Source organism: Rhodococcus baikonurensis (assembly GCF_040489275.1).
Classification (GTDB): domain Bacteria; phylum Actinomycetota; class Actinomycetes; order Mycobacteriales; family Mycobacteriaceae; genus Rhodococcus_F; species Rhodococcus_F baikonurensis.
Window position 1 is genome coordinate 399821 of the sequence record NZ_JBEUOQ010000005.1, and the last position, 45098, is coordinate 444918.

Annotated in this window: 53 protein-coding genes; 13 read left to right on the forward strand and 40 right to left on the reverse strand. The window is 61.6% G+C overall.

Annotation, left to right across the window (positions count from 1 at the left end; genetic code table 11):
• Positions 1-104 precede the first annotated feature (104 nt).
• Positions 105-1547 carry a type VII secretion-associated protein gene (locus ABWI03_RS15255; protein WP_298778653.1) on the reverse strand — a complete coding sequence of 481 codons (1443 nt, stop codon included), beginning with the start codon at positions 1545-1547 and terminating at the stop codon, positions 105-107.
• A 53-nt stretch (positions 1548-1600) separates the two neighbouring features.
• On the reverse strand, positions 1601-5644 hold the full coding sequence (eccCa, locus tag ABWI03_RS15260; RefSeq protein WP_298778656.1) for a type VII secretion protein EccCa: 4044 nt from the start codon (positions 5642-5644) through the stop codon (positions 1601-1603).
• Positions 5645-5841: 197 nt separating this feature from the next.
• On the opposite strand from eccCa, the gene eccD reads away from it, so the two are divergent.
• Together eccD and mycP are read left to right on the forward strand one after the other, a co-directional pair.
• Positions 5842-7308: a type VII secretion integral membrane protein EccD gene (gene eccD, locus ABWI03_RS15265; protein WP_298778659.1), complete on the forward strand. Its 1467-nt coding sequence runs from the start codon at positions 5842-5844 to the stop codon at positions 7306-7308.
• A 14-nt stretch (positions 7309-7322) separates the two neighbouring features.
• Positions 7323-8735, forward strand: coding sequence for a type VII secretion-associated serine protease mycosin (mycP, locus tag ABWI03_RS15270; RefSeq protein ID WP_298778663.1), 1413 nt, complete (start codon positions 7323-7325; stop codon positions 8733-8735).
• A gap of 14 nt (positions 8736-8749) precedes the next feature.
• Here the strand turns inward: mycP and eccB are convergent, their stop codons facing one another.
• Positions 8750-10216 (reverse strand): type VII secretion protein EccB, encoded by a 1467-nt coding sequence (eccB, locus tag ABWI03_RS15275; RefSeq protein ID WP_298778667.1) that lies wholly within the window; start codon positions 10214-10216, stop codon positions 8750-8752.
• Between the two features lie 97 nt (positions 10217-10313).
• On the opposite strand from eccB, the gene eccE reads away from it, so the two are divergent.
• On the forward strand, positions 10314-11954 hold the full coding sequence (gene eccE, locus ABWI03_RS15280; protein ID WP_298778670.1) for a type VII secretion protein EccE: 1641 nt from the start codon (positions 10314-10316) through the stop codon (positions 11952-11954).
• A 15-nt stretch (positions 11955-11969) separates the two neighbouring features.
• On the opposite strand, the gene ABWI03_RS15285 is transcribed toward eccE, so the two are convergent.
• Positions 11970-12527, reverse strand: a complete 558-nt coding sequence (locus tag ABWI03_RS15285) for an NADPH-dependent FMN reductase (protein ID WP_298778673.1) — start codon at positions 12525-12527, stop codon at positions 11970-11972.
• Positions 12528-12549: 22 nt separating this feature from the next.
• Complete coding sequence (locus tag ABWI03_RS15290; RefSeq protein WP_095968901.1) at positions 12550-13128, reverse strand: TetR/AcrR family transcriptional regulator; 579 nt, start codon at positions 13126-13128, stop codon at positions 12550-12552.
• A 57-nt stretch (positions 13129-13185) separates the two neighbouring features.
• On the opposite strand from ABWI03_RS15290, the gene ABWI03_RS15295 reads away from it, so the two are divergent.
• Positions 13186-14328, forward strand: coding sequence for an acyl-CoA dehydrogenase family protein (locus tag ABWI03_RS15295; RefSeq protein WP_298778677.1), 1143 nt, complete (start codon positions 13186-13188; stop codon positions 14326-14328).
• Between the two features lie 57 nt (positions 14329-14385).
• Here the strand turns inward: ABWI03_RS15295 and truA are convergent, their stop codons facing one another.
• The 32 genes from truA to rpsJ form a co-directional block, all read right to left on the reverse strand.
• Positions 14386-15270 carry a tRNA pseudouridine(38-40) synthase TruA gene (gene truA, locus ABWI03_RS15300; protein ID WP_095968899.1) on the reverse strand — a complete coding sequence of 295 codons (885 nt, stop codon included), beginning with the start codon at positions 15268-15270 and terminating at the stop codon, positions 14386-14388.
• Between the two features lie 6 nt (positions 15271-15276).
• Entirely contained in the window at positions 15277-15834 is a 558-nt protein-coding gene (rplQ, locus tag ABWI03_RS15305) for a 50S ribosomal protein L17 (protein WP_095968898.1), read from the reverse strand.
• 29 nt (positions 15835-15863) lie between these two features.
• Entirely contained in the window at positions 15864-16925 is a 1062-nt protein-coding gene (locus ABWI03_RS15310) for a DNA-directed RNA polymerase subunit alpha (protein WP_003941016.1), read from the reverse strand.
• 120 nt (positions 16926-17045) lie between these two features.
• Entirely contained in the window at positions 17046-17651 is a 606-nt protein-coding gene (gene rpsD, locus ABWI03_RS15315) for a 30S ribosomal protein S4 (RefSeq protein ID WP_003940769.1), read from the reverse strand.
• 22 nt (positions 17652-17673) lie between these two features.
• Positions 17674-18087, reverse strand: a complete 414-nt coding sequence (rpsK, locus tag ABWI03_RS15320) for a 30S ribosomal protein S11 (RefSeq protein WP_003940683.1) — start codon at positions 18085-18087, stop codon at positions 17674-17676.
• Positions 18087-18461: a 30S ribosomal protein S13 gene (rpsM, locus tag ABWI03_RS15325; protein WP_003940834.1), complete on the reverse strand. Its 375-nt coding sequence runs from the start codon at positions 18459-18461 to the stop codon at positions 18087-18089. The genes rpsK and rpsM overlap by 1 nt, the downstream gene beginning before the upstream one ends.
• A gap of 250 nt (positions 18462-18711) precedes the next feature.
• A complete protein-coding gene (rpmJ, locus tag ABWI03_RS15330) occupies positions 18712-18825 on the reverse strand; it encodes a 50S ribosomal protein L36 (RefSeq protein ID WP_003938068.1) in 114 nt (37 codons plus the stop codon).
• A gap of 90 nt (positions 18826-18915) precedes the next feature.
• On the reverse strand, positions 18916-19137 hold the full coding sequence (gene infA, locus ABWI03_RS15335; RefSeq protein ID WP_003418601.1) for a translation initiation factor IF-1: 222 nt from the start codon (positions 19135-19137) through the stop codon (positions 18916-18918).
• A 313-nt stretch (positions 19138-19450) separates the two neighbouring features.
• On the reverse strand, positions 19451-20248 hold the full coding sequence (gene map, locus ABWI03_RS15340; RefSeq protein WP_003940806.1) for a type I methionyl aminopeptidase: 798 nt from the start codon (positions 20246-20248) through the stop codon (positions 19451-19453).
• Positions 20248-20793: an adenylate kinase gene (locus tag ABWI03_RS15345; RefSeq protein WP_003940868.1), complete on the reverse strand. Its 546-nt coding sequence runs from the start codon at positions 20791-20793 to the stop codon at positions 20248-20250. The genes map and ABWI03_RS15345 overlap by 1 nt, the downstream gene beginning before the upstream one ends.
• Positions 20790-22109, reverse strand: a complete 1320-nt coding sequence (secY, locus tag ABWI03_RS15350; RefSeq protein WP_003940773.1) for a preprotein translocase subunit SecY — start codon at positions 22107-22109, stop codon at positions 20790-20792. The genes ABWI03_RS15345 and secY overlap by 4 nt, the downstream gene beginning before the upstream one ends.
• Positions 22110-22366: 257 nt before the next feature.
• Positions 22367-22810 (reverse strand): 50S ribosomal protein L15, encoded by a 444-nt coding sequence (gene rplO, locus ABWI03_RS15355; protein WP_003940829.1) that lies wholly within the window; start codon positions 22808-22810, stop codon positions 22367-22369.
• A 2-nt stretch (positions 22811-22812) separates the two neighbouring features.
• A complete protein-coding gene (rpmD, locus tag ABWI03_RS15360) occupies positions 22813-22992 on the reverse strand; it encodes a 50S ribosomal protein L30 (RefSeq protein WP_003940751.1) in 180 nt (59 codons plus the stop codon).
• Positions 22992-23663, reverse strand: a complete 672-nt coding sequence (rpsE, locus tag ABWI03_RS15365; RefSeq protein ID WP_003940718.1) for a 30S ribosomal protein S5 — start codon at positions 23661-23663, stop codon at positions 22992-22994. The genes rpmD and rpsE overlap by 1 nt, the downstream gene beginning before the upstream one ends.
• Positions 23664-23694: 31 nt before the next feature.
• Positions 23695-24102, reverse strand: coding sequence for a 50S ribosomal protein L18 (gene rplR / locus ABWI03_RS15370; RefSeq protein ID WP_003940996.1), 408 nt, complete (start codon positions 24100-24102; stop codon positions 23695-23697).
• A 1-nt stretch (position 24103) separates the two neighbouring features.
• Complete coding sequence (rplF, locus tag ABWI03_RS15375; RefSeq protein ID WP_003940970.1) at positions 24104-24643, reverse strand: 50S ribosomal protein L6; 540 nt, start codon at positions 24641-24643, stop codon at positions 24104-24106.
• A gap of 14 nt (positions 24644-24657) precedes the next feature.
• Entirely contained in the window at positions 24658-25056 is a 399-nt protein-coding gene (gene rpsH, locus ABWI03_RS15380) for a 30S ribosomal protein S8 (RefSeq protein WP_003940873.1), read from the reverse strand.
• Between the two features lie 450 nt (positions 25057-25506).
• Positions 25507-25692: a type Z 30S ribosomal protein S14 gene (locus tag ABWI03_RS15385; protein WP_003940698.1), complete on the reverse strand. Its 186-nt coding sequence runs from the start codon at positions 25690-25692 to the stop codon at positions 25507-25509.
• A 4-nt stretch (positions 25693-25696) separates the two neighbouring features.
• Positions 25697-26263, reverse strand: coding sequence for a 50S ribosomal protein L5 (gene rplE, locus ABWI03_RS15390; protein ID WP_003940924.1), 567 nt, complete (start codon positions 26261-26263; stop codon positions 25697-25699).
• 1 nt (position 26264) lies between these two features.
• A complete protein-coding gene (gene rplX / locus ABWI03_RS15395) occupies positions 26265-26582 on the reverse strand; it encodes a 50S ribosomal protein L24 (protein ID WP_003941019.1) in 318 nt (105 codons plus the stop codon).
• Positions 26582-26950: a 50S ribosomal protein L14 gene (rplN, locus tag ABWI03_RS15400; protein WP_003940951.1), complete on the reverse strand. Its 369-nt coding sequence runs from the start codon at positions 26948-26950 to the stop codon at positions 26582-26584. Before rplN ends, rplX begins: the two co-directional genes overlap by 1 nt.
• Before the next feature lie 357 nt (positions 26951-27307).
• Entirely contained in the window at positions 27308-27589 is a 282-nt protein-coding gene (gene rpsQ / locus ABWI03_RS15405; protein ID WP_003941020.1) for a 30S ribosomal protein S17, read from the reverse strand.
• Positions 27586-27822, reverse strand: coding sequence for a 50S ribosomal protein L29 (gene rpmC / locus ABWI03_RS15410; protein ID WP_003940734.1), 237 nt, complete (start codon positions 27820-27822; stop codon positions 27586-27588). The genes rpsQ and rpmC overlap by 4 nt, the downstream gene beginning before the upstream one ends.
• Positions 27822-28238 (reverse strand): 50S ribosomal protein L16, encoded by a 417-nt coding sequence (gene rplP, locus ABWI03_RS15415; protein ID WP_003940899.1) that lies wholly within the window; start codon positions 28236-28238, stop codon positions 27822-27824. The genes rpmC and rplP overlap by 1 nt, the downstream gene beginning before the upstream one ends.
• Positions 28239-28241: 3 nt before the next feature.
• Positions 28242-29048 carry a 30S ribosomal protein S3 gene (gene rpsC, locus ABWI03_RS15420; protein ID WP_003941003.1) on the reverse strand — a complete coding sequence of 269 codons (807 nt, stop codon included), beginning with the start codon at positions 29046-29048 and terminating at the stop codon, positions 28242-28244.
• A complete protein-coding gene (gene rplV / locus ABWI03_RS15425) occupies positions 29048-29452 on the reverse strand; it encodes a 50S ribosomal protein L22 (protein ID WP_003940717.1) in 405 nt (134 codons plus the stop codon). Before rplV ends, rpsC begins: the two co-directional genes overlap by 1 nt.
• Positions 29449-29730, reverse strand: coding sequence for a 30S ribosomal protein S19 (rpsS, locus tag ABWI03_RS15430; RefSeq protein WP_003940820.1), 282 nt, complete (start codon positions 29728-29730; stop codon positions 29449-29451). The genes rplV and rpsS overlap by 4 nt, the downstream gene beginning before the upstream one ends.
• A 13-nt stretch (positions 29731-29743) precedes the next feature.
• Positions 29744-30580: a 50S ribosomal protein L2 gene (gene rplB / locus ABWI03_RS15435; protein WP_003940895.1), complete on the reverse strand. Its 837-nt coding sequence runs from the start codon at positions 30578-30580 to the stop codon at positions 29744-29746.
• A 39-nt stretch (positions 30581-30619) separates the two neighbouring features.
• On the reverse strand, positions 30620-30925 hold the full coding sequence (rplW, locus tag ABWI03_RS15440; RefSeq protein ID WP_003940990.1) for a 50S ribosomal protein L23: 306 nt from the start codon (positions 30923-30925) through the stop codon (positions 30620-30622).
• Positions 30922-31596, reverse strand: a complete 675-nt coding sequence (gene rplD, locus ABWI03_RS15445) for a 50S ribosomal protein L4 (protein WP_003940723.1) — start codon at positions 31594-31596, stop codon at positions 30922-30924. The genes rplW and rplD overlap by 4 nt, the downstream gene beginning before the upstream one ends.
• A complete protein-coding gene (gene rplC, locus ABWI03_RS15450) occupies positions 31593-32249 on the reverse strand; it encodes a 50S ribosomal protein L3 (RefSeq protein WP_003940826.1) in 657 nt (218 codons plus the stop codon). The genes rplD and rplC overlap by 4 nt, the downstream gene beginning before the upstream one ends.
• 17 nt (positions 32250-32266) lie before the next feature.
• Positions 32267-32572 carry a 30S ribosomal protein S10 gene (rpsJ, locus tag ABWI03_RS15455; RefSeq protein ID WP_003938093.1) on the reverse strand — a complete coding sequence of 102 codons (306 nt, stop codon included), beginning with the start codon at positions 32570-32572 and terminating at the stop codon, positions 32267-32269.
• A 565-nt stretch (positions 32573-33137) separates the two neighbouring features.
• Between rpsJ and ABWI03_RS15460 the strand changes: the two genes are divergently transcribed.
• The 5 genes from ABWI03_RS15460 to ABWI03_RS15480 all read left to right on the forward strand — a co-directional run bounded on the left by ABWI03_RS15460 (position 33138) and on the right by ABWI03_RS15480 (position 38175).
• Positions 33138-33614, forward strand: coding sequence for a hotdog fold domain-containing protein (locus tag ABWI03_RS15460; protein ID WP_124566554.1), 477 nt, complete (start codon positions 33138-33140; stop codon positions 33612-33614).
• A gap of 96 nt (positions 33615-33710) precedes the next feature.
• The gene (locus tag ABWI03_RS15465) at positions 33711-34235 is read left to right on the forward strand and encodes a chorismate mutase family protein (RefSeq protein ID WP_124566555.1); all 525 of its coding nucleotides are present in this window, start codon (positions 33711-33713) and stop codon (positions 34233-34235) included.
• Positions 34232-36316 carry an aminodeoxychorismate synthase component I gene (gene pabB / locus ABWI03_RS15470; RefSeq protein WP_095968895.1) on the forward strand — a complete coding sequence of 695 codons (2085 nt, stop codon included), beginning with the start codon at positions 34232-34234 and terminating at the stop codon, positions 36314-36316. The genes ABWI03_RS15465 and pabB overlap by 4 nt, the downstream gene beginning before the upstream one ends.
• A gap of 8 nt (positions 36317-36324) precedes the next feature.
• Positions 36325-37224, forward strand: a complete 900-nt coding sequence (locus ABWI03_RS15475) for a prephenate dehydrogenase dimerization domain-containing protein (protein WP_283376889.1) — start codon at positions 36325-36327, stop codon at positions 37222-37224.
• A 6-nt stretch (positions 37225-37230) separates the two neighbouring features.
• Complete coding sequence (locus ABWI03_RS15480; protein ID WP_298778712.1) at positions 37231-38175, forward strand: diiron oxygenase; 945 nt, start codon at positions 37231-37233, stop codon at positions 38173-38175.
• A gap of 7 nt (positions 38176-38182) precedes the next feature.
• Here ABWI03_RS15480 and ABWI03_RS15485 read toward each other — a convergent pair whose 3' ends face one another.
• Positions 38183-39037 (reverse strand): glycosyltransferase family 2 protein, encoded by an 855-nt coding sequence (locus ABWI03_RS15485; protein WP_069145813.1) that lies wholly within the window; start codon positions 39035-39037, stop codon positions 38183-38185.
• Between the two features lie 434 nt (positions 39038-39471).
• Here ABWI03_RS15485 and ABWI03_RS15490 point away from each other — a divergent pair, with 434 nt between their 5' ends.
• From ABWI03_RS15490 to ABWI03_RS15505, 4 genes are all read left to right on the forward strand, one after another.
• Positions 39472-40452 carry a daunorubicin/doxorubicin resistance ABC transporter ATP-binding protein DrrA gene (locus ABWI03_RS15490; protein ID WP_054188113.1) on the forward strand — a complete coding sequence of 327 codons (981 nt, stop codon included), beginning with the start codon at positions 39472-39474 and terminating at the stop codon, positions 40450-40452.
• Positions 40449-41312: an ABC transporter permease gene (locus ABWI03_RS15495; RefSeq protein WP_353798746.1), complete on the forward strand. Its 864-nt coding sequence runs from the start codon at positions 40449-40451 to the stop codon at positions 41310-41312. Before ABWI03_RS15490 ends, ABWI03_RS15495 begins: the two co-directional genes overlap by 4 nt.
• Positions 41312-42166, forward strand: a complete 855-nt coding sequence (locus ABWI03_RS15500) for an ABC transporter permease (RefSeq protein WP_054188169.1) — start codon at positions 41312-41314, stop codon at positions 42164-42166. The genes ABWI03_RS15495 and ABWI03_RS15500 overlap by 1 nt, the downstream gene beginning before the upstream one ends.
• A gap of 140 nt (positions 42167-42306) precedes the next feature.
• Positions 42307-43356: an alpha/beta hydrolase gene (locus tag ABWI03_RS15505; protein ID WP_054188111.1), complete on the forward strand. Its 1050-nt coding sequence runs from the start codon at positions 42307-42309 to the stop codon at positions 43354-43356.
• A gap of 83 nt (positions 43357-43439) precedes the next feature.
• Here the strand turns inward: ABWI03_RS15505 and ABWI03_RS15510 are convergent, their stop codons facing one another.
• Both ABWI03_RS15510 and ABWI03_RS15515 read right to left on the reverse strand, forming a co-directional pair.
• Positions 43440-44078: a histidine phosphatase family protein gene (locus tag ABWI03_RS15510; RefSeq protein WP_353798747.1), complete on the reverse strand. Its 639-nt coding sequence runs from the start codon at positions 44076-44078 to the stop codon at positions 43440-43442.
• Positions 44075-45098 (reverse strand): thioesterase domain-containing protein (locus ABWI03_RS15515; protein WP_353798748.1); only part of this gene is annotated, 1024 nt, incomplete at its 5' end. The genes ABWI03_RS15510 and ABWI03_RS15515, both read right to left, overlap by 4 nt.

Here is a 45098-nt window from a genome sequence, read left to right on the forward strand (position 1 = left end):
GTCCGAGCGGAACTCCCTGATGTGCGCTACACATACTTTGACGCGATCTCCGTGCCAACGGTTCCGGCCCGACCGAAGAATATTTTCAGAACCGACCGATCCGATCAGGGTTTGAATTCGAGTGACTGCCACATCCGCAGACAGTCCGCTTCGAGACTGTCCCACTCACCGACCAGATACTGGCAGCCGATACTCACTTGCCGACCGTTGCCGACGTACACGTGCCAACGCACCTCGGAGAAATCGTCCGGAAACTCGACGTACACCACTGCCTGTTTTCCTGCGGCATCGTCGATCACAGAAAACTCTCCGAACCGCAACGGGTCCTCGAACGCCGAAAACTGCTGACGCAAAGCAGCTTCGACGGAATCGAATCCCGCACCTTCCGCAAGACGTTTCTCGATGACCACGATCTTGCGATCCTCGCCGGAGCTGGGTATCAAATCGGTACGACCGCTCGAAGTCCCTGGTGACAGAAGCTTCCAATCGGAAGGCAACTCTGCTGCAACGCTTCCCAGGTCCACACGCCTGAGTTCCGGCGTGACATCGGGCTCGATCGACGGAATCGAAGTCTTCGGTGCGGGCTTCCCCTGATCTTTCGACGCCTCCGCGATCTCAACTTCGTCTTCCGCCGTAGCTGCGACCGACCCTGCCGACCGAGAATCGCTTCGATCGCGAGTGAACACCACAACCGTTGCCGCGACCACAGCGACGACGGCGACCATCGCAAGCGCCGCAGCGAACCATCGACGGCCTCCGTTCCTCCCGTCGACTCGACGCGGTGAGGAGGCAGTCGAGTCCATGGAAGTAATCGACATCGCGCCATCCGAATCGCCTACCCACCCGGCGCCAAAAGCCGAATTGTCGACGATTCGACCGGAACTGTCCCGCGCGGTTGTCTGGCGAACGAGCGTCTGAGGATCCACCAGAGACGACGCCACCCGACTCTCGTCCAGAATTCGAATGCTCGCGTGGCCGTGGACATTCGTCGAGCCACGTTCGAGCGAAGCCGCAACGGCATGGGAGCGCGGCCCGACCAGCACCACGGCGTCCCGAACCGACAAGTCCCCGATTGCGGAAAACAACCCCGCAACGTCTGCGATCGCCGAACTTTGTGCCCCGTCGATTCGGAGTTCGCCGTCGACCTCACCGACAACAGACGCGACCACCGTTCCGCCACGCAGTTCGAGGACGACGCACCGCGATCGCCAGGCTGTGTGAGCCGACCTCGCCGCCGCGACCGACGTCGGAACGAGGACGACGTCGTGCGCCACTCGCCGTGCGGCATCGAGCAATCGCCGCCTGCGTGGGGCACCCCAATCCGAGGGATGACTGAGATAGAGAATGTCTACATCGACGATTCCGCACCCGTCCATCGCCCTGGAAATCAGCCTGGCCAGCTCCAAAACCGTCGGGACAATCCGACCATCTACGTCGACATAGTCGTCGTCGACGAAATCGATCGCATTTTCACCGGTACCGGGACCCGACGCCGTTTCCCGTCTGAGGTCTGCACTGCAACAGAATTCGCGTTGACCCGATACCACCCAGATATTGGATGGACCCCAATGTAACGAGACTGACACCAAGGACGGAACGGTCACAGCGGTGGCATCCACGGAACTTGGACAAGTTGGGTTTGCGAGCGAGAAACGTAGACCCCACGACCTTCCGGCAATGTCGACGCGCGGACGGTGCCGACGAGATTTCCCTCGTCACGACTTCCGCTCATGATCAATCCGGCCGGTGCCATGTCGCGAATTCTCGCGATCACCGGCTCGTACAGTGCCCTGGCCGCGCCACCGGAACGGCGGGCAATCACCAGGTGCAAACCGATGTCCTTGGAATGCGGAATGTATTCGAGCAACGGCGCCACCGGATTTCCACTCGATGTAGCCACAAGGTCGTAGTCGTCGATCAGTACATAAATCTCCGGCCCACTCCACCACGACCGTTCCCGCAATTGCTGCTGCGTTGTTTCGGCGTTCGGCATCCTCGCGGCGACGATCCGAGCCAAGTCGACCATCAACTCACCGAAGGTCGTCGACGACGCCGAGTACCCGCCGAGGTGATTCCCTTCGACCACTCCCAGCAGGGAATGCCGATAGTCACCGATAATCAGCTTGGCCTGGGCCGGTGTGTTCGACGCGATGATCCCTTCCGCTATTGCGCGCAGAAGAGATGTCTTGCCACACGCGGTGTCGCCGAATATCAAGAAGTGCGGGTGTTCCCGGAAGTCCATGTACACCGGCGCGAGGTCGGTCTCACCGAGGCCGATCGGCACGGTGAGGCACCGACCGTCGGCCGCACTCGGTGAGGGCCACCGGGTCCCGACAGCTTCGAGAAGTTCTGCCCGCGAGTACGAATCCGGAAGCATCCGCACGGTCGGTGCCGGACGCGAATTCGACATGGCCGCAATACGTTCGACCGTCGCCGTCACACTCCCGCTGGAGTTCTCACTACCTGGCAAACCGTCGATTCGAGGTAGTCCGGTAAGAAGGTGGAGCCCGTCGCGTGTGATGCCTCGACCCGGTCGACCTTCCGGCACCAGGCCGGCTTTCTGGCGACCCGCATCCGAATCTCCCGGATCGCCCAACCGAAGTTCGATACGAGTACCCAGTTGGTCCTTGAGTGCCGGCCGGATCTCGGCCCACCTCGACGTCGTGACGATCACGTGCACACCGAAGGACAATCCTTGACCGGCGAGCATGTTGATCTGAGGCTCGAGCGATTCGAAATCCGAACGAACACTGGGCCAACCATCGACGACGAGGAAGACGTCACCGTACGGGTCATCTCGGAGTCCCGCCGCCACACCTTCCCCGGTGGGATCAACTGTTCGCAGTCTTCGGAAATCGGCCATCGAGTCGATGCCGAGGTCACGAAACAGCCGCTCTCGTTTCGCGACCACACCGAGTACCTCGGCAACCGTGCGCCGGACGCGGTCGGAATCCAAGCGGTTTGCCACCGATCCGACGTGCGGCAGATCCTTCAACCCGAGGAGCGTTCCACCGCCGAAGTCGAGGCAGTAGAACTGAATCTGTTCCGGCGTGTGCGTCATGCTCAGAGACAGGATCAATGTGCGCAACGCCGTCGATTTTCCCGACTGCGGGCCACCGACGATCGCAAGGTTGCCCGTCGATCCGTTGAGATCGGCGACGAGAAGATCGCGGCGCTGATCGAACGGCCTGTCGACTATGCCGAAGGGTGCGCTCAGATTTCCGCGAGGTTGATCACCGGCCGCCCACCGCGGCAGCAACTGGTCAAGCGTCGGAGATGCCTCGAGTGGCGGGAGCCACACCTCGTGTGCGCGCGGACCGTGACCACGCATGCGGTCGACGAGGACTCCCATGAGAGTACGTGCATCGTCACCAATTTCACCCATGTCGACGACATCGGGTTCGACGGGAACGACAGCAGCCTCCGGCCCGATCACGGGAGTCGCGGTAAAGGGCAGCGGCGCGAGTTCGACGGGGGAATCGACCGAGAATCGAGTGGGCACTATCCGCTCGCCCTCGCACGGGCCTGACACGTATGCACCTTGGAAGCGAACGATCTCAGCAGAATCGGACTTCAGATATCCCGCACCGGGCGTGCCTGGTAGGTGATAAGCATCGGGAACACCGAGAACGGAACGAGACTCGTTCGCCGAGAAAGTTTTCAAACCGATCCGATACGAAAGATGGCTGTCGAGCCCCCGCAGCTTTCCTTCGTCGAGCCGCTGACTGGCCAACAACAAGTGGATGTGAAGTGACCTCCCCAATCGCCCGATGGCCACGAACAATTCGGCAAATTCCGGCTGTTGACTGAGCAGTTCGGAAAACTCGTCGACAACCACGAAGAGTGCAGGCAACGGATCGAGTGCAGCGCCGGCCAGCCTCGCCTTCTCGTAATCGGACACGTTTGCGAAGTTTCCCGCCGCACGCAGCAGTTCTTGTCGACGATTCATTTCGCCGGCGAGCGCGTCCTTCATACGATCGACCATCGCCAATTCCTCGGCAAGGTTGGTGATGATCGCAGCAACGTGCGGCGCCTCCTCGAGGCCGAGAAAGGTTGCACCACCTTTGAAGTCGATCAGGACGAGGTTCAGTGCGTTGGGTGAGTGGGTCGCGATCAGGCCGAGCACCAAGGTTCGCAGGAACTCCGACTTGCCAGAACCGGTGGCTCCGATACACAGGCCGTGCGGACCCATACCGTTCTCGGCCGATTCCTTCAGATCCAGTTCGACGGGGTTTCCGTCTTGTCCGACACCGATCGGCACGCGGAGTCGGTCGCGCCCCTGACGTGGCAGCCAGCCGTGCTCGGGATTGAACCTCGCAACATTTCCTATCCCCAACATCTGGCTCCAAGTCCGAAGGGACCGGTCGTCGTCGGCTGCGTCCACGGCGTTCTGCGATGCCGCGCGGAACGGTGCGATGCGACGTCCGAACGACTGGGCCAGGCTCGTCGTCGCAGCGTCAGGCGTCGCAAAGTTCTCGACTCCTGCGCTGCTCACCGCGCCGATCTGCTCGCTACCGACGACCAGTCGCAGACCACGCGCCGCCGCCAAGCGCGGGCAGAACCCGCACAGGTCGAGGACGGTCACCGAGTCGAGCCCGGATTCGGACAACAGGCCGGTGTCACCTTCGAGCAAGCCACCGTCCACGACCAACACGAGATGCGGAACGCCCGCACTCGCTGGAGTGTTGCGGGCGAACCGAGCACGCATCGAAAGCGATTCACCGAGGGAACTCTCGAACTCGAGGTACGAACCGAACACCATACGTGAAGTGCCGGCGCCGTCCTGAGACTCCGGATGTTGCACGTGTGGCAGCCACTTGACCCACTCCCACTCGGATTCGGTATCGGGACCGCACACCACCGCAACTTGGACCGTGTCCGGACCGTGGAAAGTGCACAGCTGCATCAACATCGAGCGGACAAGCGCACGAGCGGAATCTCTCTGCCCCTCGATGGACATCGCAGCAAATCCGCGAAGCGAGACGGCTGTCGGCAGATCCTTGACAACCGAATGCGCACGAACGAATCGCCGAAGCGAGACAGCGGCGACGGGTTCGAGATCCTCGACCGGCCCGGTCTCCGGAGATACGAGTCTGGTGGCCAATCGCTGTGTACCCAGACCGACCCGAACGTGGCAGTAGTCCGAGTCGGTGATCTGACGTTCCCACATCCGCACAGTTCCGACCAACGTCCAGAGCAACGACGGCTCGGGGTTGCTCCATTGCAGTGCAGCACGCTGCGCACCAGACGTCGCAGCAACATCGCTGCGCATCTGATCCAGGTACCGCAGGTAGTCCTTGCGGTCCTCGTTCGCTTCGGACGCCCGTGCTCCACCGCTACGACCGCCCCCGGCGAGCATCCCGAGCATCGACACCATCATCATGACCGGAAACAGGAGAGACATCGGATTGCGCGCCATGCCGGAAGAGAACATCAGCGCCACCATGCCGATCATGGCAACCACCATGATCACCGGAAGTAGTTTGGTCAGTAGGTTTCCCGGCGTGACGCGAGGAATCTCCGGTGGGGCCTGAAGCGTCACCTCGCCGCCCGGTGTGCGCGGCGATTCACGGCGCGCTCGACGCGCAAATCTGACAGTGCTCAATTCACCCACCCCCATCGGTGCTGCAACTGTTGCCGACATGCGCCTCGTCCCGGCTACCGCCGGCCCCCCAAGGCGTACTCGCGCAATTGCAAGAGAGTAGATCACAACACCGACACTCGGGTCGGTGCCACCTGTTGTCGGCGCTGTCTCCGACACGGGCGCGCAGTTCATGTCGTATCGTTCGGGTGAACTGGGGTGACGCGACAGGGGAATCGCGTCATGGGAGGGGACAGATCTTGACCAGCACCACTACAACCAGCGCTGCACACACCGGGCACGGACCACGCGCGACCCATTCTGCCGAACTGTGCAGGTTGACGGTACTTTCAGCCCATTCGCAGGTGGATCTTGCGGTGCCGCTTCGTGTTCCACTCACGGCGGTCATTCCGGGCATTGTGGACACAATTGTCAACCACAGCAATCTCAACGAGTTCGACCACAGCACCGAACAATTCGAGCCCGTCGACTGGACTCTGTCGAAAGTCGGCAGGGCGCCGCTGGCACCGATGCTGTCGCTGCACGAGCACGGAATACGCGATGGGGAATTGCTCGTACTCGAGGCCGCGGACACGGCTGCCCCGCCCCCACTCTTCGACGACATCATGTACACCGTCGCGGCCACGGATGCAGACATCTACCGGCGCTGGACTCCGATCACCGCGCGCGTCGTCGGCTCGTCCGCCGCCCTCGTCGCAGCGCTCATCGCGGCCCTCGCCCTGGTCCTCGGCGATACGGGTCTGATCGGCGCTGTCTGCGGCGGAGTCACGTCCTTGGTGCTCACCGTCACCGCCGTCGTGGCAGCGCGCGTGTACGCAGACACTGCAAGCTCCATCACACTCGGATGCACGGCGGTGCCACTGGCTTTCGTCTCCGGCGCACTTTGTGTACCCGGCACTGTCCTTTCTGCTCATCTCCTTCTCGGTTCGGCATTCGCAGCCGCGGTAACTCTGATCTGCCTCCGCTTGTGCGGTGCCGGATTAGCCGTCTTCACCACACTTCTCGTCGTCCTCCTTGCTGCGGCGAGCACCTTCGCCGTCACGACGACGCTTCCCGAGGCGCGCACCGCGACGGTCAGCAGCGCGGTGATTGCCGCGGCATTGATCGTTCTCACGTTCACTGCTCGACTGTCGATGCTGTTCGCGCGATTACCGCTTCCCCCTGTTCCGACGCCGAGTAATCCCCTCGACGACGATCGCGACGGAGTGCCCGAGCCCGAGCTACCCGGGCTGACCGAGTTGACCGACAGGGCGGGGCGGGCTCGTAGCTATCTGACCGGACTGATCGTGGCCACGTCGGTGGTCGCGCTCACTGCCGCAGTCGCACTCGCATGGTCCTGGACCGGTCAAGGAATCGTCTGGCCGAACCTTGCTCTCGCATTGGCGACGGCCGTCGTGCTGATGTTTCGCGGGCGCACCTATGCGGGCGCACAGCAGGCGGTCCCTCTCATCGCGGCAGGCATCTCGGTGATTCTCGTTCTCCTGGGCGACATGGCGTGGACCCATCGCGACCATGCATTGGTCGTCTTCGCCATCACTATGACTGTTCTCCTCCTGTCACTGATTCTGGGAATCCTCGCCCCCCAGAACACATTCAGCCCCGTGATGCGGCGCGCGGCGGAACTGTTGGACCTCGCTGCTATTGCAGCAATCGTTCCGCTGATCTGCTGGGTCAGCGGGCTCTTCGCGCTCATGCGCGGTCTCTGAGCGATCGGATCTCGATGGTGATTCGACGCGCGACAAACACCTGTGCCGCATTCGTGATCGTTGCCTTCACAGTTCTCGCCGGGGCGGGTGGCGCATCGAGTGCGGTTCCTTCCCCCATCGATCCTGCAATGCTGCCCGAGGACGGTCCGCCCGCACCTCCCCACCCCACCGAACAGCGAACCCTGTGCGTCCCCGCCGTAGCGGGTGGTGACGGTGCGGATATTCCACGTTCTCAACAGGATCTGGGATTCGATTCGGTGTGGCCGATCACCCGAGGGGCAGGGCAGCGAATTGCTGTCATCGACACCGGCGTCAGCAGACATCCCCGGCTACCTGCACTCGAAGGCGGCGGTGACTATGTCGGGACCTCCGACGGCGCCGATGATTGTGACTCACATGGAACAGTCGTGGCGGGTCTCATCGCCGCCCAGCAGGTCGAGGGTTCCGGATTCACCGGAGCTGCGCCGGACGCACAGATCATCTCGATCAGGCAGTCCAGTGCCGCTTTCTCGGTGGCCGGCCAACGCGAAGACCCTGCTGTAGCCGAGAACTCGTCTGGCTACGGAAACGTCGACACCATGGCATCGGCGGTCCGTCACGCTGCGGACATGGGTGCAAGCGTCATCAACATCTCCGAAGTCGCCTGTAAGCCTGCCGGGGACGGGATCAACGACCAACGGCTCGGCGCTGCAATCGAATACGCCACGATTGCGAAGAACGTCGTAGTCGTCGCTGCTGCAGGTAACGTCGGATCAGGAGGGTGCAAGAACCAGAATCCACCACCGGATCCCCTCGCTCCCCTAGCCGATCCATGGGACTCGGTTGTGACGATTGCCAGTCCGGCTTGGTACGACGACTATGTCCTCACCGTCGGGTCGGTAGACCCCACGGGCGCCGCCAGCTCATTCAGCCTCGGCGGTCCATGGGTCGACGTGGCGGCTCCCGGCACCGGAATCACCTCACTTCACCCGACATCGCCCGGTCTGACCAACGGGGTTTACGGCCCTGACGGCGCCGTACAGTCGTTCAACGGGACCAGTTTCGCTGCGCCCTATGTCGCGGCAACCGCCGCACTGGTCCGGTCGGTTCACCCGGAACTGACTGCGCTCGAGGTCATGCGACGTATCGAAGCCACGGCCCACGCTCCGGCGCAGGGTTGGAATCCCTACGTCGGTCACGGCGTCATCGATCCACTCGCTGCGGTAACTGGCGAATTGGCACCGGGGGAACCCGTCCAGGTCCATCATCAGTCGGTATCGATCGATCCCCTACCCACGCCGCCGACCCCCGACAACCGATCTCGCGACGCGGCACTCGTCGGAGCCGGAACGGTCGGCACCCTCGCCCTACTGACGCTGTTGGCATCGATGCCCCTTCGTCGAGTCATTCGTCGGCATCTTCCCGAACGCCGGAACATCGATCTCTGAACCGTCAGCGCTGTTCAGTTCACCGGAGCGGCCGGCGCTGTATCGGGGGCGACTCCGTCGTGAGCTATCAGTGCGTTTTCCTTCTCGAGCGCAGGACCTGATGCAAGTAGGTCGAGCATCTGCCACGGCGCGCGATCAGGCGTTCGCGTCAATCCGAGTGCGCGAGCCGAGGTTTCGTCTGGAACTCCGTATTTCACACCGGTATCGGATACGTAGAACACTCCGTCGCGCCTGGTGCTGCTCGTCTCGATTCCGGTCGCTTGAACAAATCCGCCGAATCCCTGTTCGACATGGACGCTGTCGAGATTGTCACCCGATCCGTCCGCCTGCGCCAGGGATACCAACTTGCCCCCCTCCGGGATCGGAACCTGCAATCCAGCGACGAGTTTCAGCGTTGCAGAACTACTTTCGCCGCCCTCGACTGCAGGCGAGGGAGCCCATTGCAGACAGCCGACAGGCGCGCCGCGATCATCGACGATCTCCGGAACCGCCTGCGGCAACGAGTCGACGGTCAACTCGCTCACCGAGGGAATACGACTGATGGCATCAGGGGTGACGTTCGTGATCCCGGTGGCGCCCTGTGAATCCGAGAAGTAGATCAGTTGAGCGACTGCCGCGCCGACCTTCTGGATACCGTTCTCGAGTACCACGTAGTACTGCGGGTCCGCACCCGCCGAAACCTGGACGACGGAGCCGACAGTTTTGTTCTGCAGAGGAAACCGGGGTGCTGAGCCCAGTTCGGGAATTCGCGGAGCGTCGACGCGCGGAACTTCGGGAATCGAATTGAGGAATCCGATGCTGATCGGTCGCGCCTGTGCCCCTTCCAGCCCCAAAGCCCGCATGATCGCCGGATTGTCCACATCGATTTCCGCTCGCTTTCCGTCGTACACGAGAAAGTGATCGGCCCCCGACTTCACCAGGAATGCACGGTCATTCGTCAGATATGTCGTGTTTTCACCGACATTGGACGAGCCGACCAGGACCGAAGTCGTCAACGATTTTCTCCCGTCGGATCCGACGGAATCGCACACCGTCCACAATGCGTTGGTCGGGTCGGCCGATTCCGGCAGCGCGGACGGTGCGCCGGGAATGCCGACGAGCGCGCCCCGGGGTTTCGCCTCGACCTCGGATGCCTTGACTATTGCCGGTTTTCCTGGCGAACCCAGAATCAGTCGTGCCGAGGCCAAGTTCAGCACAGGGCGAAAAGTACCCTCCATGGCGACGAACATCGCGCCCGATTCCTTTGCAACGACGATATCTGCATCGCCGATCTTGTCCTGTGGCCGAAACAGAGCAAGCACCGCACAACCCGCCAATCCCAGTGCAGCGAGGACTATTCCGACGGTGAAGGCGCGCGACTGTGACCGCATCGGATCGTGAAGCATCCGAACGTCTCGTCTGACCAGCGCGTGTTCCATCCGCCTGACCAAGAATCGGTACCCGTTGACCTGCCAGCGAGTGGTAGGTGTCGCAGCCATCATTCCCCCCGTGCCTTACATCCCCTTGCGAAGACACAGTACAGTTTCGCCGGGGCGGAAATTTTCGGGTAGTTCGCAGGTCAGGTATCGGGGAGGAACCGTGGACCGATCGCGGTTGAGGCATTGGCCGTCGTCGCACAGGATTTCGACGCACGAATTCGTGTCGGCACAGATTCTCGGAATCGGTGCGGGCGGAATCGCGATGGCCAGTGGGCTGGATTGGCTCTGGGCGCTGGCAATCGGTTGTATGGTTGCCGGATCAATGCTGCTTCATGTGGGCGGTTGGTCGGTAATGTCCTGGATTGTCAAGTACTTTCGCTTTCTGCGCCACAAGGACGTCGGCGGCGGCACGATCGTCAGTTTTCACTCCCCCTCCGAGCAGTCGATCGGGCTCCGAGTGGAGGGATCTTCACTCGTCGCTGTCGTCGAGATCGCTCCCCCACGCGACTACCTGACCAGAATCGGGCGTCATTCGTTCGACGCTTCCCACCTTCTTCCCACGGCAGCCCTCGCCAATTGTCTTTATCAGCACGACATTTCACTGACCGGCATCGACATTGTCAGTCACGGATACCGCGCCGCATCGGGAACGCCGGCCACCGAAGTCTACGAACGTCTCATCGGACCACTACCGGCCACCGCCACCAGAAGTGTCTGGCTTGCTCTACGTTTCGACGCTTTGGAGGGTGGTGCAGCAGTCGAACGCCGAGGCGGGGGCGAACAGGGCGCGGGCCGCGCGATCGCTGTTGCCGCAAATCGTGTCATCCGGGTGCTCGATTCAACGGGATGCAAGGCGCGGATCCTGACCGCACCGGAGATCGCATCGTCCACGGCCCAGGTGACAAGAGGAGTCGCCAGCCACGAGGTCACCGAAACGTGGCGAAGTACCTCCTTGCCCGGCGTGTCCAACGTCGGATACGGGATCGAACCCCTCTTCATCACAGCCGCGACCCTGACTCAGGTATGGGCCGTGGCAACGGTCGGGACGTCCGTGACAATTCGGTTGCGCCCGACCGGCGAACGCGGAAGGGCGAAGGTCAGTGCGACCTGTCGCTTCACCACACGCAATCCACCTGAGAACGCACCGCTGGCCGGTTTGGTCTCGCTACGTGGGCGCCAGCGCGACGGATTGCTGACCAACTTGCCGACCGCACTGACCGCGCTGGATCCGATCACGCCGCACATCCGTATGGACGGCGGCAGACTCGACTCACTCGCTCTGCCCCTGGCCGGCTGCGGCCAGCTCATCGGCTCGGACCGAAACGGGCACGGCGTCACGGCAAGAATCTCGGGACCCGGCGTCAACACCGTTTTTGTCGCAGGCGAACTCTATCTGGCTCAACAGTTGATCTTTCGAGCCATTGCGACCGGCGCACGAGTACTCGTCCACACCGATCGACCGGACGCCTGGACCCCGCTCACCGACTCCATGGGAGTGCCTGACCGACTCCGAGTGTCCGGGCAGGGTGGAGGATCTGAGGGAGCCTTCGACACCGTCCTCTTCGACGGCGTCGTGGGCCTACCTCCGCGTGCGGGCGTGACCGCGATCTACGTATACGGACATCCCCGCCAATGGCCTCGGATCGACCCTGAAATCTCGATAGTTCAGCCATTCGCACTCGGTGACAAGATCACGGTCGAAACCGGCCGCACGCGCGTTGAACTGACTCTGGTGACCATTGCTTCCGAGACCTCGTTCATCGGCCGTCCACGAGCCGGCGACGCTCACCAGATGGCGTGATCGTGCCGGTTCCGATCAGCCGGGGTAGGGGTCACTCGCACGCAACGTCCGCAATCCGCTCCCCCACCAATGCAATTCACGAATCATCTTCTCGCGTGCATCGATCGCGATCGAATCGACGTCGAACGGCTGGTGTCCGAATTGCTTACGTACCCGATGAATGGTTACGCATTGACGCACCGAGACCATGTGCAGCTCCGCCACCACTTGCCTCAGCTGTTCGACGGCCCGAACACCACCTGAAATCCCGCCGTAGGACACGAAACCGATCGGCTTGGCCCGCCACTCGTGTTTCACGGAGTCGAATGCGGTCTTCAGAGCGGCCGGATACCCGTGGTTGTATTCCGAGGTCACGGCAACAACCGCGTCGGCGCGCCCGATTCGCGTGCGGAAATCCTCCGTAACAGGTGAGTCCGAGAAGTCCTGGGGCAACGACAACTCCTCGAGATCGATCACCGACACGTTCCACGACGGATGCGCGGTTGCTTCCTCGACAAACCAATCCGCCACTGCGCGTCCTATTCGCCCCTCACGGACCGAACCTACGATGACTTCGACGTTCAAAGGTGCCATGAACGTCGATGCTAGCGACTGGTCACGCAGTGATCCCATCCGTGATGAGTGCGGCCAATTCCCTATAGGCGCTGGCATCGTCCAGTCCTGTTGCCCGGTAGACCGCTCGTTGCTGGATCCGAACCATCGTCGCCGCGGCGGCATCGGCCACAAATGATGCGTGTACCTGCCGGAATGCGCCCGAATCCACGCCCTCGACGATGAGCGCTCGCACACGATCAGCAGCAATTGAAGTGTTCTTCTCGTAAACCTGGCTCGCCGACGCCGATTCGGCCAGGTCTTCCATGAATTGACTGGACGCCGCGGACAAGCGATCGCCGACTGCTTCGAGATAGACCGCCACTCGACGAGTGGGTGTCGCTTCTGCGGTCACGGCACTCTCCACCGCATCGGTCGCCGCACGGAAGAAGTGAACCGTGACGGCCCGCACCAGATCCTCTTTTCCCGCTGCCACGGTGTACAAGGTGCTCTTGGAGCAATGCAATCGGGCTGCGATCTCGTCGAGCGTGAAGTGGGCGAAACCCTCACTCAAGAACAGCTCGACCATTTGGTCGAACAGTTCAGCCCTGCGCGCAGTCGTCTTGTGAGCCACCCTTGCCATACTGAAAACAGTACTGCAGTATCGTTCACAGTACTACCGTCTAGCTAGGAGCCGACCGTGCCCGTCGAACGCCTCATGCCCAGCCAAGAAGCTCGCGATCTCATCGAACTGACGCGTGATGTCGCGGACAAGGTACTCGCGCCCAAGGTCAACGAATACGAAAAAGCCGAGAAGTACCCAGACGGCGTGTTCCCCGCACTCGGACAGGCAGGACTACTGAGCCTTCCGTATCCCGAGGAGTTCGGCGGCGGCGATCAGCCTTACGAGGTCTACCTCCAAGTCCTCGAAGAAATCGCCTCGCGCTGGGCAGCGGTTGCAGTGGCGGTCAGTGTCCACAGTCTGTCGTGCTTCCCGCTGTTCACCTTCGGCACCGACGAACAGAAGAACCGCTGGCTCCCGGACATGCTGGGCGGCAACACCATCGGCGCGTACAGCCTCTCCGAAGCGCAGGCCGGGTCCGACGCCGCCGCATTGTCGTGCAAGGCGACGCCCACCGACGGCGGCTACCGCGTCAACGGCTCGAAGGCGTGGATCACCAACGGCGGCAAGGCAGACTTCTACAACCTCTTCGCCCGCACCAGTGACGACGGCTCACGTGGCATCTCCTGCCTCCTGGTGGACAAGGACACCGAGGGCCTCAGCTTCGGTAAGCCCGAAGAGAAGATGGGACTACGCGCGGTCCCCACCGCATCCGCGAATTACGACGATGCCTTCATCCCTGACGAGCGGCTGATCGGTCAGCGCGGCCAGGGGCTGCCGATCGCCTTCAGCGCTCTCGACTCCGGCCGACTCGGAATCGCCGCCGTTGCCGTCGGAATCGCTCAGGGCGCACTCGACGACGCGGTCGCCTACGCGAAGGAGCGCAAGGCTTTCGGCAAGCGGATCATCGATCACCAGGGACTCGGATTCGTGCTCGCGGACATGGCTGCCGCAGTCGACTCCGCTCGGGCCACCTACCTCGACGCAGCCCGCCGCCGCGACACCGGAGTTCCGTATTCGCGCAACGCCAGCGTCGCCAAGCTCGTTGCCACCGACGCGGCCATGAAGGTCACCACCGACGCCGTGCAGGTATTCGGTGGGTACGGCTACACCCAGGACTTCCCCGTCGAGCGCTACATGCGCGAAGCCAAGATCACGCAGATCTTCGAGGGCACCAACCAGATTCAGCGGCTGGTCATCGCGCGCCAACTGGCCGGTTAGGCGCTCACGTGAAATGCCCTCCCACACAAAGTGGGAGGGCATTTTGCATAGTGGTCGTCAGTCGCCGCAGCATCCACCCGAAGACGGAATCTCGCGGGTTTCACGAGTAATCGCGTTGCGGGCGGCCAGTTCCGAGTAGTCGGGGTAGTCCACGCGAACCAACGAAAGTCCGTGCGCCGGCGCAACGAGGATGGAACTTGATCGCGAAGTTTCGTCGAGCAACCCTGCCACCCAGTCGGCGGTGCGCCGCCCCTCACCGACCGAGAGGACTGCCCCTACAAGACTCCGGACCATCGACCAGCAGAACGCATCGGCGTTCACGTACGCCGTGAACACCGTGCCCTCCTGCGCCCAGTCGAAACGTTGCAACTCCCGCACCGTGGTCGCACCTTCACGACGCTTGCAGAATGCCGCGAAGTTGTGGAGGCCGAGAAGCCGAGTCGACGCTTCCTGCATCGCTCCGAGATCGAGTGGTTTGGGGTACGACACCGTATCGCGTGCGCGCAGGGGCTCCACTCCGAATGCCGCGTTGGTCACCCGGTACTCGTAGTAGCGTCGCATCGCCGAGAAGCGCGCGTCGAACTCACCGGGAACCACCGAGATCTCTTTGACCCGAACGTCCTTGGGCAGGAAGCGCGCAAGCCTGCGCACGAGTCGCGACGGGTCGTCCGGGAGCAACTCGCCCGGGACGTCGACGTGCGCTACCTGACCCGTGGCGTGGACACCGGCGTCGGTCCGACCGGCAACAGTCAGCTGAACCGGTTGCCGTAGTACCGTTCCCAGCTTGTCTTCGATCTCGCCGCACACAGTGCGCAGATCGGTCTGGCGGGCCCAACCCGAGAAGTCGGTGCCGTCGTACGAGATGTCGAGCCGCAATCGAACGAGCCCGCCGTCCCCGATGGGGGCGGCGGGCTCGTTCGATTCAGCGTGTGCCGAAACCAAGGGAGACTAGTCCTTCTTGGCCTCTTCGGCCTCGGGAGCGTCGGCCGCAGTTGCGGTCTCGTCCTCGATGGCCTCGACGACTGCGTCAGCGTTCTCGACCTCAGCGTCGGTCGCGTCGGCCTCTACGGCCTCGACGACGTTCTCTGCGGCGGGAGCGTCCTGCGAAGCCTTGACGCGACGTGCGCGGTCAGCCTCGGAGGTGACGGTCTTTTCCTTGACGAGCTCGATGATTGCCATCGGAGCGTTGTCGCCCTTGCGGGGGATCGTCTTGATGATGCGGGTGTATCCACCGTTACGGTCCGCGTAGAACGGGCCGATCTCGGCGAAGAGGGTGTGAACGACATCCTTGTTACGGATGACCTTCAGCACCTCACGACGGTGAGCCAGCGTGCCGGCCTTCGCGTGCGTGACGAGCTTCTCGGCGTAGGGGCGCAGTGCCTTGGCCTTGGACTCGGTGGTGGTGATGCGACCGTGCTCGAAGAGCGCGGTAGCCAGATTGGCGAAAATCGCCTTCTGGTGGGAAGCCGACCCGCCGAAGCGGGCACCCTTCTTGGGCTTGGGCATGATGATCTCCTAGTAAAGGACCTGAGCTGCTACAGCTGTTCGGTCTCGGCGTAGTCCTCGGTACCCTCGGCATCGCCGAAGGAACCGGCATCAGTGTCACTCCACGTTCCGGTGGCGGCGTCGTAGCCGGCAACGGTGGTGGGATCGAAGGATGCGGGGCTGTCCTTGAGGGACAGGCCGAGCGAATGCAGCTTGACCTTGACCTCGTCGATGGACTTCTGTCCGAAGTTGCGGATGTCGAGCAGATCGGACTCGGTACGGCCGACAAGCTCACCGACGGTGTGAACACCTTCGCGCTTGAGGCAGTTGTAGGAGCGGACCGTGAGGTCCAGATCCTCGATGGGGAGTCCGAAGGAAGCGATGTGATCGGCCTCGGCGGGCGAGGGTCCGATCTCGATTCCTTCTGCTTCGACGTTCAGCTCACGGGCCAGGCCGAAGAGCTCAACCAGGGTCTTGCCCGCCGAAGCGAGCGCGTCCCGTGCGGTGATGGAGTTCTTCGTTTCCACGTCGAGAACGAGCCGATCGAAGTCGGTGCGCTGTTCGACGCGAGTGGCCTCCACCTTGTAGGTGACCTTGAGCACCGGCGAGTAGATCGAGTCGACCGGGATACGGCCGATCTCTGCGCCGGACGCCTTGTTCTGGACGGCGGGGACATAGCCGCGACCGCGCTCGACAACGAGCTCGATCTCCAGCTTTCCCTTGTCGTTCAGGGTGGCGATGTGCAGATCAGGGTTGTTCACGGTGACGCCTGCCGGGGGCACGATGTCGCCTGCAGTAACAGCGCCGGGGCCCTGCTTGCGGACGTACATGGTGACCGGCTCGTCCTCTTCGGAGTTCACGACGAGGCCCTTGAGGTTCAGAATGATGTCGGTGACATCTTCCTTCACTCCCGGGACGGTGGTGAACTCGTGGAGAACGCCGTCGATACGGATGCTGGTGACAGCAGCGCCGGGGATCGACGAGAGCAGCGTGCGGCGCAGCGAATTGCCGAGCGTGTACCCGAAACCTGGCTCCAGGGGCTCGATGACGAACTTCGAGCGGTTATCAGCGATGACCTCTTCGGTCAGCGTGGGTCGCTGAGAAATGAGCATTGGTATTTCCTCCTGTACGGACGTCCACTATTTGACGCCCACGATGGGAAAGGGCCTGCGGCCCTGTGAGTGGTTGAGGAGTCCGGAGACTCCTCAACCACTCACGGGGTGCGAAGCGCCTTACTTCGAGTAGTACTCGACGATGAGCTGTTCCTGCAGAGCGATGTCGATCTGCGCGCGCTCGGGAAGCTGGTGAACCAGGATCCGCAGACGCGAGCCGACAACCTGCAGCCACCCGGGAACCGGGCGATCGCCGACGGTCTCACGCGCAACCTGGAACGGAAGCGTGGAGAGCGACTTCTCCTTGACATCGATGATGTCGTACTGCGAGACGCGGTAGCTCGGGATGTCGACCTTCTTGTTGTTCACGAGAAGGTGACCGTGCGTGACCAGCTGACGTGCCTGACGGCGCGTGCGAGCGAGGCCTGCGCGGTACACGACGTTGTCGAGACGCGACTCGAGGATGCGAAGCAGGTTCTCGCCGGTCTTGCCGGGGCGGTTGTTCGCCTCCTTGTAGTACAGGCGGAACTGCTTCTCCATGACGCCGTAGGTGAAGCGAGCCTTCTGCTTCTCCTGCAGCTGGAGCAGGTACTCGCTCTCCTTGATACGCGCGCGGCCGTGCTGTCCGGGCGGGTACGGGCGACGCTCGAATGCCTGGTCGCCTCCAACGAGGTCGACGCGCAGACGACGCGACTTGCGGGTGATGGGTCCGGTATAACGTGCCATTTTCTTCTACCTATCCTTCCCGCTATACCCGACGCCGCTTGGGCGGACGGCAGCCGTTGTGCGGCTGGGGGGTTACATCGGAAATGGTGCCGACCTCGAGGCCAGCAGCCTGGAGGGAACGGATTGCGGTCTCGCGACCGGATCCCGGTCCCTTGACGAAGACGTCAACCTTCTTGACACCGTGCTCCTGCGCCTTACGGGCAGCGCTCTCAGCAGCAAGCTGAGCGGCGAAGGGAGTCGACTTACGCGAACCCTTGAAGCCGACGTGTCCCGAAGACGCCCAGGAAATGACATTTCCGGCGGGGTCCGTGATGGACACGATGGTGTTGTTGAAGGTGCTCTTGATGTGAGCGGCGCCGTGCGGGATGTTCTTCTTATCCCTGCGACGCGTCTTCTGGGTCTTCTTCGGACCGGTGCTACGTGACTTCGGGGGCATTACTTCGCCTTCTTCTTGCCGGCAATGGTGCGCTTCGGACCCTTACGGGTACGGGCGTTGGTCTTGGTGCGCTGACCACGCACGGGCAGACCACGACGGTGGCGCAGGCCCTGGTAGCAGCCGATCTCGATCTTGCGACGGATGTCGGCCTGAACCTCGCGGCGAAGGTCACCCTCGACCTTGAGCGACTCCTCGATGTACTCGCGGAGCTTTGCCAGGTCCTCGTCCGAGAGGTCCTTGCTCCGGAGATCCGGGCTGACGCCGGTGGCGTCAAGGATTTCCTTGGAGCGGGTACGGCCGATGCCGTAGATGTATGTCAGTGCGATCTCCATGCGCTTTTCGCGAGGAAGATCAACACCAGAGAGACGTGCCATGGTGGCATTTCCTTATCGGTGTGCGGAGGTCTGCTCCCAGCCCTTCCCCTGTGCCTCTTGCCGAGTACCGGCGCCGTAAGGCGCAGATGATCTCATCAACTAACTCAGTGGGGCCCCGGCCTCCGTGCCGGGGGTGAACCATTGTCCGACCTTGGCGATCGGTGAACGATCGCGTGGGGTCTCGTCAACAATGGCTGGTACTGGGAGGTCTTCTTTGCTTGTTGCCAAGCAGATCTTCGAAAAGCTAGATCTAGCCCTGACGCTGCTTGTGACGCAGGTTCTCGCAGATCACCATGACTCGACCGTTACGGCGAATCACTTTGCACTTCTCGCAGATCTTCTTGACGCTCGGCTGAACCTTCACGTCTTCTGATCTCCTGTTTTGTCGCAGCCCGCCGCGATGAACCGCAGCAGACATACTTCTCCCTGACCCAGGTCAGGTCCGGGAAGTTCGTTACTTGTAGCGGTAAACGATGCGTCCGCGCGACAAATCGTAGGGCGAGAGCTCTACGACAACGCGATCTTCCGGGAGGATGCGAATGTAGTGCTGACGCATCTTTCCGCTGATGTGGGCGAGGACCTTGTGGCCATTCTCGAGCTCAATGCGGAACATCGCATTGGGCAGCGGCTCGACTACTCGTCCTTCGACCTCGATGGCCCCGTCTTTCTTAGCCATATCCTCCGCGATCCGTTTGGTTTGGCATGCTTCGTGCATCGGCTTCCGTTACATTGGCACGCAATGGAAAGATCGTCGGCACTTCGCGGACCCGATCCCGGAGCGATCCGGGCGTAGGCACACGAACTATCGACGCGCATAGCGCACCGCCTAGCCATGTTACGCGATGTAAACGACCAGGCCAAATGCGCCTCCGGTCAGGGCGACGACGCACACCGCTCCCCCAACGAAAAAGTCCCAGCCTCGACATGAGGCTGGGACTTCTCGAACGTGAATCATGCTCGCTGCCAACACTTGTCAGCGACGGGGTCGACTACTCCGGGCGGAGAGTCAGAATCCGCGGACCGTCCTCGGTCACAGCGACAGTGTGTTCCCAGTGCGCCGCACGGGACCCGTCGGTCGTCACAACGGTCCAGTCGTCGTCGAGAATCACCGTGTCGGTGGTACCGAGCGTGAGCATCGGCTCGATCGCCAGGCACGATCCGACTACCAGTTCAGGACCCTTACCCGGGGCACCTTCATTGGCGAGGAACGGATCCATGTGCATTTCCCGACCGATTCCATGTCCACCGTATCCGTCGACGATGCCGTAGGAACGACCGTGCAACTTCTCGGCGGCATGAGTACCGACCTCGATCGCGTGCGAAACATCCGTCAGACGGTTGCCGGCGATCATCGCCGCGATCCCGGCTTCCATCGAAAGCCGAGTGGCTTCGCTGAGCTCCTGATCGGCGACGCTGATCTCACCCACACCGAACGTCCAGGCAGAGTCACCGTGCCAACCGTCGAGGATCGCACCGCAGTCGATGGAAACGAGATCGCCTTCAGCCAGGATGTCCTGAGCTGAAGGGATCCCGTGAACCACGCGGTCGTTGACCGAAGAGCAGATCGAACCGGTGAAGCCGTGGTACCCGAGGAACGAGGGCACGGCGCCGGCGTCACGAATGACGGATTCTGCGACCGCGTTCAATTCCAAAGTGCTGACACCGGGCTTCGCCGCAGCGCGAACCGCCACCAGAGCCGAACCCACGATCGCGCCGGCAGCAGCCATCGCGTCGAGTTCGCCCGCAGAGCGGAACGGAACGACCTTGCGTTTACGCCCGAAGACCATTACTTACCCAACGCTGCCAGTGCGCGAGCGTTGACCTCTTCGACCTCGCCGATCGCGTCGACGGAGACGATGCTGTCCTTGTAATAGTCGAACAGCGGTGACGTCTCGTCGCGGTAGACCCGGAGTCGGTTGCGGATGACGTCCTCGGTGTCGTCTGCACGGCCGCGAGCGAGCATGCGCTCGACCACGATGTCCTCGTCCACGACGAAGGAGAGAACACCATCGAGCTTGGTGTCGAGGTCCTTCAAGATGCCCTCGAGAGCCTGAGCCTGTTCGACCGAGCGCGGAAATCCGTCAAGGAGGAAACCGTTTGCGGCATCCGGTTCTGCGACGCGAGCCTTCACCATGTCGTTGGTGATCGAGCTCGGTACGAGTTCGCCGGCGTCGATGTACTTCTTTGCTTCCACACCGAGAGCGGTGGCCTGACCGATGTTCGCGCGGAAGAGATCACCCGTGGAGATATGGGGAACGCCGAACTTCTCGGACAAGATAGCGGCCTGGGTGCCCTTGCCGGCACCGGGAGGACCAAGGAGGACAAGTCTCACTTGAGGAACCCTTCATAGTTACGCTGCATTAGCTGACTCTCGATCTGCTTCACGGTGTCCAGGCCGACGCTGACCATGATCAGCACCGCGGTGCCACCGAACGGCAGGTTCTGCGCGCCGCCGCCATTCCCGATGTCGAGGAACAGGTTGGGCAGAACAGCAATGGTGCCGAGGTAAATCGCACCCGGAAGGGTGATGCGACTCAGCACGTAGTTGAGGTAGTCCGCGGTCGGCTGACCGGGTCGGATACCGGGGATGAAGCCGCCGAACTTCTTCATCTCGTCGGCGCGCTCTTCGGGATTGAAGGTGATGGCGACGTAGAAGTACGTGAAGAAGACGATCAGGCCGAAGTAGATCGCGATGTACACCGGGTTGGCCGGGTTCACCAGGTAGGTGTTGATGAGGCGCTGCCACCAACTGGGGTCGACCGCTGTGCTGGCCGAAGTCAGCTGTGCGATCAAGTTCGGGAGGTACAGCAGTGAAGACGCGAAGATCACCGGGATGACGCCGGCCTGGTTCACCTTCAGAGGCAGGTACGTCGAGGATCCGCCGTACATCTTGCGTCCGACCATCCGCTTTGCGTACTGGACCGGGATGCGGCGCTGACCCTGCTCGACGAAGACGACGCCGGCGATGATCAACAGCGCTGCGAGGCAGACGAAGGCGAAGACCAGCGGACCACGGCTGTCGAGGATCGCCTTGCCCTCGCTCGGGATACGCGATGCGATACCGGCGAAGATGAGGAGCGACATACCGTTGCCGACGCCGCGTTCGGTGATGACCTCGCCGAACCACATGACCATGGCAGCACCGGCAGTCATGACCAGCACGATGATGACAAGGCCGAAGATCGACTTGTCGGCGATGATGTCGTCACAGCCCTGGAGCAACTGTCCGCGTGCCGCGAGAGCGACGATGCCGGTCGACTGCAGGATTGCCAGAGCGATGGACAGGTAACGCGTGTACTGCGTCATCTTGGCCTGGCCGGACTGGCCTTCTTTTCGAAGTTCCTCGAACTTCGGGATCACCACGGTCAGCAGCTGCACGATGATGCTTGCCGTGATGTACGGCATGATGCCGATCGCAAAGATCGACATCTGCAGCAGAGCGCCGCCGGAGAACAGGTTGATCAGCGAGTAGATACCTGCTGAATCACCGGAGTTGGCGATATCGATGCACTGACGCACACGGCCGTAGTCGACACCTGGGGACGGAATGAGAGCGCCGACCCGATACAGAGCCACCAAGCCGAGGGTGAAGAGGATCTTCCGCCTCAGGTCTGGGGTCCTGAGGGCCGAGACGAAGGCGGAAAGCAAAGATCCTCCTGGCACGACGGTAGGGAGACAGATCGTTTTGACCTGTCGAACTTTTGAACTCTAACAGTGAGCATTTGGGAACTAGGCGGGCAGACCACGAAAACCGGGTAAGCCGAAGATACATTTGCCACTCGGTGACCAGAATACTGGCCCGTCCGAGCATGCACGACCAATCTGTGACAAGACCTGGTAGACGCCGATGGCCGCAGCGCAGCAAACGCTGCGCTGCGGCCATCGGACTAGCTACGCGTGATCACTCACAGCTCGGTGGCGGAACCACCGGCAGCAGCAATCTTTTCCTTGGCGGAACCGGTGAACTTGTCGACGGTCACCTGAACGGCAACTGTCAGTTCGCCGTCGCCCAGAACCTTGACGAGCTGGTTCTTGCGGACTGCGCCCTTGGCGACGAGATCCTCGACCGTGATTGCTCCACCTTCGGGGAACAGACGGGCGATGTCGCCGACATTGACGACCTGGTACTCGACGCGGAACGGGTTCGTGAAGCCCTTGAGCTTGGGCAGACGCATGTGAAGCGGCATCTGTCCACCCTCGAAGCCCACGCGCACGGTGTTACGTGCCTTGGTGCCCTTGGTACCGCGACCTGCGGTCTTACCACGCTTGCCGCCCTCACCGCGTCCAACACGAATCTTGTTGGACTTGGATCCGGGAGCGGGGCGCAGGTGGTGCAGTTTGATGGTCATGGTTAGACCTCCTCAACTGTTACGAGGTGGCGCACCACGTTGATCAGACCGCGGTTCTGTGCGTTGTCCTCACGAACAACGGTCTGACGGATGCCCTTGAGACCGAGCGTGCGCAGAGAATCCTTCTGGTTCTGCTTGGTCCCGATGATGCTCTTGATCTGAGTGACCTTGAGATCTGCCATTACTTCACACTCCCAGCAGCCTGTGCGCGAGCGCGAAGCATGCCGGCGGGTGCAACCTCTTCGAGGGTGAGGCCGCGGCGAGCCGCAACTTCCTCGGGACGCTGCAGACCCTTGAGCGCAGCAACGGTCGCATGCACGACGTTGATGGCGTTGTCGCTACCGAGCGACTTCGACAGGATGTCCGCGATACCAGCGCACTCCAGCACGGCGCGCACAGCGCCACCGGCGATAACACCGGTACCGGGGCTTGCCGGGCGAAGCATGACGATGCCGGCAGCAGCCTCACCCTGAACGGGGTGAGTGATGGTGTTGGCGATCATCGGGACGCGGAAGAAGCTCTTGCGAGCCTCCTCGACACCCTTCTGGATGGCCGCGGGAACTTCCTTGGCCTTTCCGTAGCCGACGCCGACCAGTCCGTTGCCGTCTCCGACGATCACCAGAGCGGTGAAGCTGAAGCGACGACCACCCTTGACGACCTTGGAAACGCGGTTGATCGTGACAACGCGCTCGATGAACTGTGACTTCTCCGCAGCGTTTCCGCCACGGCCACCGTCGCGACGGTCACGGCCGCCACCACGGTTGTCCCCACGAGCGTTGCTGTTGTCACCGCTGTTGGGGCCATTCTGTCCGGCGGGTCCGCTTCCGCCGTCACGCCTTTGACGTCCCGGCATCAGGCTGTCCTTCCGTTGAAAATGTTGGTCATCAGAACTTCAACCCGCCTTCGCGAGCCGCGTCTGCCAGGGCCGCGATGCGACCGTGGTAGCCGTGTCCGCCGTGGTCGAAGACAACTGCTTCCACGCCGGCAGCCTTGGCGCGCTCGGCGATCAGCTGACCGACCTTCGCGCTCGCAGCCTTCTTGTCGCCTTCTGCCACGCGCACGTCTGCTTCGATGGTCGACGCGGAGGCCAGGGTGTGGCCGGCCAGGTCGTCCACGAGCTGGACGTGGATGTGGCGCGAGGACCGGTTGACGACCAAGCGGGGACGCTCGGGCGTGCCGGAGACCTTCTTGCGGAGACGGAAGTGACGACGCGTCTTCGAGAGACGACGCTTGGTGGACGCATCCTTGCCCAGCGGAATCCGCTTGGCTTTCTGGTTTGCAGTCTGGCTCATATCACTTACCCGTCTTTCCGACCTTGCGGCGGATCTGCTCACCCTCGTAACGCACGCCCTTACCCTTGTACGGGTCCGGACGACGGAGACGACGGATGTTGGCCGAGATCTGCCCGACCTTCTGCTTGTCGATGCCGGACACCGAGAACCGGGTGGGCGACTCGACGACGAAGGTGATGCCTTCAGGAGCCTCGATCGGCACCGGGTGGCTGAAGCCGAGCGCGAACTCGAGGTCCTTACCCTTCAGTGCCACACGGTAACCAACACCGTGGATCTCCATCTTCTTCGTGTAACCCTCGGTGACACCGGTGATGATGTTCGCAACCAGGGTCCGCGACAGACCGTGCAGCGCGCGGCTACGACGCTCGTCGTCGGGGCGCGTGACGCTCAGCGAGCCGTCCTCTGCCTTTTCGATTGCGATGGGCTCGGAGATGGTCAGCGCGAGGGTGCCCTTGGGACCCTTGACGGTGACATCCTGGCCGCTGATCGTGACGTCAACGCCCGCGGGGACGGTGACCGGAATCTTTCCAATACGCGACATTGTGGTGGCCTCCCTTACCAGACGTAGGCGAGGACTTCCCCGCCTACTCCTTGATTGGCCGCCTGGCGATCGGTGAGCAGACCGGACGACGTGGAGATGATGGCCACGCCGAGGCCTCCGAGGACCTTGGGCAGGTTGGTGGACTTCGCGTAAACCCGGAGACCGGGCTTGGAAACGCGACGCACGCCGGCGAGGCTACGCTCGCGGCTGGGACCGTACTTCAGATCGACGATGAGGGTCTTGCCGACCTCTGCGTCTTCGGTACGGAAATCGGAGATGTAGCCCTCGCGCTTGAGGATCTCGGCGATGTTCGCCTTGATCTTCGAGTGGGGAAGCTTCACCTCATCGTGGTACGCCGTGTTGGCGTTGCGCAGACGCGTCAAGAAGTCTGCGATGGGGTCAGTCATGGTCATAGGTCGACCTCGACACCTTTCTCGCTGTGGTTCCCATGCAACACCGGACGAATCCGATCGTGGGCCTCCAGCAATTCGGCTGGGCCGTCCGACTTGTGTCAGACGGCGTAAGTTACCGCACCGAGCTGAACGCATGCGTCAGCCACGGCAACCGCTCTAGTGTAGGGAACTTTGGCGCAGGTGTCCACCGGGATACCGCGTCGCCTCCCCCACTGCGGCTCGCGGCCGCGGATCGGGCAGGTGTCGACGCGCCCCGAAATCCGAACTGCTCGTTCGAGACCGAAGTGCGACGTCGACGAATGATGATCGCTTTCAACCAGAGTCGCAGCGAGACAGTCCTTTTCAGGATCGGCACGACATACATCTCGACGGAAACCACGAATGGGTGTGGGTTCCAAAGAACCCACACCCATTCACATGCGTGGTGTGACGAAGCCCGAGGGCCTCAGATCACCAAGAGCTCTTGCGAACTCCGGGAAGCTCGCCTGCGTGAGCCATCTCGCGAACGCAGATACGGCACAAGCCGAACTTGCGGAACACCGAGTGCGGGCGACCGCACCGCTGGCAGCGGGTGTAGGCGCGAACCGCGAACTTGGGCTTCTTGTTGGCCTTGTTGACCAATGCCTTCTTAGCCATGCGCTCAGTTCTCCTTGAACGGGAAGCCGAGGTGCTTGAGCAGTGCACGGCCTTCTTCGTTGTTGGTTGCGGTGGTCACGACGGTGATGTCCATACCGCGGGGGCGATCGATCTTGTCCACGTCGATCTCGTGGAACATCGACTGCTCGTTGAGGCCGAACGTGTAGTTGCCGTTGCCGTCGAACTGGTTGCCCGAGAGACCGCGGAAGTCGCGGATACGGGGCAGAGCGACAGACACGAGGCGGTCCAGGAACTCCCACATGCGGTCGCCACGGAGGGTGACGCGCGCGCCGATGGGCATACCCTCGCGGAGCTTGAACTGCGCGATGGACTTACGTGCCTTGCGGATCTCGGGCTTCTGGCCCGTGATCAGCGACAGGTCATGGACAGCGCCGTTGATCAGCTTGGCGTCACGGGCAGCGTCGCCGACGCCCATGTTGACGACAACCTTGACGACGCCGGGGATCTGCATGACGTTCGAGTAGTCGAACTCGCTGTTGAGCGCGTCCTTGATCTCAGCGCGGTAGCGTGCCTTGAGGCGCGGCTGGACCTTGTTTTCGGTGGAGGTCATGTCAGATGTCCTTCCCGTTCTTCCGGGAAATCCGAACGCGCTTGCCGGACTCTTCGTCGGTGCGGTAGCCCACGCGGGTGGGGTTTCCGTCCGAGTCGACGACTGCAACGTTGGAAACGTGGATCGGGGCTTCCTGCGTGACGATGCCGCCGGAGGATGCTCCGCGCTCGTTCGCGGAAACCGCGGTGTGCTTCTTGATTCGGTTCACGCCTTCGACGAGGACCTTGTCGGTCGCGGGGTAGGCCTGAATGACCTTGCCCTTCGCGCCCTTGTCCTTGCCGGCGATGACCAGAACGGTGTCACCCTTGTGCACCTTCATCACAGCACCTCCGGGGCAAGCGAAACGATCTTCATGAACTTCTTCTCGCGCAGCTCACGGCCGACGGGTCCGAAGATGCGGGTTCCACGGGGATCACTGTCAGCCTTGATGAGCACTGCAGCGTTCTCGTCGAACTTGATGTAGGAACCGTCCGGACGACGGCGCTCCTTGGTCGTGCGAACGATGACGGCCTTGACGACCTCACCCTTCTTGATGTTTCCACCGGGGATTGCGTCCTTGACGGTGGCGACGATGACGTCACCGATCCCGGCGTAGCGACGTGACGAACCGCCGAGAACGCGGATGCAAAGGATTTCCTTGGCACCCGTGTTATCAGCGACGCGAACTCGCGACTCCTGCTGAATCACTTGATCTCCCTAGACCTGGAATTTCGTGCGCAACGGATTACCGACCCGGTGCGCGCGGTCATTGTTGCCACCTGCGTCGTGTCTGAGCTGCAGTCCCACCGACTGACGTCGGGAGACGATCACTGCAAGCACCGTTCGAGCTGCGCACGTGAAGACACACCTCTGCCACAGGCAACCGTTCTATTGTAGGGAAGGGTTCACCGATTACCAAATCAGCCGTACTCGACGCAACTCGAACCCTTAGCCCGGCAAAGCCCCGGAAAGCCTGCGAAAGTCCCGGAAAGCCGAATGGCCCACTCCCCCAAGGGGAAGCGGGCCATTCGGTGATACTCGATCAGCTCGAGGATTCGATCAGGCTTACTTGGCCTTTTCGAGGACCTCGACCAGACGCCAGTGCTTCGTCGCGGACAGCGGACGGGTTTCCATCAGCTGAACGCGGTCGCCGACGCCGGCAACGCCGTTCTCGTCGTGCGCCTTCACCTTGGTCGTACGGCGGATGATCTTGCCGTAGAGCTTGTGCTTGACGCGGTCTTCGAGCTCGACCACGATCGTCTTTTCCATCTTGTCGGACACGACGTATCCGACACGGACCTTACGGCTCGCGCGCTCTTCTGTGCTCACTGCTTTTTCCTCACTCATGCCGCGTCACCTGCATCCGGACCCACAGCGAGTCCGAGCTCACGCTCACGCAGGACGGTGTAGATGCGCGCGATCTCGTGACGAACGGTGCGCAGTCGTCGGTTGTTGTCCATCTGGCCGGTAGCCATCTGGAAACGAAGGTTGAAAAGCTCTTCCTTCGACTCACGGAGCCGGGTGACCAGCTCGTCTTCACTGAGCTCGCGGAGCTCTGCTGCTGGGGTTCCAGTAGCCATCAGAACTGCTCCTCTCTGGTCACGATCCGGCACTTGCACGGGAGCTTGTGCATCGCGCGGCGCAGGGCCTCACGAGCAATCTCCTCGTTGGGGTATGTCATCTCGAACAGAACGCGTCCGGGCTTGACGTTGGCAATCCACCACTCGGGCGAACCCTTACCGGAACCCATTCGGGTTTCGGCCGGCTTCTTCGTGAGGGGGCGATCCGGGAAGATGTTGATCCAGATCTTGCCGCCACGCTTGATGTGCCGAGTCATGGCGATACGAGCGGACTCGATCTGCCGGTTGGTGATGTAGGCAGGCTCGAGAGCCTGGATGCCGTAGTCACCGAAGGTCACCTGGGTACCGCCCTTGGCGGCACCCGAACGGCTCGGGTGGTGCTGCTTGCGGTGCTTGACCCGCCGTGGGATCAACATGCGTCAGCCCTCCTGATTCTGTTCAGTTGCGGGAGCATCGGCGGTTGCGGTCGCTGCGCGGCCGGCCTCGGTGCTGGTCGCAGTGGTACCGGTGGCACCGGAACGACGCGGACGGCTCGGACGCTCACGACGCGGGCGATCCCCGGCCGGTGCGGCCGTGTTGGCGGCGAGCTCACGCTTGCCACCGACGATGTCGCCCTTGTAGATCCAGACCTTGACGCCGATGCGACCGAAGGTGGTCTTGGCCTCGTAGAGGCCGTAGTCGATGTCCGCACGAAGCGTGTGCAGCGGCACACGGCCTTCGCGGTAGAACTCCGACCGGGACATCTCGGCGCCGCCGAGACGACCGGAGCACTGAACGCGGATTCCCTTGACGTTGGGCTGACGCATGGCCGACTGGATGGCCTTGCGCATTGCACGACGGAAGGCAACGCGGTTCGAGAGCTGCTCGGCCACACCCTGTGCGACGAGCTGTGCTTCAGCTTCTGCGTTCTTGACCTCGAGGATGTTCAGCTGGACCTGCTTGCCGGTCAGCTTCTCGAGCTCGGAGCGGATGCGATCGGCTTCGGCGCCGCGGCGGCCGATGACGATGCCCGGACGTGCAGTGTGGATGTCCACGCGAACACGGTCACGGGTGCGCTCGATTTCGACCTTCGCGATTCCTGCGCGCTCCATGCCGGTGGCGAGGAGCTTACGGATCGCGACGTCTTCCTTGACGTACTCCGCGTACTGCTTGTCTGCGTACCAGCGAGACTTCCAGTCGGTGGTGATGCCGAGACGGAAGCCGTGCGGGTTGATTTTCTGGCCCACTACTGAGCACTTCCCTTCCGGCGATTACGGGTCGATGTTCCGGTCTTCGGCAGGCTCTCCACGATCACGGTGATGTGACTGGTGCGCTTGCGAATACGGAACGCACGTCCCTGTGCACGCGGCTGGAACCGCTTGAGGGTCGCGCCCTCGTCCACGAACGCCGTAGCAACGACAAGCGTGCTGGGGTCGAGGTCGAGGTTGTTCTCGGCGTTGGCTGCTGCGGAGGCGATCACCTTGGCGACCGGCTCGCTCGCTGCCTGCGGCGCGAACTTCAGGATGTTCAGGGCGTCTTCAACCGAGCGCCCGCGGACCAGGTCCACAACTCGACGTGCCTTCATCGGCGTAACGCGAACGTGCTTCGCTACGGCCTTGGCAGTCGGGTTGGCGGTTTCGGTGTTGCTCATCGCCTCTTCGCCTTCCGATCATCCTTGATGTGACCCTTGAACGTGCGGGTCGGTGCAAACTCTCCGAGCTTGTGTCCGACCATGGAGTCGGAAACGAACACGGGGACGTGCTTGCGGCCGTCGTGAACTGCAAACGTGTGGCCGATGAAGTCCGGGATGATTGTCGAACGACGGGACCAGGTCTTGATGACCTGCTTGGTTCCCTTTTCGTTCTGTACATCCACCTTCGCGAGGAGGTGGTCATCGACGAACGGGCCCTTCTTAAGGCTGCGTGGCATCCTTCACTCCCTCCTAGCGCTTGTTCTTGCCGGTGCGGCGGCGACGGACGATCATCTTGTCGCTTGCCTTGTTCTTGCGGGTACGGCCTTCAGGCTTACCCCACGGGCTGACCGGGTGGCGTCCACCTGAGGTCTTGCCCTCGCCGCCACCGTGCGGGTGGTCGACCGGGTTCATCACGACACCACGAACGGTCGGGCGCTTGCCCTTCCAACGCATACGGCCGGCCTTGCCCCAGTTGATGTTCGACTGCTCGGCGTTGCCGACCTCGCCGACGGATGCGCGGCAGCGCACGTCGACGCGACGGATTTCACCGGAAGGCATACGCAGCGTGGCGTAGCTGCCTTCCTTACCGAGGAGCTGGATGCTGGCGCCTGCGGAACGAGCCATCTTGGCTCCGCCGCCGGGACGCAGTTCCACACCGTGGATGGTGGTACCAGTCGGGATGTTGCGCAGCGGCAGGTTGTTGCCCGGCTTGATGTCGGCGCCTGCACCGGACTCGACCGGTGAACCCTGCACCAGGCCCTTGGGGGCGATGATGTAGCGCTTCTCACCGTCTGCGTAATGCAGGAGTGCGATGTTTGCTGTGCGGTTGGGGTCGTACTCGATGTGAGCGACCTTTGCCGGGATGCCGTCCTTGTCGTTGCGACGGAAATCGATCAGTCGGTATGCACGCTTGTGTCCGCCACCCTTGTGACGGGTGGTGATACGACCGTGTGCGTTACGTCCACCGCGACCGTGCAGCGGGCGAACCAGCGACTTCTCGGGGGTCGACCGAGTGATCTCGGCGAAGTCCGAGACGCTCGAGCCACGACGGCCCGGTGTTGTCGGCTTGTACTTACGGATTGCCATGAGTCTTCTCGTCCTCTATGTCTCGTCAAGTCCCGGCGCTTACGCGACCGGTCCTCCGAAGATCTCGATGGGCTTGCTGTCAGCGGACAGGGTCACGAGCGCGCGCTTGGTGTCCTTGCGCTTGCCGTAACCGAATCGGGTCCGCTTACGCTTGCCCTGACGGTTGGCGGTGTTGACGCTCGTCACCTTGACGCCGAAGACCTTCTCGACGGCAATCTTGATCTGCGTCTTGTTCGAGTCCGGGTGCACCAGGAAGGTGTAGGTGCCTTCCTCGATCAGTCCGTAGGACTTCTCGGAGATGACCGGAGCGAGCAGGATGTCGCGGGGGTCAGCGATGGTGCTCACTTGGCGTCCTCCTTGTTCTGAGCGCTCTCTGCGGGCCCGTGGATGAACGCGTTGAGTGCCTCGACGCTGAACACGACATCGTCTGCATTGAGCACGTCGTAGGTGTTGAGCTGGTCGGGTGCAATGGGATGCACGCCTTCCAGGTTCTGCACGCTCTTCCAAGCGGCTACATCCTGGCGACCCACGACGAGCAGCAGCTTCTTGCGATCCGAGATCTCGCCGAGGAACGCGATTGCGCCCTTGGTCGAAGGCGTCTGCCCTGCAACCAATTCGGTGATGACGTGGATGCGCTCGTTGCGTGCGCGGTCAGAGAGGGCTCCGCGAAGAGCGGCTGCCTTCATCTTCTTGGGGGTGCGCTGGCTGTAGTCACGCGGCTGCGGGCCGTGAACGGTTCCGCCGCCGACGAACTGCGGTGCGCGAGTCGAGCCTTGGCGTGCGCGGCCGGTGCCCTTCTGGCGGTACGGCTTCTTGCCACCGCCGCGGACGTCGCCGCGGGTCTTGGTGGAGTGGGTTCCCTGACGAGCAGCTGCGAGCTGCGCGACGACAACCTGATGGAGAAGCGCGATGTTGGCCGGAGCGTCGAAGATCTCAGCGGGGAGATCGACGGTGCCGTTGGTCTTGCCGCCGGCGACCTTGACGTCCAGGGTCAACTTGGTCTCGGTGCTGGTCATGCCCGTGCACCACCCTTCACTGCACTCTTGACGATCACGAGGCCGCCCTTGCGGCCGGGGATCGCACCCTTGATCAGCAGCAGGCCGTTCTCGGCATCCACCTTGTGGACCGAGAGGTTCTGCGTCGTGATGCGGTCGCTACCCATGCGTCCGGACATGCGCATGCCCTTGAACACGCGGCCGGGAGTTGCACAGCCACCGATGGAGCCCGGGCGGCGGTGAACAGCCTGGGTACCGTGCGACGCGCCCTGTCCCTTGAAGCCGTGACGCTTCATGGTTCCGGCGAAGCCCTTGCCCTTGCTGGTTCCGGTGACGTCGACGTATGCGCCGTCCTCGAAGACCTCGGCGGTGAGCTCCTGGCCGACCTCGTAGTCGGAGGTGTCCGCAACGCGGAGCTCCACTACGTGGCGACGCGGGGTCACACCAGCCTTGGTGAACTGGCCGGAAGTCGGCTTGTTCACCTTGCGCGGGTCGATGGCGCCGAACGCGAGCTGAACGGCGCTGTAGCCGTCACGCTCTTCGGTACGGATCTGGGTTACGACGTTCGGCCCAGCCTTCACGACGGTGACCGGGACAACCCGGTTGTTCTCGTCGAAGACCTGGGTCATGCCGAGCTTGGTGCCCAGGATTCCCTTGATCTTGGTATCAGTCATTGTTTTTGTCTCCGCCGTCACTGAATGTTCACGTCGACACTGGCCGGAAGGTCGATGCGCATGAGCGCGTCAACCGTCTTCGGCGTCGGGTCGAGAATGTCGATCAGCCGCTTGTGAGTACGCATCTCGAAGTGCTCGCGCGAGTCCTTGTACTTGTGCGGCGAGCGGATGACGCAATATACGTTCTTCTCGGTCGGCAACGGCACAGGTCCAACGACGCGGGCACCCGTACGGGTTACCGTCTCGACGATCTTGCGCGCTGACGCGTCGATCGCCTCGTGGTCGTAGGCCTTGAGCCTGATGCGGATCTTTTGTCCCGCCACGCTTAGTGTCCTTTTCTTGCCGCGTTTCGTAGCCCGCCTGGTCAGGCTCGAGCTACCTCGTCTGCACAGTCCTTGCCTGGACGATGACACGACGAACACTGAAGCGATCGGGACCAAGTCGAAGTTCGGGAGACCGTGTTGGCGGTAAACCGAGCATCGGATCGAGATCAGGATCTGCTGCCGCTGTTCGTTTGTCATTGTTCTCCGGTACACGCGGTCGGGCGTGTCGCCTTCTCACTCATCCTGCGCCGGACAATCTTTCGATCATCTGGCGCGTGATGCGTACCGGACGTGTTCGATGTCGAACACAAAGTAGGTACTGCTTCCGTCCTGCATTACTTCTCGTCTTGCATGGTCACAGTCGTTGACCCGATTACCCTGACGGGATCTGCGATCGATCGTCTGTGACGTCTTACCCTTACCCGATCACGGCCGCAAACGACCGCGTCCCGGACAAGGCAACCCGACCAGTATGCCGTACCTGGCCCGATTCCTCAACTCCCCCGAACCAGCCTTTCCGAGTGAGCTGCGCGACAACAACCTTACTCAGAAGTAAGATAGGCACATGACTACTTCCAGCCCCACCTATCGCGGATGGCAGAAATTGCCGGACAACGCCCTCGGACATGCAGTTTTCTCGGCGGCAATGTCCATTCGTGTGCCCTACTTTGCCTCCGTCCTCCCCCGGGTGACCAAGCTGGAACCGGGACTGTGCGAGGTCCGCTCCCCCAAATGGTGGGGCGTCCACAACCATCTCGGCACGTTTCACGCGATCGCAGCATGCAATCTCGCGGAGGTCGCAATGGGCATGCTGAGCGAAGCGACGGTTCCGAACTCGCACCGCTGGATCCCCAAGTCCATGAAGGTCGACTACCTCGCCAAGGCCGAGACCGGCCTGCGGGCAGTCGCCCGACTCGAGACTGTGCCGGACTTCGCGGCGATCGAGCGCGGTACCGAACTGGTCGTTCCCATCTCGATCTTCGACCGAGGCGGCAAGGAAGTAGTCCACGCCGAAATCACCACCTGGGTCTCCCCCAAATAGGCACCCTCGTAGGCGCTCACGAACCCGCCTGCATCGCAAGCTGATTCGTCCGCCGACAAGTTTCGCAGAATTGGGCACCACCGCAGGTTTCGGCAAATGACGATCGTGGAACACCTCCCCGAACGGCGATGGTCGGTCGGGGTGCCGGTGTCCGGAGGTGAGTTGCGTTCCGGGCACCACATTGTCGACCTCGCGTCACGCCGAGCACCGGGAGGCCTCGTGGAAGAGTTCTTGACCACAACGAGTTCCGAAGCAGGCACGCAGACCTCGTCGTATCCGGACAAGGCCGAGGGATTGGACAGCTTCCGGCGCGACCTCGACGCCATCGACGCGCTACTTCTCGAGACGGTGCGGCAGCGGCTGGAACTCTGCCTGCGCATCGGCGAGTGGAAGCGCTCCCGTGAGGTTCCGATGATGCAACCCGGCCGAGTCCGCCTCGTGCAGGAACGGGCGCGTGAATTCGCTCGTAGCCACGACCTCTCCCCTGACTTCTTCAACGCCCTGTACGAGCTGATGATCGCCGAGACCTGTCGACTCGAAGACCTGGTGATCAACGCACCTGTTGAGGAGGAGGACACTGTTCGGGAATCCGTCGGACCGAGATCAGGATCATCGACATGAGTTCCCGCACCCTTCTGGTGGACAATTACGACTCGTTCACCTACAACCTGTTCACCCTGTTGACCGAGGTCAACGGGGTTGTGCCCACCGTGGTCCGCAACGACGCGGATTGGGATTCCCTCGATCTGGCGTCGTACGACAACGTGGTCATCTCCCCCGGTCCCGGCCGGCCGGATCGCGACCGTGATTTCGGAATCAGCCGCCGTTTCATCGAGGAAGCGCCTCTCCCACTTCTCGGTGTCTGTCTCGGCCACCAGGGCCTGTGCGAGTTGTTCGGCGCGGATGTCGTGGTTGCGCCCGTACCGATGCACGGCCGGATTTCGCTGATCGATCACGACGGTTCGGGCATCTTTGCCGGACTTCCGTCACCGTTCCGAGCTGTTCGCTACCACTCGTTGACCGTCGAGAATCTGCCGAATGCCTTCGTTCGTACCGCGTGGACGTCCGACGGTCTGCTCATGGGTGTCCGGCACCGGACCAAGCCGATGTGGGGCGTGCAGTTCCATCCGGAGTCGATCAGTACGGAGTTCGGCATCGATTTGCTCGAGAACTTCCGTGATCTGTCTGTCGGACGAACTCTGGATTCGGTGATCCGACCCGAACCGGCTCCGCAAACACCCGACCTGCGACCGGCGATCAACTACGACGTCGACGACGTGACTCTCGATTTTGCGGTGGATCCGTCGGCGGCCTTTGCGGCACTCTTCGCAGACGGCCCGAACGCGTTCTGGCTGGACCGCGCGGCAACTGCAGAACCGAGTGCACGCTTTTCGATTCTCGGCGATTCGTCGGGGCCGCTGGCCGAGTTCATCACGTACGACGTGCAGGCCGAGGTACTGACCGTCAGCCGAAAAGGCTTGTCCGACGAGCACATTCGAGTTCCGTTCTTCGATTACCTGGACGGGCAACTCGCGACGCGCTTCGTGCCCTCGCATCCGGAACTCGATTTCAACCTCGGCTACGTGGGCTACCTCGGCTACGAACTGAAGGCGCAGACCGGAGGAAGGGCAGTCCATCCGGCACCCACTCCTGATGCCGCCCTGGTGTTTGCCGATCGCGCCGTCGTCATCGATCACACCGCCGGCCGCACGCACGTTTTGAGGTTGCGCGAGAAAGTCCGCGACGCCGGCCATGACGATTGGCTCGAATCGACCGTCGACGCCCTGGCGCGACTCGGCGCGGACCTTCCGGAACGCACCCCGGTTCCACTGATCAGTGACACCGTCTGGACGCAGGCTCGCCTCCGGCATGATCGCGATCAGTACCTCTCGTTGATCGGAACGGCCCTCTCGGAGATCCGGGCAGGTGAGTCCTACGAGGTATGTCTGACCAACATGGCGAGCGTCGACGAGACGATCGACGCACGGCGGGCGTTCGAGTATCTGCGCTCGATCAATCCGACGCCGTACAGCGCTCTTCTCGACTTCACCGGCATCTCGGTGGTCTCGGCCTCGCCTGAGCGGTTCCTTCGTGTCGACTCGGACGGCAACGTCGAGTCCAAGCCGATCAAAGGGACCCGCCCGCGCGGCGTCACCCGAGCGCGCGATGCTGCCCTGAGGCAGGACCTGCTTGACAGCGAGAAGGACCGCGCCGAGAACCTGATGATCGTGGACCTCACTCGCAACGACCTCACCAAGGTCTGCGTTCCGGGAAGTGTCCACGTTCCGAGGCTGTTCGCGATCGAATCGTACTCGTCCGTCCACCAAATGGTGTCGACTGTGCGTGGACATCTGAGTCCGGGATCGTCGGCGGTGGACTGTGTCCGTGCCGCGTTCCCCGGTGGATCGATGACAGGTGCCCCGAAGGTACGGACGATGGAGATCATCGACCGCCTCGAATCCGGCCCACGAGGGGTCTACTCGGGATCGATCGGGTACTTCGCCCTCGGTGGCGCCGCGGACCTCTCGATCGTGATTCGATCGCTCGTCTGCACCGAGAGCGGCGTGACCTTCGGAATCGGCGGTGCCATCACAGCGTTGTCCGATCCGGAAGAAGAATTCGACGAGACCACGGTCAAGGCGTCCACGCTGCTCCGTGCGCTCGATGCAGTGTCCTCGCGGGTCCTCGAGTACGGCGGGTAGATCCAGCCATGACGGCGGTATCGGGCACAGCGACGGTTGTCGGCGGGCTGGGTGCCGTCGGATCCATGTTCGTCGAACTGCTTCGTGCCGAGGGGTGGACGGTCACCGTCGTCGACCCAGCAGGCAGCGATCCTGACGGAGACGTAGTCGTCGGAGACATCACGAAACCCAGTGACCGGGTCCTCGCGCACGTGGAGTCCTCGAGCATCATCGTGCTCGCGGTTCCCGAACAGGTCGCTCTGGCCGCACTACCGACGCTTCGAACATCCGGCGCTCTCGTTGTGGACACTCTCTCGGTCAAATCGCGGATGGACGCAGCAATCGTCGACGCCGGCCGAGAAGGCGAGTTCCTCGGACTCAACCCCATGTTCCGTCCGTCGCTCGGCCCGCGCGGTCGGGCCGTCATCGCGGTGCCGTACGTCGACGGTCCGCAGTCTCAGAGCTTTCTCGACGTCGTGCGCTCGTGGGGAGCCTCGGTCTCGGTGATGGATGCAGATCGTCACGACCGACTGGCCGCTGCTTCCCAAGTTCTGACCCACGCGTCGGTTCTGGCATTCGGCGTTGCCCTGGCCGAACTCGGAGTTTCCGCGGACGATCTCCTCGCGGTCGCCCCTCCCCCGCATCGGACCTTGCTCGCGCTCCTGGCGCGTGTAGCCGGCGGCGAACCGGAGGTGTACTGGGACGTACAAGCGGGCAATCCGTATGCAGGTGCGACACGAAAAGCACTGTTCGATGCCACCTCACAGGTGGACACGGCGGCCGAGACCCTCGCGGAATTCACGACGCTGATGAAAACCGCCGAGGCAGCGCTCGGCGACCGCTCAGGCCAACTGAACGCGGAGTGCCAGAGCTTGTTCGATCGCATTGCCGACGGGCGCAGAGAGATTGCCGAAGGGCGCAGAGAGTAGGGCACGATGAGACCTGGAGTGAGTCCGCCCAGCCTGCCGGAATTCGACGCGTCCGATCCGGTCGAGAGTGCAATCGTCAGTCGGCTTGCGAGCAACTGGGCACGCCGGGCAACCGTGAAGAAAGCGGAGCCGGAACTGGACGATCTCTTCGATTCGTCGCTGTCCGACTACCCCGAACCATTGCTCCCGTTCGCAGAGCATCCGACCTACCTGGCATTGAGTCCCGAGCAGAAGCAACGCCTGCAAGCCTGGGCATGGATCGCGTTCAACAAGAACGTCATGGACATCGAGAAGTACGTCGTCAATCCCGGCTTCGACGTTCTCGCCGAAGACCGACTCGGCGTCGGTCTCGGAGATTGGGCTGCAGTGGCGGTCAATCAGGCGATGGTCGACGAGCAATATCACACGCTCATGCACTTCAATGCCAGCTCAGCGACCCGACGAGGGAGGGGTTGGGCGCTTCCGTCGAAGGCACTGCCCGACGTCATGACGGTCCGCACGCGGGCGCAAGCCCTCGACGCGGCCGGTGATCATCGCAAGATCGCGCTGACCGAGCTTGCGTTCATGACAGTCGCAGAGGTTTCGATCACCGCATACCTCGACCTGATCTCCGACGACCCGGGCGTTCAGTCGATCAACCGCGCGACGATCCGGTTGCACGCTCGCGATGAGTACTGCCATGCCTCGATTGCCGGGGAACTAGCAGTACTGGTGTGGGATTCCCTGGATAGTGGAGATCGCAGCTATCTGCTGGAAGGCTTCGAGGACGCGATGCGAGCATTCAGCGGGACCGACTTCGGCGCGTGGCGAGCAATCATGGAGATCGAAGCCGTAACCGGCGGACAGAAGATGCTCGACGACATCGAATCGGGACGGCGCAACAACCTGTTCGTCCAGGACTACAGCGGTATCGAGAGGTTGTACAAGACCTTGAATCTGGACAGGATATAGCCGACTCTCACGAATCCACGGGCATAGTGCGGGCTCCGGAACCTGACAGCAGTTTCCGCCATGACAACCGATCGGTTTGCCGGTCGTACATTCGGTACGCCGGCCACAACAGAGCATGCAGAATTGACGTCTTGAGAATCATCAAACGAAGTCGTGTAGTCATAGCCTGGTGATACTCGAGCGTTGTCACCGAAGCCTTGTTGTATGACAGAAACTCGATGGGTCCAGTCTCTCCCCTTCGACCGGAGATTTCGCTCCGCATGTCCAGGTCAGTGCCGAACTGCATCCCTGCCTTCACCAGGCACAGCGACAGATCCACGTCTTCGTGAATGTCGGTGCGATCACTGACCTTGTCGCGGATCGAGCGCCACGACGTCGCCCGAATCGCCATATTCGAACCAGTCAGTGCGTGCGCCGGTTTGATTCCGTGGAAATCGCCACGGGCCTCGGCTTTCTTCACCGCTGCTCGCTGAAGACCTGAAAACGGTGACTCGTAAAACAACGAGAAACCGGTAACGGCATCAAGATCATGAGAAGCGAAGGAACTTCGAACCGCTCGCGCCCACCCTGGTGCGACACGCGAATCCGCATCGACCCTGCCGATGAATTCACCCACTGCGATGTCGAACCCGGCATTACGTGCATGAACAACGCCTTGACGCGGTTCTACAAGATATCGAATTCGAGAATCCCGCTGCTCGAAAGAACGCGCGATTTCAGGGGTGCGGTCGGTGGAATTGTTGTCGACAACAATTATCTCGAGGATTTCGTCCCCTTGACGAGCGAGGGACTCCAAACACCCGGCGATGTAGTCCTCCTCGTTGTACACGGGAACCACCACTGACAACGTGCCGATATCCATGAGCAGTAGGTTACCTCGCCAGAGGGAGTCGACTTGATGATCGAGTCAGGGGTGCCCGTCGATCGAGTACGAACTCGTAGTACTCGACGAGCACTCAGCACGCGCGAACACGGTTCACACCTGTCGGCGACCCGAAATCAGGCCCGGTATCGGACACTGTGCGATATCGCACAGTCCAGTCGGTCGGCCTGACCGCGGCTTATCGCCAAGCTGCACATTTGCATCGATCCCCACCGCGCGAAGGCCGGAGCGAGGTTGTCCCTCCGGTAACATCCACTGTGCATCCGGAGATAGACGTACAAGGTTCCCGCAACCACTGGGGTCCTTACCAGTGACTCCGGCTCGGGCTACGACTTGCTCGAGAAAGGACACGGCCGAGGAGCCGTGTCCAAGCACAGCTCGGCCCGAACACCCATGTAGACAGCGGAGAATTGATGCCCTTATCGACGGACGCGGCGGTAGTCGTGGAGGACGTTCACAAGTCCTTCAAGGATGTGCACGCATTGCGTGGCATCAACTTCCAAGCTCCCAAGGGCACAGTGCTCGGCATCCTTGGACCCAACGGCGCAGGTAAGACCACCACCGTCAAGGTTCTGTCCACGTTGATTCGGCCTGACCGCGGCGTCGCAATGGTTGCCGGATACGACGTCGCTCGCAACCCAGCCGACGTTCGCCGTTCGATCATGATGACTGGCCAGTTCGCCGCACTCGACGACGCACTCACCGGACGCGAGAACATCGAACTGTTCGCTCGCCTGATGGGCCTCGATCGCGCATCCGCCAGGCAACGAGCCGTGGACCTTCTCGAAGAATTCGATCTCGTGGAAGCTGGGGGGCGAGCCGTTGCAGGCTACTCCGGCGGCATGCGACGACGCATCGACATTGCGTGTGGATTGGTAGTAAGGCCAGAAGTCGTATTTCTCGACGAGCCGACGACTGGACTGGACCCCCGCAGCCGCCAGAGCGTGTGGAACCTCGTGCAGACTTTGAAGGAGCAAGGCATCACGGTTCTGCTGACCACTCAGTACCTCGAGGAAGCTGACCTCCTCAGCGACAACATCATTGTCATCGACAAAGGATCTGTCATCGCGGAAGGGACGGCCAACGAATTGAAGGCACGAACCGGCGCCAGCTTCTGCGAAATCGTTCCCGCCGAGGCAAGCTTGCTGGGGCCAGCAGCCAACGCGTTGGGTAATTTGGTTCCGCCGGACTTCCGCTTCGATCTGGCAGTCGAGAACGGCCGAATTGCAATTCCCGCACCCCGTGGTTCTGCGACCCTTGCAGAAGCTCTGCGGCGTCTCGATCACGCACGGATACCACTCGCGGACATCGCCCTGCGCAGGCCTTCACTTGACGACGTGTTCCTGTCGTTGACGGGGCAGTCGCGTCCGAGCGAAACAAGCGATGCGACGTGACCACGACGACGAAATACGCAACTCAAGATCTTGCCTTGAAACAGGTAGGTCAACGGTCCATCACGGTGCCGAATGCAGCTCGGATCGGACGCCATCGTCGTCCGCAGCCATCCGCGGTCACACAGTGGTGGACCCTTACCGGCCGTACCGTTCGCGCAATGATTCGCCGGCACGAATTGCTCGTCGCAATCGTCGCGCCATTGATCTTCACGGTCGGCTTTTACCTGCCCCTCAAGTTCGTAATGCAGCTGCAGGGACTCAATTACGCACAGTTCTTGATGCCGATCATCGTCTTGCAGGCGATGGCCTTCACTTCGATCTCAGCGGCGCAGATGTCGGCGACCGAACGCATCACTGGCTTCAGCAGTCGGATGCAAACCATGCCGGTTTTCGGCCCGGTTCCACTGTTTTCGCGGATGAGTAGTGGATTCCTCCGATCCGTCGTCTCACTGACGGCAGCAGTGATCTACGGATACGCGATCGGATTTCGCTTCGTCGGTGGTCTGTCACAGGCCATGCTCTTCTGCGTGATCGCGTTGACTTTCAGTACGTGTTTGTCGCTCGGCGGTGATGCAATCGGCTCGCTGTCGAAGAGCCCACAAGCAACCAGTCAGGCATTGACACTTCCCCAATTGATCCTCGGAATGCTCTCGTGTGGATTTGTTCCGGAGAGTGGATTCCCGGAATGGATCCGGCCGTTCGTACGCAATCAGCCCGTATCTCAGTTCTCCTACGCCATGCGGGACCTGGCTGCCGGCACCCTCACCCCGAATACGTTGGTGCCAGTTGCGGCTTGGTCGATCGGTTTGATAGCGGTATGCGGGCCACTCGCATACTGGGCAAGTACGAGGCGAGCGTGATGAGTTCTCTCGAGAAGCGTGAGGAGATACGCAGTGGGCGGGCGCTCGCGTTCCCTCTTCCCAACGCGGCACTACCCGAGAACTCGGCCAGCGCGCTCTGGACCCACAGCCTTATTCAAGCGAAGCGGCTTCTGATCAACTGGGCGCGCGATCCTTCAACGACTGTTCAGGCGCTCGTTTATCCCGCGTTGACCTTGATCATGTTTCGCGTTGTTCTGGGAAATTCCATCACAGCTGCCACCGGGCAGCCGAGTATCTATGGGACTGTCCCGCTCATCATTCTCGTGGGGGCGATGTTCGGTTCGATCGCCAGCGCAGTTGGCTTGCGGGGCGAGCGGAAGAGCGGTCTGCTCGGTCGATTCTGGACGCTGCCCGCACACCGAGCATCGGGCCTGGTGGGCCGGATGATCGCTGAAGCCGTTCGAGTTCTACTGACAACGATCGTCATCATCGGCGTTGGTTATGCCGTCGGCTTCCGGTTCACTCAGGGCCCGCTTGCGGCAGTGGCAATGATACTTCTACCCATCGCATTCGGCATTGGGTTCGCGGTGATGGTCACGGCTCTCGCCACGATGTCGGAAAATGTCCCGCTCGTCGAATTGGTTTCCATTGGGTGCACCTTGTTGATGTTCTTCAACAGTGGTTTTGTCCCGACAATGGCATATCCGGTCTGGCTTCAACCCGTTATTGCCGCACAACCGATGTCCGTCGCAGTCGACGCTATGCGCGGACTTTCGCTCGGAGGCCCGGTCCTGGTGCCAGTTCTGAAAATGCTTGCCTGGTCAGCGGGAATGATCGCCGTATTTCTATATCCTGCGATTCGGGGTTACCGCCGGGCTGCGGAGACTTCATGACAGACGCATCCAGCGAGTGTGGCCTCATACCAGAATTTGAATATCTAAATAAGGTAACAGTCCACAAACAATAACCGACTCAATTCTCTGAATGCGACAAGGTCGCAATCGACAATGAATCAACCGAAAGGTATGAGGTCTTGACGCGAAATTCCACGACCTGGCGACGCACCGTACAGATCGGTGCATTGGCCGTTGCCGGCTCACTGCTCACAGCCGGTCTCGCGCAGGCCACCCCCGCGCGCGTCGGTGGCGACTCATCCGAAACAGCGTCGACGGGCTCCTACATCAAATCCGTCGAGAAGGTCAATGACCGTCAGCTCGTCGTCAACGTCTATGCGGCGTCGATGGACAAGGACGTTCCGATTCAGGTGATCACCCCGGCCGATAACTCCGAACCTCGCCCGATCGTCTATCTGCTGAACGGTGCCGGCGGCGGAGAAGATGCCGCGACATGGGAACTACAAACTGATGTCGTCGATTTTTTCGCTGACAAGAACGTGAACGTCGCCACGCCTGTCGGTGGGCGTCTCTCCTACTACACCGACTGGGAGAAGGACGACCCCAAGGCCGGACGCAACAAGTGGTCGACCTTCCTGGGCAAAGAATTGCCCCCGTTGTTGAACGAAGAGCTGGGGAGCAACGGTAAGCAAGCCATCTCGGCCATCTCGATGTCCGGTACGTCGGTACTGAACTTGGCGATCGAGTACCCCGGTTTCTACAGTTCTGTTGCCGCTTACAGTGGCTGCGCACAGACCAGCGATCCCCTCGGACAAGCATTCGTCCGGACGACCACGGAATGGATCGGCGGCGTCGACGACATCACGAATATGTGGGGACCATTGGACGGACCGGGATGGGTCGAACACGATCCGCTCGTCAATGCAGAGAAGCTGCGTGGGACGCCCATCTACATGAGCACCGGAAACGGGCTTCCTGGAATTCCGAACGACACATTCCTCAACCCACGTCTGAGTGATGGTCGCGCATATACGGAGAACCAGATCATCATCGGCGGCCCGATCGAAGCAGCGACCAACCTTTGCACTTCGAACATGGCCAAGCGCCTGTATGAATTGAATATTCCGGCCGTTGTCGACTTCCAGCCGGTCGGGACCCACTCGTGGGGCTACTGGCAGGATCAGCTACACAAATCATGGCCGTTCATCGCCGGTTCGCTCGGAATCTGAGACAACCGCAGGAACATTCTCAACCAGCCAGCCTGTTCTTCTCGATCAAATGCGAGAAGAACAGGCTGGCTTTCCTCTATACCTCAGTCCGTAGGTACATGGCTTGCGGAATAGCTGACATCAACGAGGGCTTCGCCAGAAAAAGTGACTGAAGTGATCGAAGTGTGAGCCACATCGCGTTCATGCTGCCGACGCCACAATGATTCGCTCCTCAACGAACGCCGCAAGGTACAGATGGGCAGCTCGTGGCTGAAGCACACGCCCTCCGTGCCCGCGCTCCGACGCCGAGCCGAATCCAGGGCAGCAGACATACGTCTGACCATCGATTTGTAGCTCTCCCCCCACGAAGGCGTCACTGGATTCCACGTTTTGAGCAGCAACCCGACCGACGGCTTCAGTCTCGGGTCTCCCGCTGCGATCCCGTCGAACCTTCCCTCCCACTCCACAAGATCTTCGTTCTTCTCGATGGGTAGATTCAACAAATCGGCTAGCGGAGTGGCAGTTTCAATCGCGCGTTCGAGCGGGCTGGAGAAGATCGAAGAGATTGGACGATCACCGAGAATCTCGGCGACTGTCTTCGCCTGGCGATTGCCCAATTCGGAAAGCGAGTATCCGGGTAGCCGGCCGTAAATTACTTTCGACGGATTGAACACCTCTCCGTGACGTACAAAATGCACGACAGTGCGAGGTTCGGCCGACCGAGCCGGGGTTTCATCAGTCATGACGAGCGCTTCTCCTGCGTACGTAGGTACTCGGCGACGATCGGCCCGATCAACTCAAGCTTGTCCGGATGCATCATCGACGTGTGATTGCTGTCGATATCGATGTCAGTGATCTGTCCACCGATCACCGATCTCCATTCGTCTGTCACTGTGAAGTCCATGTCCATGCCCGCAGCTGCCCGGAACATCACCACGTCGCCATCATATTTGCGCGGCTCATACCCGGAGATCAATTCACCACTCGCCGAAGCGAAGTCGTAAAGTGCGCCAATCTGTGTCTCAGTCATGAACGACACCGAGTCCAGCGTTTTACCGATGGCGATGATCTGGCTGCGATCAAGAGAATTGACGTCGGCACCTTCACCGAGTTCCACTCCCCAACTAGCTGCCATGTCACGGGTGTTCTCGAGCGCTACATCATCGTCGACCTCCCTCGGATGACGTGGATCCACCATGAACAGAGAGACCTCGAAACCTTGCTCGCGTAGAAGAACAGCACATGCATGGCCGATGAACCCTCCAACTGAGTGGCCGATTATGTTAAACGGCCCAGTCGGATTCACATCGATCATCTCACGCACGTAACGGTGCGCTAGCTCGTCGACGGAGGTCGGTAATGCCCACGCCTCCGTCATTACGGGAGTTTGCAGGCCGTAGATCGGCGTATCTGCCTCTAGATACGGAGCGAAGCCCGAGGCCTTCCACGCCAGACCACTCATTGCATGGATATAGAAGAGCGGTGGCCGCTGTCCTTCGATGCGAACGGGAAACAGCACGCCGATCGCATGATCGTCCGGTGTCGCCGAACCTGATTCCCGAGCCTCTTCGATCCTGGCAGCGAGTAATTCGGGTGTCGATGCACCGAAGAGCATGCGGACAGGAACATCGAAATCGAGTGTGCTGCTCAAGTTGGCGGTCAATCTCATCGCGATGAGGGAGTTGCCACCCAACTCGAAGAAATCATCATCCAACCCCACCCGATCAACACCCAACACACCCACAAACGCCGACGCCACCACC

Bases quoted from the DNA above. Each gene is read 5' to 3' on its own strand.
- eccCa (WP_298778656.1), bottom strand. From the start codon at position 5,644: ATGTCGGCAACAGTTGCAGCACCGATGGGGGTGGGTGAATTGAGCACT.
- mycP (WP_298778663.1), top strand. From the start codon at position 7,323: ATGGTGATTCGACGCGCGACAAACACCTGTGCCGCATTCGTGATCGTT.
- eccB (WP_298778667.1), bottom strand. From the start codon at position 10,216: ATGATGGCTGCGACACCTACCACTCGCTGGCAGGTCAACGGGTACCGA.
- ABWI03_RS15285 (WP_298778673.1), bottom strand. From the start codon at position 12,527: ATGGCACCTTTGAACGTCGAAGTCATCGTAGGTTCGGTCCGTGAGGGG.
- ABWI03_RS15290 (WP_095968901.1), bottom strand. From the start codon at position 13,128: ATGGCAAGGGTGGCTCACAAGACGACTGCGCGCAGGGCTGAACTGTTC.
- rplQ (WP_095968898.1), bottom strand. From the start codon at position 15,834: ATGCCCAAGCCCAAGAAGGGTGCCCGCTTCGGCGGGTCGGCTTCCCAC.
- ABWI03_RS15310 (WP_003941016.1), bottom strand. From the start codon at position 16,925: ATGCTCATTTCTCAGCGACCCACGCTGACCGAAGAGGTCATCGCTGAT.
- rpsD (WP_003940769.1), bottom strand. From the start codon at position 17,651: ATGGCACGTTATACCGGACCCATCACCCGCAAGTCGCGTCGTCTGCGC.
- rpsK (WP_003940683.1), bottom strand. From the start codon at position 18,087: ATGCCCCCGAAGTCACGTAGCACCGGTCCGAAGAAGACCCAGAAGACG.
- rpsM (WP_003940834.1), bottom strand. From the start codon at position 18,461: ATGGCACGTCTCTCTGGTGTTGATCTTCCTCGCGAAAAGCGCATGGAG.
- infA (WP_003418601.1), bottom strand. From the start codon at position 19,137: ATGGCTAAGAAAGACGGGGCCATCGAGGTCGAAGGACGAGTAGTCGAG.
- map (WP_003940806.1), bottom strand. From the start codon at position 20,248: ATGGTCTTCGGGCGTAAACGCAAGGTCGTTCCGTTCCGCTCTGCGGGC.
- rplO (WP_003940829.1), bottom strand. From the start codon at position 22,810: ATGACCATCAAACTGCACCACCTGCGCCCCGCTCCCGGATCCAAGTCC.
- rpmD (WP_003940751.1), bottom strand. From the start codon at position 22,992: ATGGCAGATCTCAAGGTCACTCAGATCAAGAGCATCATCGGGACCAAG.
- rpsE (WP_003940718.1), bottom strand. From the start codon at position 23,663: ATGCCGGGACGTCAAAGGCGTGACGGCGGAAGCGGACCCGCCGGACAG.
- rplR (WP_003940996.1), bottom strand. From the start codon at position 24,102: ATGAGCCAGACTGCAAACCAGAAAGCCAAGCGGATTCCGCTGGGCAAG.
- rplF (WP_003940970.1), bottom strand. From the start codon at position 24,643: ATGTCGCGTATTGGAAAGATTCCGGTCACCGTCCCCGCGGGCGTTGAC.
- rpsH (WP_003940873.1), bottom strand. From the start codon at position 25,056: ATGACCATGACTGACCCCATCGCAGACTTCTTGACGCGTCTGCGCAAC.
- ABWI03_RS15385 (WP_003940698.1), bottom strand. From the start codon at position 25,692: ATGGCTAAGAAGGCATTGGTCAACAAGGCCAACAAGAAGCCCAAGTTC.
- rplE (WP_003940924.1), bottom strand. From the start codon at position 26,263: ATGACCTCCACCGAAAACAAGGTCCAGCCGCGCCTCAAGGCACGCTAC.
- rplX (WP_003941019.1), bottom strand. From the start codon at position 26,582: ATGAAGGTGCACAAGGGTGACACCGTTCTGGTCATCGCCGGCAAGGAC.
- rpsQ (WP_003941020.1), bottom strand. From the start codon at position 27,589: ATGAGTGAGGAAAAAGCAGTGAGCACAGAAGAGCGCGCGAGCCGTAAG.
- rpmC (WP_003940734.1), bottom strand. From the start codon at position 27,822: ATGGCTACTGGAACCCCAGCAGCAGAGCTCCGCGAGCTCAGTGAAGAC.
- rplP (WP_003940899.1), bottom strand. From the start codon at position 28,238: ATGTTGATCCCACGGCGGGTCAAGCACCGCAAGCAGCACCACCCGAGC.
- rplV (WP_003940717.1), bottom strand. From the start codon at position 29,452: ATGAGCAACACCGAAACCGCCAACCCGACTGCCAAGGCCGTAGCGAAG.
- rpsS (WP_003940820.1), bottom strand. From the start codon at position 29,730: ATGCCACGCAGCCTTAAGAAGGGCCCGTTCGTCGATGACCACCTCCTC.
- rplB (WP_003940895.1), bottom strand. From the start codon at position 30,580: ATGGCAATCCGTAAGTACAAGCCGACAACACCGGGCCGTCGTGGCTCG.
- rplD (WP_003940723.1), bottom strand. From the start codon at position 31,596: ATGACCAGCACCGAGACCAAGTTGACCCTGGACGTCAAGGTCGCCGGC.
- rplC (WP_003940826.1), bottom strand. From the start codon at position 32,249: ATGACTGATACCAAGATCAAGGGAATCCTGGGCACCAAGCTCGGCATG.
- ABWI03_RS15460 (WP_124566554.1), top strand. From the start codon at position 33,138: ATGACTACTTCCAGCCCCACCTATCGCGGATGGCAGAAATTGCCGGAC.
- ABWI03_RS15465 (WP_124566555.1), top strand. From the start codon at position 33,711: ATGACGATCGTGGAACACCTCCCCGAACGGCGATGGTCGGTCGGGGTG.
- pabB (WP_095968895.1), top strand. From the start codon at position 34,232: ATGAGTTCCCGCACCCTTCTGGTGGACAATTACGACTCGTTCACCTAC.
- ABWI03_RS15475 (WP_283376889.1), top strand. From the start codon at position 36,325: ATGACGGCGGTATCGGGCACAGCGACGGTTGTCGGCGGGCTGGGTGCC.
- ABWI03_RS15480 (WP_298778712.1), top strand. From the start codon at position 37,231: ATGAGACCTGGAGTGAGTCCGCCCAGCCTGCCGGAATTCGACGCGTCC.
- ABWI03_RS15485 (WP_069145813.1), bottom strand. From the start codon at position 39,037: ATGGATATCGGCACGTTGTCAGTGGTGGTTCCCGTGTACAACGAGGAG.
- ABWI03_RS15490 (WP_054188113.1), top strand. From the start codon at position 39,472: ATGCCCTTATCGACGGACGCGGCGGTAGTCGTGGAGGACGTTCACAAG.
- ABWI03_RS15500 (WP_054188169.1), top strand. From the start codon at position 41,312: ATGAGTTCTCTCGAGAAGCGTGAGGAGATACGCAGTGGGCGGGCGCTC.
- ABWI03_RS15510 (WP_353798747.1), bottom strand. From the start codon at position 44,078: ATGACTGATGAAACCCCGGCTCGGTCGGCCGAACCTCGCACTGTCGTG.